The sequence below is a fragment of the Pseudomonas sp. A-RE-19 genome, from assembly GCF_019956555.1.
Classification (GTDB): Bacteria; Pseudomonadota; Gammaproteobacteria; order Pseudomonadales; family Pseudomonadaceae; genus Aquipseudomonas.
The window spans coordinates 1-57,671 of the sequence record NZ_JAHBDQ010000072.1; the positions used below are offsets into that span (position 1 = coordinate 1).

A 57,671-nucleotide genomic window follows, 5' to 3' on the forward strand; every position below is an offset into this window, starting at 1 on the left:
GTCCCCAAAATGATGGCGTTAATGGGCTGAAAAGCCTTTTTTCGTCTGCTTCCCGCACAAAAGCAAACGCCCCGAACAAGTCGGGGCGTTTGCTTGATCCGCTAATATTGCGTTTTCACACAGTCTGGAAGGCTGCGATCTTTTGATCTTGATCTTGATCTTCTCGGTGCCGCTGAAGATCAAAAGATCGCAGCCTTCGGCAGCTCCTACAGGGTGATGCATTCCAAATCCAGGAGTTGGCGAAGCCTTAAAGCCCGACATCCCACTCCGGTTCTTCCGGAAACCTCAACACCAGAAAATCAAGCATGCTGCGCAACGCCGCCGGCATGTGTTTGCGTGAGGCATACACCGCGTAGATATTCATCTGCCGGGGCTCGGCCTGGGGCAGCAGGCGGATCAGTTCGCCGCTGTGGATATGCACGCCGGCCTGGTAACTGGGCAGCATCGCCACGCCGGCCCCGGCCATCGTCGCGCGCAACAGCGTGCTGGCTTCGTTGGCGCTGATGTTGCCCTGCACCGGCACCGAGACGGGCTCGCCGTCCTGTTCGAAATGCCAGAGGCTTTTGCCGAAATAGGAGTGGGTCAGACAATTGTGCAGGCTCAGGTCCTCGACCCGTTGCGGCGTCGGGTGTTCGCGCAGGTAAGCGGGGGAGGCGCAGATCACCGAGCGGCAGACCGTCAGGCGCCGGGCGATCAGGTTCGGGTCCAGGTCATTGCTGGTGCGGATGGCCAGATCGATGCGTTCGTCCACCAGGTTCACCGTGCGGTCGAGCATTTGCATGTCGATGCTGACGCCGGGGTAACGTTTGACGTAAGCCGCCATGGCGTCCGCCAGTTGCGCCTGGCCGAACGAGGTGCTGACGCTGATCCGCAGCAGGCCTCGCGGAGCGTCGTCCGGTTCGCTGACGGCGGCTTGCATGTCGGTGGACAAATCGAGCATCTGCCGACAGCGGGGCAGGATCTCGCTGCCGGCGGCGGTCAGGCTCAATTTGCGCGTGGTGCGGTGCATCAGGCGCGCGCCGACCCAATCCTCCAGCTCCGCCAGATAGCGCGAAACCACTGGCCGTGACAGGTCCAGGTGATCGGCGGCGGCCGATTGACTGCCCAGGTCCACCACCGTAACGAACACCCGCATTGCTTGTAGACGATCCATGATTTGCCCGCTTTCAGAAACAAACTATGTTCAAGCATCGCATTTTTTGTATCGAACCAGGCAACTAAGCTCTGTCCCCTGTAGGAGCTGACGAGTGAAACGAGGCTGCGATCTTTTGATCTTGCCTTTAAAAGCAACGTCACAAGATCGCAGCCTCGTTTCACTCATCAGCTCCTACAGAGCCATTGGCCAATCCTGGCCTTCGACAACGGAGCAACAGATGATCGGCTTCACTTCACTCAAACGCATTCTTCTGGCAACCGCCACGCTCGGTTTCGCGGCCCATGCCGCTGCGGCGTCCACCCTGACGCTGGACGTCTACAACCCAGGCACCAACGCGATCTTCCCGGTGACCTCGGTGCTGGTCAGCGGCGAGAAAGAAGCAATTCTGGTGGACGCGCAATTCGGCAAAGCCCAGGCCGAGCAGGTGGTGGAAAAAATCCGCGCCAGCGGCAAGCAACTGACCACCATCTACATCAGCCACGGTGACCCGGATTACTACTTCGGCCTCGACACCGTGACCAAAGCATTCCCGAAAGCCAAGGTGCTGGCCTCGCAACCGACCGTCGATCACATCAAAAAAACCGTCGACGGCAAACTGGCGTTCTGGGGTCCGAAAATGGGCGCCGACGTGCCGAACAAAACCATCGTGCCGCACGTACTCAAGGGCGACAGCCTGATGCTGGAAGGGCAGAAATTGCAGGTGATCGGCCTGGACGGCCAGCAGCCGGATCGCAGCTTTGTGTGGATCCCGTCGATCAAGGCTGTGGTCGGTGGGGTGGTCGTGGCCGAAAACATTCATGTGTGGATGGCCGACACCCAGACCCCGCAATCCCATGCCGATTGGCTGACGACCCTGCATGCGATCGAAACGCTGAAACCGAACACCATCGTGCCGGGTCACTACCTCGGTGAGAGCGCTCGTTCTCTGGCGGCGGTGCAGTTCACCGCCGATTACATCAAGGCTTTCGACGAAGAAACCGCCAAGGCGAAAGACGCCGCCGAGCTGATCGACGCAATGAAAAAACGCTACCCGACCCTGGGCGAAGAAAGCTCGCTGGAGCTGAGCGCCAAAGTCGCCAAGGGCGAGATGAAGTGGTAATCCGCTGAGACTTTGTGGCGAGGGTGTGACGACGCAGAACCTGTAGGAGCGAGGCTTGCCCGCGAAGAATGCACCGCGGTCTTTCAGGTATTACGCGTCATCGTTCTTCGCGGGCAAGCCTCGCTCCTACAGGTTCTGCGTCGTCCCCCCTCACCACATAAAAGCCCTGAGTCACACCTATACAGATTCACCCAAACCAATTGGAGAACGTCATGAGCAAAATCGCAATCATCGGTGCCACCGGTCGTGCCGGTAGCCAACTGTTGGAAGAAGCCCTGCGTCGCGGTCACAGCGTCACTGCCATCGCTCGCGACACCTCGAAAATCGCCCAGCGTGCCGGGGTCGTGAGCGAAAACGTGGACGTGCTCGACGCTGCTGCATTGCAAACCGCCGTGGCCGGGCATGATGCGGTGATCAGCGCGGCGCACTTCTCCACCATCCCCGCCAGCGCGATCATCGAGCCGGTGAAGAAGGCCGGGGTCAAACGTCTGCTGGTGGTGGGCGGTGCCGGTTCGCTGTTGTTGCCGGGTGGTACTCGAGTGATCGACAGTGAAGGTTTTCCGCAGGAGTACAAGGCCGAGGCCAGCGCCGGTGCCGAATTCCTGAATACCTTGCGTCAGGAAAAGGACCTGGACTGGACCTTCCTGTCGCCGTCGGCGGAGTTCGTCGAAGGTGAGCGCACCAGCACGTTTCGAATCGGCAAGGATGACTTGCTGGTAAGTGCAGAGGGCCGCAGCTGGATTACCTTTGCTGACTTCGCGATTGCACTGATCGATGAGGTGGAAGCACCGAAGCATTCGCGGCAGCGGTTTACTGTCGGGTATTGATCCTCGAAACACCGCGCACCTATGTTTGGCGTAGGAGCTGCCGAAGGCTGCGATCTTTTGATCTTTTGATCTATGACTTTCGGCGACTTTGAAGGCGTTAAAGATCAAAAGATCGCAGCCTTCGGCAGCTCCTACAGGGTTTCAGCGACTCTGCGCCTGCTCCACCAGCCACCCCATCAATTCGCGCAATTTCGGCGAAGGCGCCGGTTTCTCGGGGAACACCAGGTAATACGCCAACCCGGTTTTCACCTTCAATTCAAAGGGCATGACCAGCCGCCCGGCACTCAGGTCATCGCCGATCAACGACCAATCGCCAATCGCCACGCCCGTCCCCTGGGACGCCATCGACATCGCCAGGTCCAGGGTTTCGAAATGCTGACCTTTGCCGACATTGCTCAGCCGAATATCCGCGGCCTTCAGCCAGGCGTTCCAGTCCCGTTCATCGCGGGTGGGGTGCAGCAACAAGTGCTGTTGCAGATCGGCCGGAGTCTGCAAAGCCGTCGGCCCTTCAAGCATCGGTCGGGAACACACGGGGGTCAGTTGCTCATCGAACAGATGCCGGGAGGCCAGTGAGCTGTCCGGCGGCGCGCCGTACATCACCGCGGCATCGAACTGCTCGCGATGGAAGTCCACGCCGTGTTTCACCGTGGTGGTCAATTCCACCGGTACATCCGGCCGTTCCCTTTGCCACTGCAACAGGCGTGGCAACAGCCAGCGCATCACGCAGGTCGGTGCTTTCAGTTGCAGGGTTTCGCGCTTCTCGCCGATGTGCTCCACCGCCTCATCGATCAGGCCGAAAATCTGCTGCACCCGTGGCAACCACTCCCGTCCTTCGGCGGTCAGGCTCAAGCCCCGTGCCTGGCGAATGAACAGCTCATAACCCAGATGATCTTCCAGCCCGGCGATCTGCCGGCTCACCGCGCCTTGGGTGATGTGCAGCTGTTCGGCGGCCCGGGTGAAGTTGCAGCACTGCGCGGTGATCAGAAAAGTGTGCAGCGCCGGCAGGGGAGGCAATCGTTTCATTGGGATCCAAGGTATGACGTGAGGACATGGCTAGTATGACTTTTTATCCATTGTTGCGGCTACGTGTCGCCCGTTCCAATGAGGCCATCCCTGGACCTGCCAACCCATCATAAACACTGCGCAGGCCCGGCGTCTCAAACGAACAAAAAGGGCAAAGACATGGCGACGTGCGGCGAAGTATTGGTCAAGTTACTCGAAGGTTACGGGGTCGAGCAGGTGTTCGGCATCCCCGGGGTTCACACCGTGGAACTGTATCGCGGGCTGGCCCGTTCGAGCATCAACCACGTTACGCCGCGTCACGAACAGGGTGCCGGTTTCATGGCTGACGGTTATGCGCGCATCAGCGGCAAACCGGGTGTGTGCTTCATCATCACCGGCCCCGGCATGACCAACATCACCACCGCCATGGGCCAGGCTTACGCCGACTCGATCCCGATGCTGGTGATCTCCAGCGTGCAATCGCGCAGCCAATTGGGCGGCGGGCGCGGCAAGCTGCATGAGCTGCCGAACCAGAGTGCACTGGTCGGCGGCGTGGCGGCGTTCTCCCACACCTTGATGTCGGCGGCTGAATTGCCGGGCGTGTTGGCCCGCGCCTTCGCCCTGTTCCAGGCCGGGCGTCCGCGTCCGGTGCACATCGAAATCCCGTTGGACGTGCTGGTCGAAGAGGCCGATGACTTGCTCGCCAGCGTGCCGGTGCATATCGACCGTGCCGGTGCCTCGCCAAGCGCAATCAGCCGCATGATCGAACTGCTGGCCGGTGCCAAACGCCCATTGATTCTCGCCGGTGGCGGTGCCATCGATGCCGCGGCCGAGCTGACGGAACTGGCCGAACTACTGGATGCGCCCGTGGCCCTGACCATCAATGCCAAGGGCATGCTCGCCTCGAGCCACCCGCTGTTGATCGGTTCAACCCAAAGCCTGGTAGCCACCCGCGCGCTGGTCGCCGAGGCCGACGTGGTACTGGCCATCGGCACCGAACTGGCCGAAACCGATTACGACATCACCTTCGCCGGCGGCTTCGAAATCCCCGGCGTATTGCTGCGCGTGGACATCGACCCCGACCAGACCGTGCGCAATTATCCGCCGCAGGTCGCGTTGGTGGCCGACTCGCGCAACGCCGCTCAGGCCTTGCTGAGTGCGCTGTCCCACAAGTCGCTGGCCGAGCGTCGCAACGATTGGGGCCAGGTGCGTGCTGCACGATTGCGCGATGAATTGGCCGCGTCCTGGGACGTCCCGACACTGGCCCAGACCCGTTTCCTGGAAACCGTTTTGCACGAATTGCCGAACGCGGTGTTCGTCGGCGATTCGACCCAACCGGTGTACACCGGCAACCTCACGTTCAACCCGGAACGACCGCGTCGCTGGTTCAACTCGTCCACCGGTTACGGCACGCTCGGCTATGCGTTGCCAGCGGCGATTGGCGCCTGGCTGGGTGGTCGCGTCGAAGGCGGCACCCGCCCTCCGGTGGTGTGCCTGATCGGCGACGGTGGTCTGCAATTTACCCTGCCGGAACTGGCCAGCGCGGTGGAAGCATGCACCCCGGTGATCGTCCTGTTGTGGAATAACCAGGGCTACGAAGAGATCAAGAAATACATGGTCAACCGCGCCATCGAGCCGGTGGGCGTGGACATCTACACCCCGGATTTCATCGGTGTCGCCAAGGCGCTGGGTTGCGCAGCGGAGGCGGTCAACGGTGTCGAAGCACTGCGCAATGCATTGCGTCTGGCCACCGATCGCCAGGGCCCGACCCTGATTGAAATCGACCAGACTTCGTGGATGAAGGCGGTGTCGAAATGACTTTTCGCATGACGTTCCCAACGGCACTGGACGGCCTGTACATCGATGGTCAATGGTCGGCCGGCGACGAACATCTGCGCGTGATCAACCCGGCGACGGAAGCGCTGCTGACAACCGTTAACGGCGGCGATGAACGCGCGGTCGATCAGGCCGTCACGGCGGCGACCAAGGCTTTCAAGGAATGGTCAAAAACCACGGGCGCCGAACGCGGGGTGATCCTGCGCAGAATCGCCGCTGGCGTGCAGGCCGGTCGTGAACAGCTGATGAAATTGCAGTCGAGCAACAACGGCAAACCGCTGTTCGAAGCGGCCATTGATGTCGACGACGTGATCGCCACCTTCGAGTATTACGCCGAACTGGCCGAAGGCCTGGACGCCAAGCAGGACAGCGCCGTGGCGTTGCCGAGCGACGATTTCAGCGCCCGTTTGCGTCGCGAACCGTGCGGTGTGGTGGGGCTGATCGTGCCGTGGAATTTCCCCATGGTCACCACCGCCTGGAAACTTGCTCCGGCCCTGGCCGCCGGTTGCTGCGTGGTGCTTAAACCGTCTGAAGTGACGCCGCTGCCGGAGCTGGAACTGGCGACAATCATCGCCGAAGCAGGCCTGCCAAGCGGCGTGTTCAACCTGGTCTGCGGCACCGGCCTGGCCGTCGGCGCGCCGTTGTCGGCTGACCCGCGCATCGCCAAAATCTCCTTCACCGGCAGCAATGCGGTGGGTGTGCAGGTCATGCAGCGAGCGGCAGAAACCGTGAAGGGCGTGAGCCTGGAACTGGGCGGTAAATCTTCGCTGCTGGTGCTCGCCGATGCCGACATCGAGCTGGCCGTAGAAGTGGCCTGTGGCGGCGGTTTCTTCAACGCCGGGCAGATGTGTTCCGCCACCAGTCGCGTGCTGGTCGCCGATGAACTGGCGCAAACATTTGTCGCGCGATTGAAGGCGCGCGCCGAAACCATTCGTGTGGCCGACCCGTTCGACCCCAACGTGGAAATGGGCGCACTGGTCAATCAGGCGCAATACCAGCGTGTGCTGGGCCACATCGATCGTGGTTTGAGTGCCGGCGCGAAGTTGATCTGTGGCGGCAATCGCCCGGCGGACTTGCCTCGTGGCTATTTTTTGCAGCCGACCATTTTCATCGACGTGCCCCTCGACAGTGCGCTGTGGTGCGAAGAGATTTTTGGCCCGGTGATCTGCGTGCGCAGTTTTACCTCTGAAGCCGAGGCGATTGCCTTGGCCAACGACAGCCCGTTCGGTCTGGTGGCCAGCGTGGTCACGGGCGACGCCGAAGCGGCTGATCGGGTCGCCAATGCTTTGCAGGCGGGGCTTGTGTGGATCAACGCGCCGCAAGTGATCTTCCCGCAGACCGCCTGGGGTGGCTACAAACAGAGCAGCATCGGCCGCGAATTGGGGCCATGGGGTTTGCAGGCTTTCCAGGAAATCAAACACGTGATTCGGGCCGTCTGAGGGCACGAAAAAAGGCCGCGCATGCCTCGTGATGAGGCATGCGTCAGCGTCATGGCTTCAATGAGTTTTTATCGATAGTCAGGTGTTTTGCACGACCTCAGGATGAAGCTGTCGGCACCGCTCTTGCCCTTTGAAACCGGGGGCTTGAAGCTGATCTGACCGCGCGGATGCAAGGGTTGCGACCCACCTCATACTTAAAAAAACAAAGGGAGTCCTTCATGGGCGAGCACGATCTGAACAGACGTCAATTCATCAAAACCGTGGGCGTAGCTTCGGTTGCAGCGGCGGCCATGAGCATGCCGTTCATCAAGGCCAATGCCAGCGATACACGCTTTCAGGGCAAGACCCTGCGCTTGCTGACCTGGTCCGATGACACCGGCCTTGCGGCACTGCGCAACATCGCCGCGACCTTCGAAGACAAGTACGGCTGCAAGGTCATCGCTGACCGCACCGGCAGCACCTCGGAAATGGTCGCCAAGCTCAAGGCCGGTGGTGATCGTCCGCAGTACGACATCATCACTCTGGCCGGCGTCGGCGCCGAAGGTCTGGCCGCCACCAACCTGTTGGAAAAACCCGATCTGAACCGCATCCCGAACCTGGTGGACGTGCCGGAGAAATACCGCACTGGCGCCAACGGTCACGGTATCGGTTACCTGCTCTGGTGCAACAGCCTGGTCTATAGCACCCGCACCCAGAAAGAAGCACCCGACAGTTACGCATCGCTGTGGGACGCTGAGGCAGCGCCGAATATCTTCCTGCCGCCGCCGAACTGGACCGAGGCCATGGACCTGATCATCATCGCCGCCAAACTGGCCGGTGGTGACGAACACAACATCGAGCCAGGCTTCAAGAAACTCGCCGAGCTGAAAGACCGCGTCGTGACCCTGGGCGAAAACCCGAACCAGATTGCCGAGCTGTTCCGCACCGGTTCTCTGGACATGGGCGGCTTGTACGCGCCGGCGTTTTTCCCGAAACAGATTCGCGACCCGGCCTACGGTCTGGGCGCCACCTTCGGCATGAAGGAAGGCTTCTACACCGACCTGATGCTGTCGGTGATGCCGAAGAATCGCCCGGGCGACACCGACCTGGCCTACGCGTTCATCAACCACTCTCTGGACCCGCTGGTGCAGGGCAAGATGGCCGAAGACATCTACAACGGTCCGGTCAACGCCAAGGCGATCATCTCCGCCGAAGCGCGCAAGAGCCCGTACATCCTCACGCCGGAGCAGATTTCCGAGAAGGCGATCATGCACGACAACGCCTTCCTGGCCACCGTGCATGACCAATGGATTCGTCGTTACACGGAAATCTTTTCTTCCTGATCGAGTGGCGAACACAGGTTCTGAAAACACTGTAGATCCCCTGTGGGAGCGAGCCTGCTCGCGATTGCGGACTGACATTCAACGTCGATGTCGGCTGACAGATCGCTATCGCGAGCAGGCTCGCTCCCACAAGGGGCCGATGTGTCTGGAAATCTTGTGTTTGTCAGCTGCTTTCCATTGACGAGACCCTTGCTATGGAACACCAACCTCTGACCCATCCGGTAAGCGCCGCACCAACGCGCGTCAATCGGGGTGTCTCACCGACGGCGCGTGCGTGGCTTTTTCTTTCGCCGTCGATGCTGTTTCTCGGCGTGCTGATTGCCGCAAGCCTCTTGGTGCTGCGCATGAGCGTCGGCACCAAAGGCGCGGAGTGGACCGGGTTCAGCCTGGCCAGTTACGCCCAATTGCTGGAACCCTATTACCTCAAATCGTTGCTGCTGACATTGCGCCTGGCGCTGATCAGCGCGGTGATTGCGGTGCTGCTGGCGATCCCGGTGGCTTACACCATGTCGCGGCTGACCTCACCGTTTGTACGGCGGATCTTCCTCGCGGCGGTGCTGTTGCCATTGCTGGTCAACCTGCTGCTGCAAAGCTACGGCTGGCTGGTGATTCTCGGTCCCGGCGGGATGCTCAATCAGGCGCTGATGGGCCTGGGCCTGATCAAGCGGCCGATCATGTTGCTGTACAACCAGAACGGCGTGTTGATGGGCCTGGTGCAAACCGCGTTCCCGTTGGCCGTGCTGCCGATCGCCAGCGCCATGCGCGGCGTCGCCCGCACTTACGAAGAAGCCGCCGCCACCCTCGGCGCCAGTCGTTTGCAGGTGTTCCGTCAGGTGGTGTTGCCGATGAGCATGCCGGGGATTATTACCGGCGCGACATTGGTGTTCGCCTACAACGCCAGCAGTTTTGTGGTGCCGCTGCTGCTTGGTGGTCGGCGCGTGCCGATGCTGGCGGTGATGGTGCATGACCAGATCGCTCCGCTGATGAACTGGCCCGCCGCGTCCGCTGCCGGTGTGGTGCTGATCGTTACTACCCTGGCGATCATGACCTTGTCCGAATACATCACCGGCCGTCGTCGGCGCATGCTGGAGGCTTCCCAATGAGCACCCTGATCAAGAAGCGCCATTCACTGTTGCCGGGCGACACCGGCAAATTTGCCGGCATCCTGTCGGGCTTCATTTTGCTGCTGGCGGTGCTGCCGATCCTGACCATGATCGTCATGTCGTTCAGCGGCGCGTCGAACCTCGACTTCCCGCCCGGCAGCTACAGCCTGCAATGGTACAAGGCCGCCTGGCACACCTTCGTGTCACCGGACGCCAGCGACGTGCTGAGCCTCGGCAAAGCCATGAGCACCAGTTTGATGGTGGCCTGCCTGACCATGGTCTTCGCCACGATCATCGCGGTGCCGGCAGCCTATGCCCTGACCCGTTGCGAGTTCCGCGGTAAAGCGGTGGCGCTGCAATTGATGTCGCTGCCACTGGTGTTTCCGATGGTGGTGTTGGGGCTGGCCTTGCTGCTGGTGTTCGACAGCCTGCCGTTCCAGATCACCACTTCACGGCTGGTGATTGCCCACGTGATTCTGGCGCTGCCGTTCGTGGTGAAAAACTGCACCGCAGCGATGCTCTCCATTGGCAGCGAAGTCGAAGAGGCCGCGCAAATGCTCGGCGCTTCACCGCTACGGGCGATTGTCGATGTGGTGGTGCCGCTGATGAAGTCGGGGATTCTGGCGGGCATGCTGCTGGCGTTCATCGTTTCGTTCAACGAATTCACCGTGACCTATTTCCTCTACACCATCGACGTCATGACCGTGCCGATCTGGATGTACAGCCGCACCGTGTCTTCGCTCGACCCTACCGTTTTCTCGTTTGCCGTGCTGATCGTGCTGATCGACTTCGTTCTGATCTGGGCGTTGGAGAAGCTGGTCGGTGAAGGTGGCGTTTCGTTCTGATTCTTGAGGTGCAACATGACTGGTCTGATTCTGGAAAACGTCGAGAAACACTACGGCTCGGCCTGCGCGGTAAAGGATGTGAACCTGCACTTGCCCGAGGGCAAACTGGTGTGTTTTCTCGGCCCGTCGGGCTGCGGCAAAACCACTTTGCTGCGGATGATCGCCGGGCTTGAAACCCTCACCGGCGGCGAGATTCGCCTGGACGGTGAAGACATCGGCCATACGCCGGCGCACCAGCGCAATTTCGGCATGGTGTTTCAATCACTGGCGCTGTTTCCGCACATGACGGTGGGGGAGAACATTGCTTATCCGCTGAAACTGCGCGGGGTCAGCAAGGCTGATCAACAGGCGCGGGTGGTGGAGTTGCTGGAGTTGATTCAGCTGCAGGAAATGATCGATCGCCCGGTGGCGAAACTTTCTGGCGGTCAACGCCAACGCGTGGCGATTGCCCGGGCGATTGCCTCGCGGCCGAAAATTCTGCTGCTCGATGAACCGCTGTCGGCGCTGGACGCCAAGTTGCGTGAGTCGATGCAAGTGGAAATCCGTCAGCTGCAACAGCGTTTGAACATCACCACCATCATGGTCACCCACGACCAGCGCGAAGCCATGACCATGGCCGACATCGTGGTGGTGCTGGGTGAGCATCGGGTGCAGCAGGTGGGCACGCCGATTGAAATCTATCGGCATCCGGCCAATGAATTCGTCGCGGACTTTATTGGTTCGGGGAATATTTTTCCGGCCACGGCGCTGGGCAACGGCAAGGTCAGCTTGCCCGGTGGCGATGCGCTGCAAGTGCCGATCTGCAGCAGCATTGTGGTGGGGGAGAAGGTGAAAATGCTGATTCGCCCGGAAGACCTGCAACTGTCGCAACCCCAAGCCACGGCGGGGAATCGCTTGCTCGGGAAGGTGACGTTTGTGCGGGATATCGGGGCGACGATTGAAACCACCGTCGAGTGTTCCGGGGTGTCGTTTACCGCGTTGAGCACGCCGTGTCAGGGGGTTGGGTTGAGCATTGGCAATCCGGTGTCGGTGACATTGCCGGCTGAGGCGTGCCGAGTACTAAGCGCCTGACTGACTGGCCCCATCGCGAGCAGGCTCGCTCCCACAGGGGCCGGTGTACACCGATCCAATGTGGGAGCGAGCCTGCTCGCGATGAGGCCGGAACATCAAACTCGGCTAAACACTCAACCGCAACCGCGCCAAATCCCGGAGCGGCGGAGCCCCGAACAACCGGCTGTACTCCCGGCTGAATTGCGAAGGGCTTTCATACCCCACCCGATAACCCGCCGCCGAAGCTTCCAGCCCTTCGGCCAGCATCAACCGCCGCGCTTCTTGCAGGCGCAGCTGTTTCTGATATTGCAGCGGACTCATCGCCGTCATCGCTTTGAAACGGTGGTGCAGCGTCGACACGCTCAGGTTCACTTCCCGCGCCAGATCATCGATGCGCAGCGGTTGTTCAAAGTTGCCGTTGAGCCATTTGATCGCCTGGCTGATGCGATGGCTCTGGCTGTTGGCGATAGCAATCTCATACAGCCGATGACCCTGCTGGCTGCGCAACAACCGATACAGAATCTCCCGGCGAATCAGCGGCGCCAGCATGGCGATGTCTTTGGGGGTGTCCAGCAAACGTGCCAGACGCAACACGGCGTCGAGCATTGCCGAGTCGATGCGCTCGACATACAGGCCCCGGCCAGTGGGCCGTGTAGGCACGCCGATGGGGCCGGCGTCGGCAATCAGCGCGGTGATTTCCGCCGGATCAATGTCCAGCCGCACGGCGAGGATCGGTTCCTCGGGCGAGGCATTCACCACCCGCCCGCTCAAGGGCATCGACACCGACACCACCAGGTAATTGAGCGGGTCGTAATTGAAGTACTCATCCGCCAACCGCACTTCCTTGCGCCCTTGGGCCATGATGCACAGGGCCGGTTGGGCCAGCCCCGGGGCGAAATCATGGGATTTGCTGTGACGCGACATGAACAGCGAACCGACGGCGGTGGCGTAGGAGCCATCGTCCTGCGTGTTGCGACGAATGAGGTCGGCCAGTTCCGCGCGCTGTTTTTCCATGTCGGCGGGAAGCGGAGCCTGAAAGTGATCGAGCGACGACATGCAGGGAATCCTCCGTGAAGTGTGGGTAATGGGCTGAGCTTAAATTTGTGCAAGGGACAGCGGTAGACACATCCTGCCAAAAGCTTGCCTGATTCTGCATGGGCTTGGTGTGCTGCCCCGTCATGATGTGACGCAGATGGGCAGCGCCTACACAAAACGCGTGTGACAGTGATGTGACGGGTTTTACCGGGTTGTTACAGGTGTTGAGCCAAGTCTCGCAGGATTGTGCAATGCGTCGGCAGAAATCGACTAACGACGATCGTGGCGCGCCGCCTAATCTTGGATCCTGTCGCAGCCCGTCCCCGGCTGCCACTGAATGACCTGGGAGGGTTGAACATGTCTACGCAAATCCCCGTCAGTCATATGGCCTTCGTTCGCGCCCGCGCCGGGCGTTCGGCAGAACTCGGTGCGCGCCTGAGCGCCTTGATCGAGCCGTCGCGCAACGCGCCGGGTTGCCTGAGCTTCGCCCTGCAGCACTCGCAATGCGATCCAGAGCTGTGGCTTGTGTCCGGTTTCTGGGCCAACCAACAGGCCATGACCGCTTACTTCGGCAGCCCGGCGATGCAGATTTTTGCCGAGCTGGTGCAAGAGCTGGTGGTCAACAGCCTGGATTTCCATACCTTCAAGGATGTCTCGGCGGCCCAGGCCCTCGGCCAGTCCCAGTCAGCGGTACACAAACTCGCCGGTTGAGGGTTTAATGGCGTCATTCTCCATTAGCCAGGATCCGCGACATGGCACGTAAAGCCTTTGAACACTTCGAAGCCGTTTCAGCAGTAGTTCCGTGTGAGGGCGGTTACCACGCCGCGATTGCCGTCAAAGCCCTTGGTGGTGCCGGTGCCCCGCGTTTTCACAAAGTGCTGGAAGGCCAGACTTTCAAGACCGCTCATGAAGCCGACGAGGCCGCGGCCAAAGAGCTGACCCACCTCAAAGACGTCAAAGAAGACGCCGACCTGCTCTGGTAATCACTTGACCGCCCCTGGGCGGAACATCTTGAACAATGCCTCTGGCCCCAGCTGAAAGTAGTCCGCCGGCCCGCCGCCGCGCAGAATCGGTTCTGCCGCGGCGGTGTCGTATACCCCATCCTCCAACAGCCACTTGGCGATATGCACGGCGACCACTTCGCCGAGGATCAGCCAGCTTGGCACTACTTCCTTGTTTGCGCGCTGCAACTGAATGATCTGCGTGACCTTGCACTCGAAGGACACCGGGCTTTCGGCGACCCGTGGCACCTGAATGATTTTCGACGCGGCGGTGGTCAGCCCGGACAGTTCGAATTCGTTGACCTCGGGCCCGACCATGGCGCAGCTCTGATTCATCTGCTCGGCCAGCGGCCGGGTCGCCAGGTTCCAGGCGAATTCGCCGGTCTGTTCGATGTTGTTCAGACTGTCTTTGCGCCCGACGCTGGAAAAACCAATGATTGGCGGGATGTAGTTGAAGGCATTGAAAAAGCTGTAGGGCGCCAGGTTCAGGCGACCGTTGGCGTCCTGGGAAGAAATCCAGCCGATAGGGCGCGGGCCGACGATGGCGTTGAACGGGTCATGTGGCAGGCCGTGGCCGTTGGCGGGTTCGTAGAAATGGATGTCGTCGGGCATGGACGGGGTTCCTGAGGCTTTGTTTCGGGATCGATCATAGTGCAAGGACGAGCGGGTTATTTCCAGCGATGAGATCTAATGTGGGAGCGAGCCTGCTCGCGATAGCTCACTGACATTCAAAAGAGATGTTGCCTGTGACGTCGCCATCGCGAGCAGGCTCGCTCCCACAGGGTTTTGTGTCGATGCCGGCATTTTGCTTTGCTTCAGAAATGACTAAGGCCGATCAAGACCGGGCTATCAGGTGGTGAGATTAATCGCGCTCTTTTGCGTGCGTGACAGATTTTTCATACTGCACTTACCTATTTTTCACTGCCTCGCCTTCAGTCTGCGCAACGGCCAATAACCTGAAAAAACGGTCGCCATGAATACTGGAGCTCACCTTGCATGAATAAACTTCCTCAGATCACCCTCGCGTTCTGGATCATGAAAATCTGCGCGACGACCCTGGGTGAAACCGCGGGGGATTTGCTGTCGATGACCCTAAACGTCGGTTACGCCATCAGTTCGCTGATCCTGATCAGCGTGTTCGTGCTGACGCTGGTCACGCAGTTGATGTCCAAAACCTACAAGCCGGTGCTGTACTGGATCGTGATTCTGTCGACCAGCACGGCCGGTACCACCATGTCCGACTTCATGGACCGCACCCTTGAATTGGGTTACGCCACCGGTTCGATGATCCTGATTGCGATTTTGCTGGGGATTTTCGCGGCCTGGCGCTTGAGCGGCGATTCGCTGAACGTCACCAAGGTCCAGACCTTCCGTGGCGAGATGTTCTACTGGATGGCGATTCTGTTTTCCAACACCTTGGGCACGGCACTCGGCGATTACCTGGCCGACGACTCGGGGCTGGGGTTTGCCGGTGGCGCGCTACTGATCGGTTCGACTATCGCGCTGGTGGTGCTGTTGAAATACTTCACGAAAATTTCGTCGGTGTTGCTGTTCTGGTTGGCGTTCGTGCTGACGCGGCCATTCGGCGCGACCTTGGGCGACTTCCTGACCAAACCCCATGAAAAGGGCGGCCTGGATTTCGGCACCATCGGCTCGTCGCTGGTGTTGGCGGGGATTCTGGTGGTGATGATCGCGGGGGCTTCTTACGTGCAGAACAAGTACGCGAAGCAGGAAGTTGCCGAGTTGTCTTGAGACCGAAGTGCGGCCATCGCGAGCAGGCTCGCTCCCACATTGGATCTGTGTACACCGACCCTTGTGGGAGCGAGCCTGCTCGCGATGGGGCCTTAACAGCCTCCATCAATGTTGCTGTCAGTCGGTCTCGATCCGCGAATGCTTGCGGGTGTCTTTCATGGTCACGTACACCAGCAACGACACCGCGATGCACGCGGTGACATACCAGTAGTAACCGGTTTCCATACCGATGCTCTTGAACCACAGCGCGATGTATTCAGCGGTACCGCCGAAGATCGACACGGTCAGCGCGTACGGCAGGCCAACACCCAGTGCACGGATTTCGGTCGGGAACAGTTCGGCTTTAACCACCGCGTTGATCGAGGTGTAGCCGCTGACGATGATCAGCGCCGCCATGATCAGGAAGAACGCGCCCCACCAGGTCTGGACGGTGTGCAGGGTGGTCAGGATCGGCACCGTGAACAGTGTTCCGAGAACACCGAAGGCGATCAGGATCGGCCGACGACCGACTTTATCCGACAGCCCGCCGATGATCGGTTGCAGGCACATGAACAGGAACAACGTCGCCGCGGAAATGGTGGTGGAGTCAGTGATGCTCATGCCGACGGTGTTCACCAGGTATTTTTGCATGTACGTGGTGTAGGTGTAGAACGCCAGCGTGCCGCCCATGGTCAGGCCGACCACGGTCATCAGTTCCTTGGGATGACGCAGCAAGGTGCGCATGGCGCTTTCCTTGGATTTTTCTTTCTTGGTGAACGACTCGGTTTCTTCCATGCCACGACGCAGGTACAGCGCGACCACGGCACACAGCGCGCCGATGGCGAACGGGATGCGCCAGCCCCAGGCGTACAGCTGCTCGGTGGTCAGGGTCTGTTGCAACACGATCAACACCGCCAGGGCGATGAGCTGGCCGGAGATCAGGGTCACGTACTGGAAACTGGAGTAAAAGCCGCGACGTTCCTTGGTCGCCATCTCGCTGAGGTAAGTCGCCGAGGTGCCGTACTCACCCCCGACCGACAAACCTTGCAGCAGGCGGGCGAACACCAGCAGGATCGGCGCGCCGATGCCGATGGTTTCATAGTTCGGGCTCAGGGCGATCAGCAGCGAACCGAAGCACATCAGGTACACCGATGCCATCAACGCACGTTTGCGACCGGCGCGGTCGGCGTAGAGGCCCATGAGCCAGCCACCGATCGGACGCATCAGGAAGCCCACGGCGAAGATCGCAGCGGTATTCATCAATTGCGCGGTGGAGGAGCCAGCGGGGAAAAAGGTCTTGGCGAAGTACAGGGAGAAGGCGGCGTAGACGTACCAGTCGTACCACTCGACCATGTTGCCGACAGAGCCGCTGAAGATCGATTTGATGCGGCTGGCGGTGGTTCTTTCTTTAGCCGGCACGGCGGCCGACCCAAGGGGCAGGGCGTTGGAGTTATCCATTGAAGGATCCTTCGTTTAATTGTTTTTGTGGAGCGCGTTAAAACGCAGCCTGCTGGGGCTATAGCAGGAGCTGTGCCAAAGGGAGGAGGGCCGGTTTAGAGGGGGTAGCGGGTTTTATTGAGCGGAAATCCGCTTATTCAGGATCGGGCGCGAGCGGAAATCCGCTTATAGAGTCATGGGGCTCTTTGCTTGTGCCGGCCTCATCGCGAGCAGGCTCGCTCCCACAATGGTCCTGCGTACACCAATCTACTGTGGGAGCGAGCCTGCTCGCGATGAGGCCGGCACAGGCACCACAAATCAGCTGTCCTGCAAAAACATCTCGCGGCTCAACCCATGCCGCTGCATCTTTTCATTAAAGGTACGACGCGGCAGTTGCAGTTCTTCAAGCACCGCTTTCACATCACCTTTATGTCGGGTCAGTGCCGCGCGCAAGCAATGCGCTTCGAAGGCTTCTTGCTGCGCCGCCAGCGACTGTCCGGGATCGATCCCCACCGGCTCCGGCTCGCCCAGGCCCAGCACTTGTCGTTCGGCGACGTTCGCCAGTTCGCGCACATTGCCCGGCCAGTCGTGGCTCAGCAGATGGCTCAGTTGCGGCCCGCTCAAGGGCGCAAAGGTGCGACCCAAACGCTCGGCGGCACTTTGCGCGAAGAACTCGAACAGCAGGGGAATGTCTTCACGGCGATCGCGCAATGGCGGCAGCCGTAATTCGGCGACGTTCAATCGATAGGCCAGATCTTCGCGAAAGCGTCCGGCCCGGGCTTCATCCAGCAAGTCGGGTTTGGTCGCGGCGATGATCCGCAAGTCCACGTGGATGCTCTGGTTGGAACCCAATCGCTCGAGTTTCTGTTCCTGCAACACCCGCAGCAATTTCACCTGCTGGGCCAGCGGCATGCTTTCGATTTCATCGAGAAACAGCGTGCCGCCATCGGCGTATTCGAGCTTGCCGATGCGTTTGCCCTGGGCGCCGGTGAACGCACCACTCTCATGGCCGAACAGTTCGGCCTCGAACAACTGCTCGGGAATCGCCGCGCAGTTCAGCGCCACGAAGGGCTTGTCCGCGCGGGGACCGAAGTCGTGCAGGCAGCGGGCAACCAATTCCTTGCCACTGCCGGTTTCGCCCCGGATCAGCACATTGACCGGCAGCGTCGCCAGGTCCAGCACCTGCCGACGCAGCGTCTGCAAACCCCGGGACACTCCCAGCAGGGTGGCATCGAGTTTGGCGCGATTGTCCGCCTGCTCGTGCAGGGCACGGTTTTCCAGGACCAGCCGGCGCTTGTCCAGCGCGCGGCGCAAGCTGCTCAACAGGGTTTCGGGGCTGAAAGGTTTTTCGAGGAAATCATAGGCGCCGTCGCGCATCGCTTCGACGGCCATCGGCACATCGCCGTGCCCGGTCAGCAAGATCACCGGCAAGTCGGCATCGCGGCGCTGGACTTCGGCCAATAGCTCAAGCCCGGTCATGCCGGGCATGCGCACGTCGCTGAGGATCACCCCGGGGAAATGCTTCGGCAGTTGCGCCAGGCACTCGTCGGCGCGACTGAACAGCTGCACTTCGAACCCCGACAGGCTCAGCCACTGTTCGACGGCGCTGCGGATGCTGCTTTCGTCATCGACCACCATCACCGAATTGAGCATCAGCCAGGTACCTCCAGATCAATGGGCAACGTCAGGGTGAACACCGCGCCGTTTTCACCATTATCGGCACTCAAGCGCCCGCCCGCTTCGTGAGCGATGGCGAACGAGACGGCCAACCCGAGGCCCAGGCCATCGCCCACCGGTTTGGTGGTGAAGAACGGATCGAACACATTCCCCAGGTTCTCTTCGGCAATGCCGCCACCGTTGTCGGAAACGCTCAGGCGCCACAATTGTTCATCGGCTTCGAGGCGGATTTCCAGACGTTTGCAGGGTTTGTCGTGCATCGCATCCAGCGCATTACGCAGTAGATTGATCAACACCTGTTCCAGACGAATCGCATCGCCACGCACCCAGGCCGGGCGAGTCAGATGCAACACGGTGCTGACGTGCTCGTCACGCAGGCGCGCATCGAGCAACTGCAAGGATTGATCGACCACCGCCGCCAGGTCCAGCCGTTCGCGCAGGCCGCTGGGGCTTTTGCGGGCGAAGGTTTTCAGGTGGCCGGTGAGGGCGGCCATGCGCGTGAGCATGTCGTCCACCGGTTTGAGCGCCTTGTAGGCATCGTCGACCCGACCGTGATCGAGCAGCAGCCTCAGAGTAGCAAGCTGCATGCGCTGGGCGGTCAGCGGCTGATTGATTTCATGGGCCAGCGCCGCGGACATCTGGCCGAGGGCGGCGAGTTTGGCCGATTGCACCAACCCGTCCTGGGCGGTGCGCAGATCGCGGGTGCGTTCTTCCACCAATTGTTCAAGTTCTTCGCGGCTGCGCTGGCGCATCTTCGCCAGGCGCCAGCGCTGATTGAGGAACAGCAACAGAAACACCAGCGTCAGCCAGGCGCCGGCGGCGGCGAGCCCGGCGTTGCGGCTGTCTTCGAACGCGACCTGCGGGCGACGCAACAGGTGCAGCGTCCAGCCTTCGGCGGCCAGCGGCAGCGATTCCCACAGGTAATCCGCCGTCCCGTCGGGGCCATCGACCCGGGTCAGCGCACTGTTGTCGTCGAAATGCCGCAGCGCTTGATAGTCAAGCGGGGTCAGCGGTTGTTTGTCGTATTGGCGGGTGGCCTTGAGTTCGGCGCGGTCGCTGTCGCTCAGGGGTTTCAATTGGCGATAGCGCCAGCCGGGCTGATTGGCGATGAAAATGATCCCGCGGGCGTCGCTGACCAGCAATGTATCGCTGCCCTGGCGCCATTCGCGCTCCAGTTCCGGAAATTCGAGTTTCACCACCATGGCGCCGATGAACTCACCACTGTCGCTGGTCACCGCACTGGACAGGAAGTAGCCGGGAATCCCGCTGGTCACACCCACCGCATAAAAGCGCCCGGTGCCCTGGGTGCGGGTCTGGCTGAAGTAGGGGCGAAAGCCGTAATTGTGGCCAACGTAACTGCTGGGCAGGCGCCAATTGCTGGCGGCAATGGCGAGGCCGGTTCGGTCGAGCAACTCCAGGGTCGAGGAGTGCGCGGCGCCGTTGATTTTCTCCAGTTTGCGGTTCAGCGCAAGCTGCTGCTCGGGGCTGACTTCACCGTTTAGCGCGTCACGCAGTTCCGGGTCCAGGGCCAACACGGCGGGCAGGGCACGGTAGCGGTCGATCAGGGTGTGCAGCGAGTTCGCGTACAGCGCCAGTTGCTGATTGGCGCGTGCGGCGTCTTCCACCAGAGCCTGGCGTTCGGCGTGGCGGATGGCCAGGGTCGCGGCGAGCACCGCACCGGCGATGATCAGCAGGGTATATAGCGACAGGCGCAGAGTACGGGAAGTCGGCAGCATGCTGTGGGAAACAGGTTGAAGGATGGGCGGGCACCATACCATGGGCCCGCACATCCTTCGTCCCGGCATGACATGTTCAGACCGAAGAAAATTTACTCGATCGAGAGCGCAACATGGTTTGGGTATAGGCCAATTCGTTAGTCACCTCTTTCGTAGCCTGCCAAAGGCTCTGGATAGAGTCGCCAGCGCTTTCTCCAAAAAGGCTGAACGTGTGCATCGCGGTGACGCCTGTCGCGTTGAAACTTTCTTCGAGCTCAATCATGTTGGTGTTTATGGCATTGATCAGCTTCGATAAATTATTGTCGGCCTTGTCTATTTTTTCCTGGGAAAGCTCAGTGCCGGCCCCGGCGGTTTCGTGAATGATTTCCACGGCTCCAGCGACAGCGTTGACAGTGGCGCTGAGTTCGCTGGCCACCTGCGGCACTGTTCCTTTCAAGATAAAACCGACACCGGTCGTGGTCAGTTCTTTGGCACCTTTGAGCATATTTTTTTTGGAACTGAAATTCATGTTCTGGTATTTCTGTTGAATATAGTTCGGGAGCTCCATTGTCTTGTATTCGGCCTTCATGATTATTTTTTCCGGGGACAATTTACTGCCTTTCAATTTGACAGAGGCACTGGCTCCCGTTTGTTCCGCAACATAGTCCACCGCCATGCTGACCGCTTTTTTTGCACTGAAACCCATTGCCACGCCCACCACATTGCCGACACCAGGTGCGACAGCTCCCAGAGCCTGGGCTCCAATTCCGACTCCGATCCCTACTCCATAACTCAAAACCTGACCTGTCAGATGTATGGCGGTTCGACGAGCAGCGGAGGCGGCGTACTCTGAGGGCGAACGGTGATTCAGAATCTGCTGTTGCGCGTCCAGTGCACGGCGTTTCGACATGCCCAATATCTTGATGTGCCGATTGATGTTGGCCGAGAGCGCGTCTTTCGCTCGTCGTGGAGCGTTTCTTTCTCGGCGTCGCTGATGACTTTGCGCTTCTGAAGCCGCGATTCTGCCGATGCCCGCATCCAATGCGGAGAGCGACGGCCATTTGCTTTCACCCTCCCTGTCGATGTAAGCAATCGGATTGTTACCCACCATCGCATACAGATTCAGCCCGTCCACATCTCCCGCCGGATCGGCACTGACCCAGCGTTGCAACCAGGGTGCGTAATAACGAGCGCCGTAGTAATACAACCCGCTGACATCCATTTCTTTGCCTGAATAGCGAATAGTCTTGTAATCAGCCTCCACCACCGAGCGTGCGGCTCTCCAGGCCGTACCGCCGTAGGGGTAATAGAACTCAAGACTGATGAGCGCTCCGGAACGGTCCAGTTCCAGGGAGCAAGACCCCAGATGATCTTCGAGGCTATAGCGCAGTTGATTGGCTTCTATGTCGGCGGGCTGGCCACTGACCCAATGCAGGCAGCGGGCCCCCGGCAGTACGATGACATGCAGCAGATGACCATCGCTGCGCGTGTGAATTTCCAGCCCGGGGAGGTAGCGCACTTCACGACGATGAGTGACGGACCGGGTGTGACTCACCTGGTATTTGCAGACCCGCTCACCCTGGCTGTAGTGATAGATTTCTTCGTCGTCGGGCAGGCCATTACTGTGTTGCAACAAGGTCACTTTGGCCAGTTGATCGTGAGTGTTCCAGGTCAGGGGTTGGGTACCCGATTGCAATTGCAGCTGGTTGCCGTGAGGGTCGAAAAGCTCGTCGAATATCGGCTCCGGATCGCCTTCCTCCCAACGCACCCCACGGTTACTGGCAGGGTCGATATACATTCGGTGCGTGAAGGAATTGCCGTCGCGTATATGGCGCAGCTCGATCAGGTTGTTGCCCAAGTCATATTCATAGTGTTCGGTGTAGCGGTAGCGACGGCCCGGATCAATGGGCTGGATCAGCTCCGGCAGTCCGGGTTGCAGGTGGGGTGTTTGCGCCTCGAACCCGCTGGCGCTGTGCAATCGGTACAGTGAGTCATAGGTGAAATCACGGTGCCCGTCGACCCGTTGGTTGGCGAAGTACACCGTACTGAGGGTGTGATCCTCAATGCGCAGGACATTGCCCACCCTGTCGTAAAAGTACGCGAGGTCTTGCCGTAACGCTTCGCCGGGTTTGCCGGCCTTGAGGGTGGTCAGGCGGCCGTCGGCCGGGTCGTAAGTCCAGGTGCCGACAACACCGTTGCCGGCGGTTTGCGCCTCGATCTGGCCGGCAGCATTGTAGTGTCGGTCTTGCAGAACAGGTTGCGGTTGGGACGCATCCTTGAGCTCAAGCACGATGTCCTTGAGTATCCCGGCGACGTCGTAGCGCGAATGCTGGCGGTGGCCGACGGCATCGGTCTGAGTCAGCAATTGCTCCGTAGCGCTGTAGTGCCAGGCACTGGTATGGGCACTGGCGTCGGGGAAGGTACGGGTTTCTTTGAGGGGCAGGCCTTGCACAGTGAAACTGTCGAGCGCCACCGTTCCCGACGGATCTTCCAGTTTGATCATCTGTCCGCGCAGGTTATACGCGGGATCGCCCCTCTCATCGGCAAAGGTGAACTGCTCGACGGTGACCCGTGGCTGTCCCGAAGGTTGCTCGTGCAGTGCCACGGGGCGTAACTGTTGGTCGTAATCAGTCTGCCAGTAGGTGTTGCGTTGATCCCAGCCCTGCTGTTCTTCGCCTGCCAATCCGGGCAGGCTCAAGCGCCAGCCGGTGTCGACGCTGTCGACCTTCAGTGGTTGCCCGGACAGGCTATAGAGGGTGGTCAGGTTGGCTTTGGGCGCTGTGCCGAACAGCCGTGGATCCCACTGTTCAATCCACCGTCCGGCGGGGTCATGCCGCTGGCGGGTGATGAGTGTTTCCAGCGTCCCACCAGCGACTTTGCGCAAGTAGGCTACCTGACGAACCGGTAACCCCCGGCAGTCATTGGCTACGATGTCAGGTGTGCGCAGATGCACAGATCCGCTCATTGCACTGGCCCGGCAAGAGTCATTGATCAATTCAGGCCGCCTTTTGCGTGGCTTTTTGTGTGACGTGATGGCGGTATCTGTTTAACGTAAGCTTGGTACTGCCAATGTCTTCCAACGCCCGTTCCTTGAAGTGTTGAAGTTTCCCCTGCTTAACCATTCTTGAGTTTTCGGCGCCGACTCGTCCGAGTCCAAGGTCAATCAGATAATCCAGGCCGTAGTGTCTTTCCTCATAAAACGCGTTGATCTCCAGCGCTGCAAAATTCGCATTGATCATGGCGGCAACGCTGAGCGTCGTTTCACTCAACTGATCCAGCGTCGACTCAATCTCATTGATTTCCTGGGCGTACAGACCTTCTTCGGCCCTGCTTCCATCCTCTGCCACTTTTGCCATTGCAAAGGCTTCTCCCACTCCCGGTATATAAGCACCGACCGTTTTGGATACCAGCGTGATCGAGTTTTCTATCAATTCATCGCCTGTGGGCGCGCGAAAAAAACGGTTGGATGGGGTTGATGTTGCTAGCCCTGTTCTTTCTTTAAGGGTGTCGGTGCTGAAAGCGGAAGGATCCGGCACGACCGGTGTATTGAGTTTCAGGGGAGCCATCAGGGTTGCATACAAGCCAGTGCTTTCATCAGCGACCCGATTGCCCAACAACATTCCGGACAGGGCGCCCGACAGATGCGGATTGGCATCGCTGAAGTCGGGAAACAAGCCGGCCGCTGTTCCGGCCGCATGAAATGACGTGTACCAGCCGACAGGAATACTGCCGGCTTGATAGACGAAGTTTTTCAGAATGTTCAATCGGAATAGGGTCGGATGGGAAAGATCATCGAGCTGCTTGTTCAGAGTATTCATTGCGTGGTGAACACTGGATAGAAATTTGAAACCACTGACGATTTCTCTCTTCAATTCGCTGGGTGTTTTGCTTTCGCCCTGTTCATCGAAATAGTTCAGTGGATTATTACCGACAAACCCGTACAGGTTCAGCCCGTCCACATCCCCCGCCGGATCGGCGCTGATCCAACGCTGCAACCACGGCGCGTAGTAACGCGCGCCGTAGTAGTACAAGCCGCTGGCATCCATTTCCTTGCCCGAATAGCGCACGGTTTTGTAACGGACCTCCAACACCGAGTGCGCCGCCATCCACGCGGTGGCACCGAACGGGTAATAACCTTCGTGGCTGATCAGCGATGCCTGTTGATCCAGTTCCATCAGGCAGGAGCCCAAGTGGTCATCCAGGCTGTAACGCAGTTGATCGGCCTCGATGCCTGCCGGTTTGCCGACGAGCCAATGCAGGCAGCGGATGCCACCCAGGATAATCACATGCAGCACCTCACCGTTGTCCCGGGTGCGGATCTCCAGGCCCGGCAAATAGCGCACTTCGTGAAAGTGGCGGGTGGTGGCGGTATGGGTTTCATGGCGTTTGTAGACCCGCGCGCCCTGGCTGTAGCGGTAATGTTCTTCGTCATCGGGACCATCGTCGCGATGAACCAGGATCACCGACTCCAGCTGATCACGAGCATTCCAGCGCAGGTCTTGCCCCGGCTGCAAGGCTTGAAGGTTGCCATGGCGGTCGAACAGTTTGTCGAATTGCGGGTCGGGATCGCTCGACGTCCAGCGCACGCCACGGTTGCTGGCAGGGTCGATGAACATCTGGCGGGTATGGCTGGCACCCTCGCGCACATGGATGAGTTTGATCAGGTTGCCGCCGGGATCGTATTCATACGTTTGGGTGTAGTTGCGCCGATCCTGAGGGTCTGTCGGCTGCGGCAGGCCCGGGATGTCTGAGGGAGGGCCATCGTCATAACCGCTGGCGCTGTGCAGTCGATACAGCGAGTCGTACCTGAACTCGCGGTGCCCGTCGACCCGCTGATTGGCGAAATGGCGGGGCGTGAAGACATGGTCGAGGATGCGGGTGATGTGGCCTGCCCGGTCGTAAACGTATTCGAAGTCCTGAAGCGCCGGCTGCTGATCTTTTTGCGCGCATTGCCGCTGCAGACGCGCATCGGCCGGGTCGTAGCTCCAGCGGCTGATCACGCCATTGCCCGCCTGTTGCTCGATGACTTGCCCTGCGGCGTTGTACTGCGCCTCCTGCAACACCGACTGCCAACCGGGTTGCCCGTTAATCTTCAGCTGCACCTGTTTGAGTTGTCCGGCGAGGTCGTAGCACAACTGTTGCCGGTGGTCACCGGCATCGATCTGTTCCAGAACGGCACCCAGGGGGCTGTAGGTGCGGCGGCTGGCAAAGGCCTTGGCATCGTGAAAGGTGCGGGTTTCGCGCAGCGGCTGACCTGGCAGGCCGTAGCTGTCGAAGCGCAATGTGCCCGATGGGTCCCGTTGTTCGAGCAACCGGCCGCGCAGGTTGTGGCCGGCGTCGGCTGCGGTATTGGCGTAAGTGAAGGTTTCGACGTCTGGTTGTGCGTTTTCCTCGACGGTCACCACCCGCAACTGATCATCGTAGGTCGTGCGCCAATGACTGCCCCGGGCGTCCCAGCGTTGCAGCGCCTGCCCGGCCAGCCCCGGCAGGCTCAAACGCCAGCCGGCATCGACGCTGTCGACTTTCAAGGGGGCACGGCCCAACCCATGAACGGTGGCGAGGTTGGGTCTGGACAGGCGCGGACCCCATTGTGCTACCAGGCGTCCGGCCGCATCGTATTGCTGGCGGGTTACCTGGGCAGCCGCCGTTTCACTGGCGATGGTGCGCAGATACGCGATCTGGCGAATCGGCAGGCCGCGACTGTCACGCACCGTGAGCGAGGGCGTGCGTCGATAAACACTGGCAGTCATGGGCGCGACGCCTGCGGTTCCGTGGACGGCGGCGGCTCATACGTGTCGTTAAAGTCTTCGCTGATGTGGTACCAGGGATGATAGGTCTCGCGGGAGAAATACCCTTTGGCATTGATCAGTTTGATCGGCCGGCCTGACACGTCATAGAACAGTTGATCGAAATAGCCCAGTTCATGCAGGGAATGGTCGTCGACGTAGCCATGGGTATCGGCGAAAAACGGCCGGAACTGTCGAACCGGCAGACCTTTATTGTTGTATTCGACCCGTTCGCTGATGCGCCAGCGCGGGTCGGCGAGCACCTCGAGAAACTGGCCATTCTCGATGATCAGCTTGCCGTCGGCATCCACCGCATAGGCCATGCCGGGCTCGACCAGCTGCTGGGTTTGCAGCGCCCGGCCAAAGCCGTCCACGCAGGCTTTGACGATCTGGATCTGTGCCGGTACAGGGTCATCGGGATAACGGTCGGCGCTGAGGATGAGGCTGTGCACCGGCTCGCGATGAACTGTCGCGATGAGCTCGCTCAACGTTTGCTCCGACGCGGTCAGGTCGGTGCCTTGCTGCAACCGCTGACGGGCGCTGGTGCAGATGTGCCCGCTGGGCAGGACATCACCGTTCGCGATCCATTCGGCGAGTTGTTCGGGGCTGACGGAAGGCGGCACCTGGCCCATCCAGCTGAACAAGTCCTTACGCAACGTACTGGCCGCTTTTTGTATGGCATCCACCGGGTTTTCGATCGCCGGATCCGGACGATGATCCTCCGGGCGCACGAAATCGCTCAGCGGTTTGAAGCCAACGGCGCTGCCATTTTCGGTGCCGTAAAAACTGATCGCCAGAGGCTGCCCGGACGGTTCGTAAATCGCTTCCTGAACATTGTCGTTGGCATCGATGATGCGCACCGGTTGCAGCGCGTGGTAGTCATATTCGACCCGGGTCGTGCAGCCATCCGGCAGTTCGACGCTGATGATCGCCAGACAGTAGGGATCGTATTCGGCCTTGGTCACTCCGTGGCTCGGGGTCTCGTGGTATTCACGCACCGTGTAAAAACCATCGAGGCCGTCGTACTTGGCGAAACCGTAGTGGGCGGACCACAAGTCGCCTGTTGGAGACGGCGTTTCGAACAACAATGGCATCGGCGTGTAACCGATGCTGGCCAGTTCGACCCGGATGTCAAAGGGCGGCGGCAGGATGCTGTAAGCGTCCAGCGCCGTCTTGTCCAGTTGGGCCACCTCCTGCGGGCCGGCCAGGGCTTCGAATTCGGCCTGGCCATCGGGCAGAAGTGACTGATCGTCAGTCTTGAGATAACGCTGTACCGACTGTTGGGTCAGCACCCGCAGGGCATCCCACTGCTCAGAATCCTGATGCTTGGTCAGCTCCTCAAACGAGATCCACTCAGGATCAAGCCCGTCGGGCAGCGACCCTTTGGGCATGATCAACGCATTGGCGCGCTGCTGCCATGGCAAGCCCAATCGCCACTGCTGCGGATCGGTATCCAGGTCGATGAACCGGGCGCGGGTTTCGCTCAGGTAAAAGGACTGCTGAGCCTCGTCATGGGCGTCCCGCCACCACTGTTGTTCGTCGGGGTCGGTAAAGGGCGGCGTGTCCGATTCGGTTTGGCGGCGCGCATAGCTGATGGTCATTGAGTGCGTGGGCAAACCGTATTTGCTCCAGCGCAGATTGATTTCATGCTGGCACAAAGGGTCGTCGATAAATTGTTCGTACTGGTAGCTGATCTTCTCTACCAGTAGCGGCAGGATGATCGCATCGGGGTAGTGGTCACCTTTAGGTCGCACTTGGCGAGCCATGTAGCGATACTCTTCGACCGAGTAAGGTTTTGCCGTGAGCGGGTCGTCTTCGCCCGCGTAGGTTTCGACGCGCATGATCGTCCCGGACATCCCGCGGGCGATTTCGTACTTGATGGTTTCGTCGGGCGGCGTGACCGGCACATCGTACTCGTCGTTGGCGTGATAATGGCTGAGCAATGTCCCACCTAGCGCAAAGGCCTCAGTGTCCTTGTCGAAATAGCCATCACGTGGCCTGTCCATGAACTGACCGATAACGAACCAGCTACAAACCCGCATTTGTGCCGTGAAGCCGATGTCATCATCACCCGTGGCGCTTTCGCTGTCGGTCTGTTCCAAATGGCCAAAGCCCCGGTATTCACGAGCAAGCGGGTCGTAATAACCCTCGCGGTATTTGAACCCTTGGTTCAGGCAGTTACCGGTGATTTCGTCCAGTTGCAGTTGCCGACTGACAACTTGCACAGTGAGCGGCAAAAAGCACACCGGGACTTCCAGCGGTTTTGCAAGGAGCCGTTCCTGCTTTTCATCCAGCCATTCCTGTGCCGAGCTGCGATAGACGACGCGGGAGCTGCATCCCATGTTGTTGTTGCTGGACGTGATCAGGTAGGGCTTGGCCGAGACAAAATCGTAGTGCCAGTGACGGGTCTTCATGTGCGGCACCGTCAGGATCAGGCTGGCACAGCCCAGGCCTTGCAGGTCGGCGAACGAGACCTCGCACAGTCGGTCGTATCGCACGTCTTCAGGCCAGGGAACGCTGATCGGGTCCTTCTCCAGGCCTTTGCCGCCACGGTTCAGGTAAATATCGAACCCATCGGAATTCAGGTAGATCAATGCCGGTGCGCCGGACCCGTCGAGGTCGGCGATCCGCACCCGTGCGGCATCGAACGCCTCGTATTTGAATACAGGCCCACTGAGCACCCGCCCTTTACCGAACTTGCCGTGTCCCAGATTAGGCCAGCATTTGATTTCGTCGTGGCGAATGCGGCATAGCTCGGTCGTGTCGCTGCCCAGCAGGTTGCCCAGAAATACCAGTTCACTGGAGACATTGCTGAACAAGGGAAGCGGGTCATCATCCCCTGGCTCATGGAGCACTTCTTCAGCCTGTTCGAAGCCGTCCTCCAGATTGTTGGGGTAAAAGCGCACGGAGCGTGGCCCGATCACTGCCAACGAGAGCAGCCCCTCGCCAGCCAGGTCGCCCAGCTGTGAGTACGTACTGAAAAACTCTATCGGGAACTGGGCAAAGGTCTTGAATTCGGCCCACGTGCGATCCGCATTCAACGTGCGGAAACCACTCAAGCCCGGTTGGGCCGTGATCCAGTCGAGACGGCCGTCACCGGTCAGATCGGTCAGTATTTGAAGCGCGGGTTTATTGCGGTTCGCGACCGGAATCTTGTCCAGGGCTTGCCACGGGCTGTAGCCGATGTCATCCGGCCCCGATGCGGCGCGCAATGGTTCCCGGTAGTACCAGCATTGGTCATAGCGGCAGAGAAAGCCCGGCAGGCCTTCGCCATAAAGGTCGACGCACTGGTAGAAACCGCCATCCTCGATGCCCGGCATGTTGTCCGCCTCGAACAACCGCACAGGCGTTTCATTGATGCTGAAAGGTGAATGCTCGAACTGCACCGGCGGGGTGTTTTCCACGGTGCCGCTGGCATCCCAGGCCTGATAGTGGGCGGAGGTGATCTGGCTGTAGCTCCATTGCGCCGAGTGCTCGTTGTACTTGAGCAGCAGCCGTCGGACCAGCACCGGTTCGGCGCCCAGCCTGGCGGGAAAGTGATGAAACATCAGCACCTGCTGGCAGAGCCGGCGTGTACCCACTTCATAACCATGGCCAAAGGTCGAAAAGGCATCCGGACGGGTTAGCCAGGGCTGCAGAGTGTCGCCGTCATAGACAGGTTTTTCGGTCAGCGAAACGGTGCGTTCACCGTAGTCGAACAGCACATGAAAATGCCAATCCAGATCAGCCGGGCTTTCGACTGTCCAGGTGTACAGATCCCGGCTGGCCTTGAAGTTACCGTACAACACCCGGTGCAGGTAACGCTGGGCGCGGTAGTCATGGGCGGGGTCGGGGTCGGGGTCTTGGTCGTCGGCCTTGTACTCGAAACAAATATGCTCGCCGTGGGCGGTCATGCTCTCGCAAAGCAGCCAGGTCCCCACACGTAGTGGATCCTCTGGATCCGCTACGCGCGAATCCGCTGTTTTGCCGTACATATGCAATGAGCCATCGGGGCCGTACACCAGCCAGAAAACAGGCTTTTGCTCGTCCGGCGCCTGGGTGACAGGCTGCCAGCGTTCCCTGATGGAAAAAACGCTTTCGACCTCTGGCGAATAGCGCACCACCGAGTGCGGCCCGATGTCCTTTCCGTTGAACTTACTTTCGAGCCGGGACTTGATCGTGCCGTCGTCATTGCGTTCGGGCATGCATATCTGCGCATCGTGGCCAATGATTTCGTCATCATCGCCATAGCGCGGCACACCTTTGTTGGTCCGGCGACGGATTTCACCGTTGCCCAGATTCCAGCCAATACCAAACGGGCCGTTGCCGGACTGACTGCTGTAAGTCAGTGACAGCTGTGGGTCAGCACCACGCCCGCTGGAAATGGGCAGGGGCAGCTGAAACGACGCCTCGCCGGTCGGGCCCACGGAGCTCCAGCTCTTGCCGATCGTGGCGATCGATGAGCTTTTTGCGATGGACGGCGTCGTGATGCTGAGGTCTTGATCGGCCATGGTTTCATCCAATGCACACGCGGTGGGCGTGGGTGGATAAACGCTATCAAGATAGAGCTGAAACGTAACCTGTCAGATCTGACAGGTAGAACGGCTTTTTCTAGAACGAATGGGTTGACCGAAGCGGCTGCTTAGATCGAAATCGATATGCAAAAAAAGGCCGGGTCGTCTGAATAGACGGCCCGGCCTTTTCGGTAGCGGGGGAGGCGCTTACTGCACTTCTACCGCCAGGCTTTCACTGATCTTTTTCTGCCAGATCGCAGGACCGGTGATGTGTACCGACTCGCCTTTGCTGTCGACCGCAACGGTCACAGGCATGTCTTTGACGTCGAACTCGTAGATCGCTTCCATGCCCAGTTCGGCGAAAGCTACCACGCGGGATTTCTTGATGGCTTGCGCCACCAGGTAAGCCGCGCCGCCGACCGCCATCAGGTAAACGGCTTTGTGGTCCTTGATCGCTTCGATCGCGGTAGGGCCGCGCTCGGATTTGCCGATCATGCCCAACAGGCCGGTTTGCTCGAGGATCTGACGGGTGAACTTGTCCATCCGCGTCGCGGTGGTTGGACCTGCCGGGCCGACCACTTCGTCACCGACCGGATCGACCGGGCCGACGTAGTAGATAAAACGACCTTTCAGATCCACCGGCAGGGTTTCACCCTTGTTCAGCATCTCGACCATGCGCTTGTGCGCGGCGTCGCGACCGGTGAGCATTTTGCCGTTGAGCAGGACGGTTTCGCCCGGCTTCCAGCTCTGCACTTCTTCCGGGGTCAGGGTGTCGAGGTTGACGCGACGGGCCGACGGGCCGGCTTCCCAGACGATTTCCGGGTAGGCGTCCAGCGGTGGCGCTTCCAGCGAGGCCGGGCCGGAACCGTCGAGCACGAAGTGCGCGTGACGGGTGGCGGCGCAGTTGGGGATCATGCACACCGGCAGGGACGCGGCGTGGGTCGGGTAATCCATGATCTTCACGTCGAGCACGGTGGTCAGGCCACCCAGGCCCTGGGCGCCGATGCCCAGTTGGTTGACCTTCTCGAACAGCTCCAGGCGCATCTCTTCGATACGGTTGGACGGGCCGCGCTTCTTCAGCTCGTGAATGTCGATGGATTCCATCAACACTTCCTTGGCCATGACGGCGGCTTTCTCGGCGGTGCCGCCGATGCCGATGCCCAGCATGCCCGGTGGGCACCAGCCGGCGCCCATTTCCGGAACGGTCTTCAGTACCCAGTCGACGATCGAGTCGGACGGGTTGAGCATGGCCATTTTCGACTTGTTCTCGGAACCGCCGCCCTTGGCCGCCACGTCCACTTCCACGGTGTTACCCGGAACGATGGAGTAGTGGATAACGGCCGGGGTGTTGTCCTTGGTGTTTTTACGAGCGCCCGCCGGGTCGGCGAGGATCGAGGCACGCAGGACGTTTTCCGGCAGGTTGTAAGCCCGGCGCACGCCTTCGTTGATCATGTCGTCCAGGCCCATGGTGGCGCCATCCCAACGTACGTCCATGCCCACACGCACGAACACGGTAACGATGCCGGTGTCCTGGCAGATCGGGCGGTGGCCGGTGGCGCACATGCGCGAGTTGATCAGGATCTGCGCCATGGAATCGCGAGCTGCCGGCGATTCTTCACGCAGGTAGGCCTCGTGCATCGCCTGTATGAAATCCACGGGGTGGTAGTAGGAAATGAATTGCAGGGCGTCGGCAACGCTCTGAATCAGGTCGTCTTGCTTGATCACGGTCATGAGTCGCGCTCCTCTAAAAGACGGGAACATTCAATAAGGTGCTTGCAGCTTGGGTGCATCGGTCGGTTGCAAGCACCTTTCAAGGCACGCCGGGCATGCTGGCGCGACGCTAAAAAGGCGCGGCAGTATACCGCGCCTCGATGGCGGGCACATCCGTTGACAGTCAAACGTTGGTCGCATAGGTCGGTGTTGGCTGTCGTGCCCCGATACTTGTCGTGGCTCCTTGAGGTAATGGGTGTACCTCAACCTCTGTAGGAGCTGCCGCAGGCTGCGATCTTTTGACTTTGCTCTTTTTTGACGTTGCCGAAGGCAGATCAAAAGATCGCAGCCTGCGGCAGCTCCTACAGGGGAAGTGGGTCATCGTTCTGACGCCATTTTTATGCCCCTAAAATTGAATGGTCATTTATCAGACACGCCACTAAAGTGGCATTCGGTCTGTAGAGTAGGACACTCCGACAGCCTCCTTTTCCACGGTGAATCAACGATTGACCCATAACGCCATCCAGCGGCTTTTGCTTAAACGCTTTGCCCTCGCAGCCGGCACCTACGCCCTGGCTTTGCTGTTGCTGTGGCTGGCGTTTTTCACCGGTCATTACCAAGAGACCGTTACCGGCATGGCCATTGGCAGCGCGTTGGTGGTGTTCAGCCAGGCGGTGTTGTTCACGGTGTTCTCCAGCGGCTGCAACCTGCGTTTTTCCGACCCGAGCCTGACCGAAGTGCAAATACTGCTGGGGCTGGGTTGGCAGACCTGGCTGATTGCCCATCTGGACGGGGCGCGCAGTGTGTTTCTGGTGTTTTACCTGCTGATTCTGTTGTTCGGATTGTTTCATCTTTCGCGCACGGCGTTCGTGCGGTGCGCCTCGCTGGTGTTTTTCAGTTTCAGTGCAATCACGTTGTGGGAGGGTTACCACTTCCAGCTACCCGACCCGACGCTGGCCCTGTTGCAGGTGTGCGTGCTGTTTGTGGTACTGGTCTGGCTGGTGCTCTATGCCGGTTATGTACACACGTCGCGCCAGCGCATGCGTCAGCGCCGGTTCGCCTTGCAGGCGCATCAGGACACCCTGCGCGGGATGATGCGCCAGCTCGAAGACCTGGTAGCCACCGACGAACTCACCGGGCTGTTCAACCGCCGACATTTCCTGCGTCTGGCCGCCCGCGAATTGAATGCGATGGAAACCGATGTGGTGCATGGCCTGGCGCTGATCGACCTTGACCACTTCAAACGCATCAACGATGTTCACGGCCATGCCGCCGGCGATCAGGTGCTGCAAGCGTTTGCCGGGGTGGCCACCGCCTGCCTGCGCGATGGCGATGTTCTGGCTCGCTATGGCGGTGAAGAATTTGTGGTGCTATTGCCCGATTGCGATCCCGAACGCCTGACGGCTTGCTGCGAACGCTTGCGCATTGCCTTCACGGATGTCGAGTTGATCGGCCTCAATGTGCGCAGCCTCAGCCTGTCGGTGGGCATGACGTTATTGACGCTTGAGGACGATCTGGATGAGGCCTTGCAGCGCGCCGATCAGGCGCTGTATCGGGCCAAACGTGATGGCCGTAACCGTTGTGCGGCGGCCTGGGAGAATGTCGATGCCTGAATTACGGGTCGGCGAACGCCAATGGTCGGTGGCTGCGGGTAGCAACCTGCTCGATGCCTTGAATCAAAATGGCGTGTCGGTGCCCTATAGCTGTCGCGCGGGCAGTTGCCATGCGTGCCTGGTCAAATGTGTCGAGGGCTTGCCCAGCGACAGCCGTCCCGATGCCCTGAGCAATGAGCAGCGTCAGCAGGGTTGGCGCCTGGCCTGCCAGTGCCAGGTGGTCGAGAATCTGCAAGTCGAAACCTTTGATCCGGTGCGTGATGGGCTCGCCGCTCAGGTGGCCGCCAATGATTGGCTGAGCCCCTGCGTCTTGCGTTTGCGCCTGACCTGCGAGCGACCGTTGCGCTATCAGGCGGGGCAGCATCTGGTGTTGTGGGCGGGTCAGGTTGCGCGGCCGTATTCACTGGCCAGCCTGCCGGAAGAAGACCGTTTCCTGGAATTCCATCTCGATTGTCGCCAGCTGGGGGAATTCAGCGATGCGGCGCGTTGCTTGAAAATCGGCGATCCGATCCGCCTCGGTGAGTTGCGCGGCGGGGCACTGCATTACGACCCGGACTGGCACACCCGACCGCTCTGGTTGCTGGCGGCCGGCACCGGTCTGGGCCCGTTGTTCGGTATTTTGCGCGAAGCGCTGCGTCAGGATCACCAGGGCGCCATCCGTGTCATTCACCTGGCCCATGACGCAGATGAGCATTATCTGGCCAAACCCCTGCAAGCCATGGCTGCCAGCCGTGAGAACCTGACGGTCGAGCTCTGGACCGCGGCCGAGTTGCCCGCGGCGTTGGCGCAGCTACGGCTTGTTTCGCGGCAAACCCTGGCCTTGGTCTGCGGAGCTCCCGACAGCGTCGACGCCTTTGCCCGGCGCCTGTACCTGGCCGGCTTGCCGCGCAATCAACTGCTGGCGGATGTGTTTCTACCCCGTGGTTGACGGTACTGGCCTCTTCGCGGGCAAGCCTCGCTCCTACAAGGGTTGCGACTGTCCACAAAATCGAATTTCAATACAAAACCTGTAGGAGCGAGGCTTGCCCGCGAAGGCGTCAAACCAGACAACACATTTCCAGGATCAGAATGCAAAAAGCCCCGCCATTCACATGGCGGGGCTTTTATTTTTCAGCGCTCGATCACTCAGACCATCGGGTCGCCAACGTGCAGGATTTTCATCCCGTTGGTGCCGCCGGTGGTGTGGTAGCTGTCGCCCTTGGTCAGGATGACCCAGTCGCCTTTCTCCACAACGCCGCGTTTGAGCAACTCGTCGATCGCGGCCTGGCTGACTTGCTCAGGCGGCAGCGATGCCGGGTCGAACGGTACGGTGTAGACGCCACGGAACATGGCCGCGCGGGCCTGGGTTTCGCGGTGCGGGGAGAACGCGTAGATCGGCACCGAAGAACGGATGCGCGACATGATCAACGGCGTGTAACCACTTTCGGTCAAGGCGATGATCGCCTTCACGCCCGGGAAGTGGTTGGCGGTGTACATGGCCGCCAGGGCGATGCTCTGGTCGCAGCTTTCGAAGACCTTGCCGATGCGGTGGCTGGAGGTCTTGCTGGTCGGGTGCTTTTCAGCGCCGATGCAGATACGCGCCATGGCCTGTACGGCTTCCAGCGGATACAAACCGGCAGCACTTTCAGCCGAGAGCATCACGGCGTCGGTGTAGTCGAGTACGGCGTTGGCTACGTCGGACACTTCGGCGCGGGTCGGCATCGGGTTCTGGATCATCGACTCCATCATCTGGGTCGCGACGATCACAGCCTTGTTGTGGCGGCGTGCGTGCAGAATGATTTTCTTCTGAATACCCACCAGCTCGGCGTCGCCGATTTCCACACCCAGGTCACCACGGGCCACCATCACCGCGTCGGAGGCCTTGATCAGGCCGTCGAGGGTTTCGTCGTCGGCCACGGCTTCGGCGCGTTCGATCTTCGCCACCAGCCAGGCAGTACCGCCGGCTTCGTCGCGCAGTTGACGGGCGTATTCCATGTCGGCGGCGTCACGCGGGAAGGATACCGCGAGGTAGTCGACTTCCATTTCCGCAGCGAGCTTGATGTCGGCCTTGTCTTTTTCGGTCAGGGCCGGAGCGGTCAGGCCGCCACCGCGACGGTTGATGCCTTTGTGGTCCGACAGCGGGCCGCCGATGGTCACGGTGCAGTGCAGCTCGGTGGCGGTGGCGGTATCGACGCGCATGACCACACGGCCGTCGTCGAGCAGCAGCTCGTCGCCCACGCCGCAGTCTTTCACCAGATCCGGGTAGTCGATGCCGACCACTTGCTGGTTGCCTTCGGTCAACGGATGGCTGGTGGAGAAGGTGAACTGGTCACCGATCTTCAGCTCGATCTTCTTGTTGGCGAATTTGGCGATACGAATTTTCGGGCCTTGCAGGTCACCCAGCAGGGCGACGAAGCGGCCGTGCTTGGCAGCGAGGTCACGCACCAGCTTCGCGCGAGCCTTGTGCTCGTCGGGGGTGCCGTGGGAGAAGTTCAGACGGGCGACGTCCAGGCCAGCCAGAATCAGCTGTTCAAGAACTTCCGGCGAGTTACTGGCCGGGCCAAGGGTAGCGACGATTTTGGTACGACGGACGGACATGCAAAGACTCCTGAGTTCAAGCGCTAGCAGAGGCTACTATGGTCTTTGGGTGTAGTCATTGTTCGTTTGCACTACTTAATGCTTTCTTTATTGAACCCCCAACAACTTTGCTGCAACCCATCCTGAAGATTTCCGTCAGCGGGTCGATACAGAGCGCAAGACAGGAGATCCCCCTATGCGATTCGTGCTCATTGCCGTCCTTGCCCTCAGTGTTGTGGGCTGCACCCGTTGGTCGATGAACCATCATTTGAATAATGCCTACAGCGCCTATGACCGTGGCAACTGCGAGCAGGTGATGCTCGAACTGTCCAAGGTCGAACGTGATAGCCGTGCGCGGCCGTATGTGTGGCCGGAAGTGTCGATGATGCGCGGCCAGTGCCTGGAACGACAAAAGCTGTTTATTGATGCGGCCCAGACTTACGAGTTCATCATTGCGTCCTACCCGCAAAGCGAATACGCCTACCGCGCCCGCGCCCGTCTGGAAACCTTGCAGAGCCTTGGGCATTACCCGACTCGCAGCGCGGCGGTCGTGCGCCCGACCCGGTTCTGATTGAAGCGGCTGGCTGACCGGCGGCGGTGAGCTATAGTCGAATAAATCGATTTAGAGCCTTGTTTCTAATTCGAGGTAACACCTGTGATCGGCAGCAGTAAGCGACAGCGTAGGGATGGACTGTCGCACCAGGATCGGGGAGAGCGCGGCTTATGCTTATAAAGCAATAGAGCAGGCCCGTTCCGAAGCATTAGTGCGGCCCTGCTTAAGGGCCTTGCGTAGCGAAATCAACATGTTCACTGACCGCCGGATCGAGCGGCATCAACTGCCGTATTTTCTCAAAGTGTTCAACAGCGTTACCGACAAGCCCATTGGCTTTCTGGGCAATCTGTCCGAGGACGGGCTGATGTTGATCAGCCAGTTGCCGATAATGGTGGGCGCCGATTTTAATCTGCGCCTGAAAATCCCCATGGAGGGAAATTGTCAGCAGGTGATCGACCTCAATGCCTGTTGCCTGTGGTGTCACGAAGACGCAACCCCCCACCACTATGACGCCGGCTTCAGCCTGCAACGGGCACCGCCGGAATATGGGCAATTGGTGGAGGCGTTGAAGCAGTACTTCAGTTTTCAGCCGTTGCCTGCCTCTGCCTGAAGGTTGCGGCGGCTTCACAATCGTCATCGCGAGCAGGCTCGCTCCCACAGGAGATTTGAGTTGAACACAAGAATTGTGATCAGCGCCTACCACTGTGGGAGCGAGCCTGCTCGCGATGGCGTCAGTACAGACGCCGACATCTAAAGGTCAGGCCGGGCTGATTGCCCGCTCGTTATCCAGCGACCGCTCCACCAGCATCAACCCCATCTCACTCATCTGATAAATCGCCATCGCCAGATGCCGCGGCTTGTCGTCCAGGCTTTCTGCCAGGTCGAGCAGCAAAATGCTCACCGAGGAAAAGGTTTCATAGGTCTGGATGGCCAGGGCTTCGGGGTTTGCATCAGGTACGACGGTGAACATTTTCATGGCACGGTCCTGGGATGAGCGCAGTGGTTCGATGTCGGGTTTGAGGTAGTGGTCGAGGGCCTTGTCGGCGGCGGCGTGGAGCTTTCTTGAATCGAGGGTGGCGTAGGGGGAAACCGGGTCGGTTTCGGGTGGGGGATTGGGTGTGGCTTTGAACATATTCGCGATTCCGTGATTAGGGCTACCACCTTCTCGCGACTAAACGAGGGGTGGCGGCTGGACGCAGGTTAGTCGACCGGGGAATCACGAAAAACCGGCGCGCCCGAAGGCGCCCTGCGAACAGCCACCATCGAGTGCGGGGATAGGGACTACCCGACTGGATGACGCTTATGCACATTCATGAAACCCCGGGCGACTAAACCCGATCGCTGATTGGCAGCGACGCGGATCACGTTACGGGGCAGGGCCGAGGTGCACAAGCCGGCGGATTCTGGCGGATGTGTAGTCCGTTGCGCAAGACGCTGTAGTCATCAGGCCACTGCGAAATATATGACCATACCGTTCGTCGGGACTGTCAGAACTGTCAGGTGTTCAGGCGGGAGGAACGGGCATTCAATGAACCAACAATCTTTCTGACCACGGTACCCCTACATGAAAAGCGTTAACGAATAGGGTCTCCAGTCGCTCCCATAAAACAATGCTGCTCTCGGAGTTGCCGGCATGACAAGTCGTGGTGCAGCAATGACGCAGTATTAACTGAATCGCAAAGGTTCTGATTATTTTGCCAGTGCCCGATGCCTGCAATGGGACTGCGAGAACAACTAAGGAGTTAGTTATGGATATCAATGACAGTGTCGAAAAAAATGCCAACGATGTAGATTTGGCGGATGTATCGGATGACGTCAAAAAAGATGCAGGTATTGAGAGAACTCAGGAACAGGAAAGTGCTCTGCGTAACCTGTTCAGGGGGACTGGGAACATTCGGGTTACTTATGACAATCTTTGGGCGGACCTCGAGTACTACTATGAATGGCACCCAGAGGGGACGTCGATTACTGTTGGTGCAATACGTTACAGGGCTTTCGACAATGACAGAAAGTACGGTGATATCGATTTAGGTTACTTTACGCCCGTCGATTGGTGGGAGGCTCGCCTGACAGAAGACGCTATTCAAGATGGCAATTGGCACAATATTTCCGGGGGAGATGTACCTAAAAGGGCAACCCTTGGAGAACCCGTAGAGGTAAAGTTCGCATATACATGGGATATGCCTGCTTGGGACCCAAAAAGCGCGAGCTCAGATTATATATCCTATAGTGTTCCTGCCCCGATTATTTCAGGGCCATCAGGTGAGATTGCCGAAAGAGAGTTTACTGTCAGGGGAACGAACGGCGCATATGGCTATGGCGTGATCCACGTTTTCAACTCTAGCAGCAATGATTTTTTGAGTGAGGCTCACCTTGACATTAATGGCGGCTGGACGGCGTCTGTCACTCTACCGAGTGGGACAGATGAACTGACATTTTACGCCCGCCAGATAATCGGAACTCGCCTGTCCAATTATTCCAATCATAATAGGGTGTTCCTGAAGCAGGTAGTAGTACCCGTCCCCCGCATTGATTCTCCCGCCAATGGAACGGTACCCAACAAGCAGTTCGTAGTCAGGGGATCTAATGGCAATGCCAGTGAAGGTTCGATCTCGCTTTATAACAACGCTAATGGCACCGTTTTGGCCGTTGCTACCATCGGCGCAGGTGGCAGCTGGACAGCGAACGTCACCCTGCCGAGTGAGACACAACCTCTGACGTTTTACGCCAAGCAGAAATTCGGAGACAAGGAATCCGGTAATTCAAATTCGGTAACCGTGCAACTGGCCCAACCGGATAACCCCGACATTACCGCCCCCGTCTCCGGCTCGGTTCAACCTACGACGTTTACCCTTTCCGGCAACAAGGGTACCGTAGGCGCCAGGATTCGGGTGTTCAAAGACCTGACCAATGACAAGGTTGGCGAAAGTGCTGCGCTGACCAGCGCTAACTGGACCTGCTCCGTCACGGTGGCCCCCGGTCCGATATCGCTGGTCGCACAAGCGTTCAAAGATGGATGGGAGTCGGTGCGCAGCGAAGCCGTCGCGTACAAAATCACCCCCCCTGCCATCACTGCCGTCGTCGCCACTCATACCGAAACCACTGTGACTTTTTCCGGCTCCGGCCACACCGGAGCCACGGTCGAGATCACTAAAGTCAGCGGGCCGGAGGCAACGATGCCGTCCCCCGCCACGGTCACCGGCGGCAAGTGGGAAGCCACAGCGACCAACTGGCCCTTCGGAACATACAGCCTGACGGCAATCCAGAAGGTTTCCGACAATGCCGGTGGCTGGATCGAGTCGCAGCCGTACACATTCACCGTCGACCGAGTGGTTCCGCAGCCAGGCAATGTCACCTACACAACGGACTACCGGCCGACATTCTCTGGTACCGGCTATAACGGCGCGACAGTGAAGCTGTTCGCCGCCAACAATGTCACTCCGGTCGCCCCCGACGCGCGCGTGTCCGATCGCCGATGGTCGAGCCAGGCATCGGAAGTATGGGGGCCGACGTTTGAGCGGGAGGTTCATCTCAAACAATATCTGGGTGGTCAGGAGTCGCCGACATGGTTGGTTGTGAAGGTCACCATCGCGCCATTGGCACCTGGCATGAACGAGCCGGTAGAGGATGGCCTCTCGCCGCAACTCAGTGGCACCTGCTGGCCGGGCGCTGTTTTGCAATTGACGTACAGCGACAGCCCCTCCATCTCTCATCCCGTCACCAATAACAATGGGACCTGGAGTTTCCGGCGCGACACGCCGTTTGCCGAAGATGTCATCCACACCGTCTCGATCACGCAGACCGCCGCCGGGCAAACCTCAGTACCAGGCTCCAAGACCTTCGAGGTCTTCCTGCCTGTTCTCAAGCCGACGATCACCCAGCCTGATCCCTCCTCGGAAGTCGGTCGCGACGTCACCATCGAGGGTGGGAACGGCATGGTCGGGGCCACGATGCAGTTGCGTGATGCGCAGTTCGGAAGGAATCTGGGCGATCCCAAAGTGCTGACCCAAAATGGTCACTGGTCAATCGACCTCGTCGGGCTGGAATTTCGGCCGTACACCATTGACGCGAAACAGACGCGCAAGGGGCGGGAAAACCAAAGTGATCCGCATGTTTTTGACGTGGTGGTATTACCTCCGGAATTTACAGCCCCCGTGGAAAACGGCAGCCTGCCGCGTACCGCGATGATCGAGGGAACGGCGTTGCCGTTCGGGAAGGTTAGCGTCTGGCTGCAGGGCGTGGACGAGCCTTTGCTCAAGGATATCGAGGTGGACAGGGACGGGCACTGGAAGGCCGAGGTGACCTTGCCCGTGGGCAGAAAAACCATTTGGGCGGTACAGACCTTTGAGGGGCTTACGTCCAAAAACAGTCAGCAGTTGAATTACAACGTGGTGCCGGCGTCCCCGGTTATCGAAACCCCGACCAGCAACGAGCCCATCGGTGCCCGCACGGTGGTCTCTGGCTTCGGCGTGCCGGGGGATACCATCACGGTGAGGCTGAACGATGGCGCACAAACCGTACTGGGGAGCAGCCCGGTACTGGAAGACCGCACCTGGTCGCTGACGGTGACCATTGAACGGCTTGGCGGCCCCTGCGATCTGATCGCCGTGGCGTCACTTGACGGTTTCGATTCCGCCAGTTCCGCGCGCTCGGTTGTACTGGGCACGTACCTGCCATCAATTGATGTGCCAACGCCGGGAAGCTGGGTCAGCGGCCCGGTCCGATTCGAAGGCCGGGGCAGGCCGGGTGTCGGGCAAGTCGTGAGCTGGTTCAACCCCGACCTGAAGTGGTCGGCGGATGTACCCGTCAGTCCCGGCAACTGGCAGGGCGAGGCGGGGCAGTCTATGTCCGCGGGTGGCCATTGGTGCCGGTTTACCCAAACCCTCACGGACGGTGCGGATGGCGCGACGATCTCCGACTGGGTCGAGAGCCAGCGCTTCGAAATCCTGCCGCCGTCGACGCAGCCCTGACACCTTAAGTCCGACGAACGGTCATCAAGACTGTCATTTCTGACAGTAGACGATGACCGGCTACAGGCGCCAAATCTATTCAATCGAACGCACGGCCTGACAGGTTTGTCAGGCCGTTCAGGGCAGTTATCGACTCAAGGAACCTGACAATGGCTGACTCCCGCCCGGCTTCCCAACTGCTGAACCAGGTGTTCAGTGACGAACAACGAACACAATATGCAGCACTCCAGGCATACCTCAATGAAGGTGGTTCGATCTTTCCTCTGGTGGAAGGCGGGGTGCGGGGGCTGGAGCGGGACTATGGCGTGAGCCCGGATGATGCCCGTCAGTTTCTGCGCCGCGCCAACAGCATGGCCATTTATGTGCGGCGCCAGTTCATCGAGCACCGCCTGCGGCGTCACAAAACAGAGAAGGCAGGGGCGGGCAGCGGTTTGTTGGCGTTGGTTGATGGCCCCAGTTTTGAGCGGTTGTTCAGTCCCGACTTCGACCGTCTTTGCCCTCCGTTGGCGCTGGAATCGCTTGCCTCACCCGTGGCGTATTTGCTTGAGCTGCTGAGGTGGATCGAACAGCGCATCGAGGCCGCTTCAGACTCCACGCTAAAACTGCCGCTGCATGATCGCCGCAAGGATTTGAAGGAACTGCTTGTCGACTTCAATGCAGTGCATCAATCGGTGTCTTCGGTCGACATCATCGTCCCGGTGCTGGAAACGTTCATCCAGGCGCATGAGGCTCAAGAGGATCTTGAACAGGCGATGATCGAGGCGCGCTATCCCAATGGGCTTCCTTACTACCAACACTGGGTCACCGTGGATACGGTCGCCCGTCACCATGGCCTGTCGGTGGGCAATTTTGCACACATGGTGGATATTTCCTTTCCCTATTTTTTACAGCCCAAGGCCTGGGACGAGGATGCAGGGCGAGCCTTGGCTCATGCGTCGGGATTGGGGCCCTATCAACGAACATTGCTGACCGAAGATCCCCCGACATTAGATCAACACGAAGTCTTCTACTCGCAGAACTTTGGTGCCAAAGGCGTATCGTGGCAGAACCTCAATCAGGTGCCATTCTTCGGCGAGCGAACCAAGCTCGACACCCCGGGGCTCGAAGCGTTGCTGTCGGTACGCGATGATGCGCCGGTGCGCTCTCCCAACGTCAAGTTCTCGGAAGTGGTGCCTGAAGAGCCCGAAAGCGAGCGTTCCGGTTCGGTTTACATCAATGCCAATACCCATCCTGCTATCAGTATTACAGGTAGGGACGAGGGGCCATCATTCCTTCATCGATTGTCAGTGAACCCCCTCGTCGCGGAGGGGCTTGAACGTCTCGACCGGATGAACCGCAAGTTGCGTCTGGATCAGTGGCTGGAACTGCCCAGCGAGCAGGTGGATGCGTTGTTGGCGGCGGGTATCCGGGCTGAAGCGCGCGGCAAACCATCGGTCGATGCAGCACCGGCCGATGCATGGAGGATCACGGAAAGGGTCATTCACGCACTGGGCCTGTTTCAGTCGTTACGCCAGCGTTATGGCTGTACAGCGCCAGACTTTGCGGCGTTTATAGATACGTTGTCGATTTATGGTCGCGGTGAAGCACTCTCGCAGTTCGATCAAGTTTTCAATAACCAGGGCGACTATCGTGAACCCTTGGTGCTCGATGCCGGCAAATTCCCGGTGTTGCCCGTACAGGGCATGCCCGAACTGACAGTCACTCAGCTGTGCAGCGCTTTAGGGCTCGATCTGCAGACCTATCATTATCTGGCCTTGGCGATTGCCGCTGCTCATGGCGTCACAGACAACATGCTGTCGCGTACCCCGGAGATCATCTCCAGCTTCTACCGCATGGTGAAACTGCCGCGCTTGTTGGGCATTACGCCGGTCGAAGGCGTGCTGATGCTGACATTGCTCGGCGGGGAGTCATGGGTCAATGGCTTGGCGGGTGTTCCGCGGATCAATACGACTAGAGTTGATACGCCCGATGTGCTGAACCTCATCTATGCCATGCATTCGTGTGCGGGGTGGTGTGCGGATCTCGATCTTCCGATGCTGTGGATGCTTCAGCAGATTTCGGAGCCGCAAGTCTCGGCGGCCGCGCAGCCTGAGCTGCAGTTATTTGAACAGATGCGCAACCTGTTGTCCGGCGCATTGTTTACCAACTCGGCGCTGTTAATGGCCGGTGTACCGGCGCTGACAGGCGCCAGTTGGCTGGATTTGTTGACCATGCTGGTCGATTCCGATGGGCTGGTCATGGCCCATTCAGGAACGGAGGCCGACTATTTGGCCTTTGCCCGGGTAGCGCTCGATGGTGCGGTGAGGGGTGGCCTCGGTGATATCGACGAAACTGTGCGCGCTGCCATTGTCGAGAAAATGCTCGGTGTACTCCTGCAGGCCAGAATCGCTCAAGTATCGGTGGTCAAGGAATGTCTGGCGGTTTATGCGGGTGTCGACGCCGAGCAGGTATTGCAGGTGTTGTTCTGGGCCGATGCAACGGTGCATCGACTGTTGCGTCAGGTGCTCGAACGCGTCTTTTCGGACCTCGAAGAATCCGTAAGGGGGCGCAATGAACAGCCTGATCCACTGCTCGCGCTGTTGGCCGATATTCGCCGCCGCAGCACGGTGGTCGCGAAACTGGATCTCAGCGCCGAGCTGTTGCAGGACTATCTGGATTACGGTCATAAGGCCTGGCTGGATCAGGACGACAAGCATGCGTTCACCGTGAGCACGCTTTACTACCTGACCTCGCTGACCCGGGCATTTGAGTTGAGTGAGCAGCCGGCGCAGGAACTGCTCGATTACCTGCGCGAGGTCAATGCACTGCCTTCCGTGACGGGTGATGCCCTGCGTCTGGCTCAGCAAGCGGCATCGATCAGGCTGGCCAGGTTTTTTGATTGGAGCGTGCTGGAGGTGCGCGAGTGTGTCAGCCGCATCGACTCAGAGCTCAAGATCCTGAAAAACCTGACCCAGCTGGATCTGTTCATGCGCATTCGAGTGCTGGCGTCGCACACCGGCATGGATGCCTTGACGATCTTCCTGATGGGCACTTTGCCGGAGGAGGTGGACAAAACGGCGTACAAGGACGCCGCCGACCATGCGTTGCCGAGCCTGTCCGAATCCGGTGCGCCTCTGGCTACCGTCACCGAGGAACTGAAACAGATCGTCACCATGACCTGTGTCGTGGATAACACCGAGGTGGTGGCCAACAAGCCAGACGAAAAAATCACCTTCACCGTCACCCTCAAGGATGCGGACGGACAACCGTTGAGCGGTGTCAATGTGTACTGGAGCGCCACCTTGGGCAGCATTGCCAACGGGCCAACGGATACCAACGGCACGGTTCGGGCGCAGTTCATTCCCGGCAAGGTCACCGGCACGGATACACCGCAGTTCTGGCTGGATCTGTTTGAGCCGGAATACGCACCTACCGTCAATGTCATCTTCGACCCGTCTTCCCTGCAATTTCCTCCACCGCTCAAGTCGCTGGTCCCGTTGGAAGAGGTGCCATACGGTCAGGAAGTCGAACTCTACGCCACGCTAATGGACCGGTTTGGAAACCTCGGAAAAAACAGCCTCGTGCGCTGGCATTACGAGCCTTTGGAAGACGGTGCCACAGAAGCTTCATTGATTGTCCGACCAGCGCAGACCTACACCAATCAGGAGGGCCTGACGCGAGTATTTGTTTCCAGCCCTACCGGCGGAACGTTTGAGATCAGTGTTCTGACAGAGGCCGGCGAGTCGTCCGGTTATTTCGAACCCATCACTTTCGAGAAGGAGCAAGAATAATGGCACTTGACAGTATGGCTACCCTGCTCGAAAAGCGTCGTAACGCTCTGGTCGAATACTGCATCGGGCAAGTCGGGAAAGAGGGGGCGGCTCAATACAACTTCCTGAGAACCCCGGCAGATCTGTTCGAATTGCTGCGCATGGATCCGCTGGACAGCTATCCGGTTCAGAGTTCCTGGGTCGCCGAAGCGACGAGCTGCGCCCAGCAGTTCATTCATGCGGCCTATCGAAAGCTCGAACCCGGTTACGCGCAGACCGAGTTCGACAAGGGCGATCTGGCTACCTGGGAGCTCTACAGCAACTACCCGGACTGGGCGGCGCTGCAACTGATCGCGCTGTATCCGGAAAACTTCATCAACCCGTTTGTGCGGCGACGCAAGACCAGTCTGTTCAAGACCCTGGAAAACAACCTCAACCAGACACGCTTGAATAGCGATTCTGTTCAAGCAGCGCTACAGGATTATCTGCAAACGTTCGAGCAGACCTGCAATCTGGACGTGCTCACCAGCTACATGGACGGTGCCACGCCTGCCCATGCCGATTATTATTTTGTCGGCCGCCAGCGGGTCCCGCCCTTCCAGTATTTCTGGCGCAAGGCCGAGGTCGAACTCTCTGCCAGTTGCCAGGCCATCAATCCGGCGGCGTGGCATGAGTGGCAGCCTGTGGATGTTCCCATTGGCGCGAAGGTGTTGGACATTCGTCCGGTGTTCTGGAGTGGACGGTTGTGCCTGGTGTGGGCCGAGTGGCAGGACAAGGTGGAGGGGGATGGCATCAGCGAAAGCCTGCCACCCCGGCTAGACATCAATGTGGCGTTCATGACCCAGAATGGGCAGTGGTCGGCACCACTGAGTATGCACAGTTCCTGGCGCAAGGAAGCCCAATCCCCGCAGGGGGCCCGGCTGATTGCGACCGTATGGGCCGATCATTACAACCCCAAGGGCAAGCTGGGGGTTTTGTTGACTGCTGGAGCTGCCTTCAAGGTGTTTGCAGTGCGTGATGTGTTGTTCCGTCCCGTGACCGCGGATGATGGCGGCTGGCTGGAGCACGCGGCGGACAAGCGCTTTGTGACTGCCGAGACCGTGCAGCATCCGCTCATGAATCAGCCGACAATCGAAACCACCGTGGAACCGGTCGGGACCCTGACCGATTACCTGGACTTGCAGGCCGTGGCGTTTCGCGTCGGTGGCGATGATGTGCTGATTGTTCAAGGATTTCTGCGCCCCACAGGTCTAACCGGCAATGCTGAATTTGATTTGACCTTGCTGAACAAGACTCCCGATGACCCTGAGCCGATTAAAATCACCCAGCCGGTTGCCGGTGGCTGGAGTACCCAATGGCAGGTCTTCAGGCGTGCGAAAGGTTCATGGCAGTCGCCGACCTTTTCTTTTGGTACTGCCACCGGTAGCCATGGGCGTAAAAAATTTGTTTTGACGATTGCCAATGTCACGGACTTTACCTGTGCGGCACTGCTCAAGAACACCCTCGATGCCGCACAGTTTCTCTCACTGAACCAATCGGAACTGACGCTCAAGTACGCCCGTCTGAATTCGCTGTTCGGGCCCGAGCTGGTGCAACGCTCCAATATTTCTGTCGATGCCGTACTGGATTGGGATACCCAGTTTCTGCCGGAGGCGCCTCCACAAGCTGGCCCCATCGACGAGCCGAACGGTGCATTCAACGGCGCTAACGGTTTGTTCTTCTGGGAGCTGTTTTTTCATTTGCCACACCTGGTGGCCGCACGCTTGCGCGACGAGGACCGTTTTCTGGAAGCGCAGAACTGGTTGCATTACCTGTTCGATCCACAAGCTCCCGCCGATTCAGCGCAACCCAATCCCAAACCTTTGTATTGGCGCTGCCGGCCCTTGAATGGGCCCGGTAACCTGGGCTGTGAAACCGATGCGCCGACCGACCCCGACGCCATCGGCTATTCGGCGCCACGGCATTTTCAGATTCTGGTATTCACGGAGTACGTCACAAACCTGGTGGCCTGGGGGGACTGGTATTACCGCCAACTCACCCGCGACAGCCTGGTGGCGGCCAAACTGTGTTACGTCCAGGCCGAATTTTTCATGGGCAAGGCACCGACTGTGCGAACGGTGAACCGTTGGGAGGCAGACACAGTAGGCGGTCTCTTGAACCAGATCACCTCACGGCCGGCGCTCGAGCAGTTTGAGCGTGATCTTGCGTTCAGCCTGGCTGACTTTCCGGCCGCCGCCGAAGCACCGCCGCTGCTTGGGCTGTTGGCGAACAAGCCCTTTGAAGAACCGATCAATGAACAGTTGCTGGCGTTGTATGAGTTGCCCGGGCAGCGCCTGCATAACTTGCGCAACAATCTCACTCTGGACGGCAAACCGCTGCAGATTCCACTCTTCAGCCCGCCCACGGATCCCAACCAGTTGTTGCGCGATCTGGCATCAGGTGGTGTTGGCGGCCCCAGACCCATGGGTGGGCAACTGGTGGTTGGTGCTTTCCGCTGCCGCGTAACGTTCGAGGCGGCATTGCGGGCAGTGCAGGCCTTGCAGGATTACGGCAATCAGGTGCTGCGTTTGCTTGAGCAACGAGACCGGGCCGAACAGGAGGAAATGCAGCAGAACCATCTGGTGGAACTGGGCACCTACGCCCAGACCGTGCAGGAACAGACCATCGCTCAGTTGCAAGCGAGCCAAACCGCCCTGGAGCAAAGTCGGGCCGTGGCGCAGGAGCGGGCCGAGGCTTATGCGCGGCGTTATGACGAAAACGTGTCGTCGGTTGAATACGAGGTCATGGAGAGTCTGCAGACTTCAAAAACTCTGGCGTTGACGTCGTCAGTCATCAAACCCATCGGCGCGGCGCTTGCCGCGATACCTAATATTTTTGGTTTGGCCGCGGGTGGGCATCGCCTGGAAAAAATCACCGACGCGGTTTGCTTCGGATTGGAGATCGCCTCATCGGTGCTGGCAATAGAAGCGGATAAACAAGCCACCACCGAAGGCTACCGCCGTCGTCGCGAAGAATGGGAACTGCAACGTGATCAGGCGTTGGCGGAAGTCCGTGCAATCGATGAGCAAATCACCGCACAGAGCCATGCCGTGCAAGCCGCCCAAACCAGCCTGGAGCAAACCATCAGGGCCAACAGTCAGGCCTTGACGGTTTACAACTTCCTCAAGAAACGGGCCACCAACACTGAACTGTTCAGCTGGATGTTGGGCCAGCTCAAGGCGTTGCACTACCAGGCTTACGACGCGGTCGTCAGTTTGTGCCTCCACGCCCAGGCCTCGATGAGTGCCGAAACCGGCGATTACGACTCGCAGATTCCCTTGCCCCAGGTCTGGCTGGATAACCGTCACGGCTTGACGGCAGGCGAACATCTACGTGCGCATTTGTTGCGCATGGAACGTGAATACCTGCAACGCTTCGAGCGACGGCTGGAGTTGGTCAAAACCGTTTCTCTGCGCCAGTTGTTTGAAGACCAGACCGATCCGCAGACTGGCATCAACAGTTGGGAGGGCGCGTTGGCAGAGTTGCGCGGCAGAGGGGCGCTGGAATTCAAGCTTACGCAGTTGCTGTTCGATCGCGATCATCCGGGGCATTACTGCCGGCAAATCAGTTCGGTCGAGGTTGATCTGCCCGTGCTGACCGGGCCCTATGAAAATGTACGGGCCACCTTGCTTCAGGTCAGCAGCATGATCGCGACCAAGGCCTCGACCCCGTCGGTGAGGTACTTGCACAAACCGGACGGTGCCGTGGCCCCTGCCGATGTGCAAATCAACCTGCGCAGCGGGCAGCAAATAGCCTTGTCGATGGGGATTGCCGACACAGGCATGAATGCGATGAAGCCCGATGAAGGTTTGCTCAATCCTTTCGAAAACACCGGGGTGGTATCTCGCTGGGTGGTGAATTTTCCATGGCCGAAAAAAGAGCCGCAGATCGGCATTCTGCGCTCATTGACGGACATCATCGTGCGTATTCGGTATACGGCCAAGGCCGGCGAGCCGACGTTTACGCGAGCTGTCGCAGATCTGGTGACCCGAGCGGAAGTAGGGGCGCAAAAACTAACCATCGCTGGAGCGAACCGTCATGAATAGTCCTGTCATCCAGGCCAATGAAAGCCTCGTGCAAAATGGCGATTTCGAGCAGGGGTTCAGTAACTGGAAAAAAGGCCCGACCAATCCGGATTGGCTGGGCACGGCGAGTGAAATATACGAGGGCGTGCCGACTCGCTTTCTGAAGGCCGGCAATGAGTCTTCCGTCAGCCAGTCGCTGGAGGTTCCCAAGGATCCGGGCGCTCAAGCTCGCTACGTCCTCAGCTTCCTGTGCGAGACACGGCATACCGAATCGGGCAAGTTAGTCGTCAGTATCGACGGGCAGACGGAAGAGTTGGAAATCTTGTTGCCGCCGGGCGAACCCCGCGATGCAGAGGAAGATCAGGCGCGACTGAAGAACGGTCAGCCGCTGGACTTCAAGCCGATCTCTTATGAAACCGACCTGGCTCTGCCATTCAACGGTCAGGACACCATCATCATCAGTGTGTTCAGCCCGTCAAACGAAGCCGGCGACTACACCTCGCAGGTCTGTATCACCCGCATCAAGCTTCACTTGCATCTGGACCCTGCCGTGATGCAAACGCTGAAGCTTGACGAGCAATCACTGTCGACGACAGAGCCTTTGCATGTGTGTCTGGGGGCATCGGCGTCCAAGGCACATCAACTTGAATTTGTTCCCGAGCCGGACAGCATCTGGCTGGGCACCCAGGCAGCGTTGACCTGTGATGACAATCCGCTGGATGCGGTTGTGGCGATGCCGGTCTGGGGCGAGGATCAACCGGTGGAGTCGCCCTGGACACTCGACTGTCCGTTGATCGGTGATCAGGATCCCTATCTGTTTTCGATGAACCTGATTAACCAGTACACCGCCGCTCCTTATCCGGTGCAGGTGTCACTCGGGCATCATCGGCTGATATTCCGTGAGGTGCTCGAAGCGGCTTACTACCCGGTGCTTGAATATGGCCAGAGTGTGCGTCTGGGGGTTCAGGTCGCTTCCTATTACACCGACCAGCCCTTGAGCGGGCGGACAGTGAACTGGACCAGCGCTCAAGGGGTTTCAGGGGTTGGGGTGAGCGACGAGAACGGCTGGGCGTACTTTGATTATCAGCCGATGGAGGCAGGCGAATTCGATATCGAGGCGTCGGTCGAGAGCCCGTACTACGCCGCTGGCGTCGTGACTCAAACGCTGCAGGTCTGGGTGTTGGAGGCGGATCCGTGGAAGGACGTATTAGCGGTCGTTGGGAGTGCCGAGGCGCGCTGGGAGGAAAAAACCGGGTACCCCAATCGGGGGTCGGACTATCCTGTGAACTTGAAGCTGCCGGCAAACAGTCCATTGATCGGGACGGAGCTGTCGTTGCATTGGAGCGGTGACTCCCATGAGCAACTGGGTGTTGTGGTCAGCCCACCGCTGGAAACTTCAGTACCGGTCATTAATGACCATCCTGCCTGGATGCTGACAAGCGCAGATGAACTTGACGGCCGGTTTTATCTGGAGCTTGTCTGCTCGAAACTGCTGCTGTCTTCACCGAAAAAGACCATGTCGCTGGCGCGTAACCTGGTCAAGATCGGCGAAGTGCGCGAGGCCAACAAGTTTCCGGTGGTGGACGAAAACGAGAGCGCGCTGCTGCGGATACAAGTGCTGCATCTTGTTGCAAGCGGCGACGGTGATCCGGTCGTCAATGCGCTGGTCGAATGGCAAACCCCGGAAGGGCCGGTTTATTGCGCCACCACCGGCACCAGCGGCTGGGCCAGTTTTCTGTACACACCGACCAGCGATGGCGACAAGGTGGTGACCGCAAGCATCAAGGCCCATGCCGAGGCCGTTGCAGTAGACCGTCCTTTCAATGTGAAGGCGATTGCGACCAGCCCCTGGAAAAGCCAGGTCAAGATTCTCCTGGATGGGGCGGAAGTCGAGCGTAATACGCTCGGCGTGCTCTGCGAACGTGGCCAGACTCATACCTTGAAAGTCGAACCGGTCCCTGGCAGCGACTGGGTTGGCAAAAACATCAGTTTGCATTGGCGAGGAACCGCGCCGGATATCGGTCTGGTGCCCAGCGACCTGACCATTCTCAAGCCTATCGTGACCGCAGGTGTGGAATGGACCCTCGCTTCACAGGCCGATAACAGCACAAGCAGTCTGTTTGAACTGGAACTTCGCATTCAGGGTGAGCCTGTCCGGGAGCTGTCCGGGCGCTTGATGGCCGCGGATCTGAGTGAAGAGGTGAGCGTGAGGCTCGATCAGATAGCGGCCGCGCTGGACACTCAGGCGCTCTATCCATGCCTGGGCGCACGTCACCGCTTCAGCGTTTTGCCCAATGCGTTGAGCCCGTTGGCAGGGCTGGATTTATCGCTGACGTGGTCGGGAACACCCGCCGAGCAATTGGGGGCAACGGTCCAACCCGCGCTGGATCAGGCGCTACCGATCAACGACGGCGGCGCGATCTGGACGCTGGACTTTACCGCCAGTCAGCAACCGGGCCAGTTTGCCCTGGCCTTGGCGTTGCCGCAGATGGGGTTCACCGCCACGGCCAAGCCGATGATCCTGGCGCATAACAAGGTCAGGATCGAGGCCAAGCGTGAATCGCCGGTGGACCCGGTCGTAGGGCAGGATCCCGCTTGGCTGTGGGTTCAAGTCTTCTCCCACTTCACCGAACTGGCCGTTGATGGGGTTGCGGTGAACTGGAGCGCAGCCGATTCAAGCGTGGTGCCCACCAATGCCGAAGGCTGGTCAGGTTTTGCGTTTGCGCCGACCGATGACCAGCCGCATGAAGTGCAGGCATCGGTGACCAGCCTCTATGACGGCTACTCAGATACCCGCTCCATGACAGTCACGGCACTGGCGAGTGACCCGTGGGCGGGGCTGATGGTCAAGTTTGACGGCGCACCGGCTCAACCCTGGGGTGAAAAGACCTACTTCCCGCGCCGCAAGGGCGAGCATACGTTCGAGCTGTTGGCCGCCGAGAACAGTCCTTTGTTCGATCGTGACTTGACACTTGGCATGACCGGAACCGGACCGACTGCATTGGGTATCAAGTTTTTGCCTGAAGCCCTGGGAGTGGCGCGCTCGTTTGACGACGAGGGGTTGCGCTATACGTTCAAGGCTGACGATCTCAAGGACGGCAGTTTTGCTTTGCGTCTTTCTTCAGAGCGGTTGGCAAGCTTGTCTCCGGCGAACGCGATGTCATTGGGGGAAGGCTCGCAAGTGATGAAAATAAACTGGGACAATCTTGTGTCTCAGACATTGGATTGGGGAAAGGAAATTAACGGGCAGGTCACCGTGATTTCGACCATTAGCGGCAAGGCAATGGCAAACGTGACCGTGACCTGGAGCAGCCCTGATTTGGGGGTTGTAACCTCGGTGACCAACTATTACGGCGTGGCGAAACTGCGCTTTGTTCCAACCACGCCGGGAGATGGCCAACTGAATGCGACGGTAGGGGATGGGGAGTCGGTTGCGTTGTCGTATTTCTTGAATGAGCCGCGTGAAATCGAGGCGCTCACCAGTCCGAAGCAATCAGGTGAAGAACTTGAGAGGGTATCCGCCTCCGTTACCGTGGTGTCGGCCTTGACCGGAAAACCTTTGCCGGATATTGAGGTGAAGTGGGAGTACCCCGATAGGAATATTGCTCCGACCCGAACAGATGCTGAAGGTATCGCCCGGGTGGAGTTCAGATTGTCCGGTGTAAGAAGGGCGCTTCTAGAAGCTGTGGTGACGGGAGGGTATGCAGGATGGGAGGTACAAGCTCTAGAGTTTGAAACGATATTGACTGATTCAGCGCCAACTTCCAGCACCTGGAATCTGCATTTCAGACCTTACATTGATGGTGAAAGAGTCAAATGGAATGAGGTAACGCTGCGTTTGTTCGATGGCGAAACCCGCGTATTCAAACTGGACTATGAATACAGCACGCTGATTGGTGATCCCGAAGCTCTTCTTGCCCTGTATGCGAAGGACACAGACGGTGTGGTCTTTGATCCGCAGCTGGGGACATATCATCCGATGGCTGAGGGTACTACCTCCATGAGCTGGACTGTTTCCAGTCAGCAGGCGTCCAGCGGTCCTTTTGAATTGCAATTCAAGTTTCCTGTTGATTCGAGCTTGCCGTCTTCACCGCTTGTGCCGGGAGAGATCATTAATCTTGTTCAAGATGTGGAGGTCAAACTTGATGAACTTCCAGTCACTTTCGAAAAAGACGTCACCGCCTATCCTTGCCATGGTGCAACGCATACTGTCACCGTGAAGCCTAAGCCTTCCAGCTCCATGCTGAACAAGCCTGTAAAACTGGTCTGGAAGGGCGAGACGGCTGAAAGTCTCGGTGTGGTGGTCACACCTTCATTGGATGAGGAGCAGTTGCTGACGCTGGAGGGAGTGACGTGGGTTTTGGATTGCACCAACACTACCAGCAACGGAGATTTTTCCTTACAACTGATGTTAGTGGAAACGGGGAGAGTATCTCCGCCATTAGCCATGTCATTGGGGCATAACTTGGTGCGGGCTGACCATTGGATTACGGGGCCACATTACGAGGGGTGGCCAGAGTGGACAGAGTATTACCGAAGTCATATTCGCGCCATATCCGTACACTTGAATTCACTCGCTTCTAACGTGAAAGTAACAATAGGCAACGGCAGCCAAGGACTCACTAACTCTAAAGGTGAGTATGAGAGTAGGTACAGTCTGAAAATTATCAACCAATATGACCAATCCATTGTCTGATAATCGCCCTCTGGTGCCGCTAAGTAATCAGCGTCATTTTTCAACGAAGAGGCGCTGATTACTTATAAATTCCCCGCCTTTTTCCATGCCAGATACAGGGTCACCAGCTCAGGCCCCAATCCCCCGGGCCGAGCTTGCATTACTGCAACTCCATGAGTGCTCAATCGCTCATGAAGTTCGGTTCGTGTATTAAGATAATCCACTGCCCCGCAATAGGTCAGTGCGTCAGGGAGCGTTTGCAGCGGCATCTGACGTAACCTGTCGAGCACCTCTTCCCTCAGGCTGGCCACCAACACCCGATGCTGCTTGCTCAGCCGTTTGACGGCGGTCAGCAGTTCTTCATCATCTTCATCCCGCAGATTGGTCACCAGCACCACCAATGCCCGGCGTTTTTGCCGGGCCAGCAATTGGTTGGCGGCGGCCAGGTAGTCGGCGGGGCGTTGGGTGCTGTCGAGGTCGTACACGGTGTTGAGCAACACGTTGAGCTGGCCAGTGCCTTTGATCGGGGCGAGGTAGCGCGGTTGATGGCTGGCGAAGGTGCTCAGGCCCACCGCATCGCCCTGGCGTAGCGCGACGTAGCTGAGCAACAGACAGGCATTGAGCGCGTGATCGAAATGCGACAACTCATCGTCCTGGCTGCGCATGTGTCGGCCGCAATCGAGCATGAAGATGATCTGCTGGTCGCGCTCGTCCTGATATTCACGGGCGATGGGCGTGCGGTGGCGGGCGGTGGCTTTCCAGTCGATCTGGCGCAGGCTGTCGCCTTCTCTGAATTCGCGCAGTTGATGAAACTCCATACCCGACCCGCGACGTTGTCGCTGGCGCACGCCGAGCTGGCTGATCCAGTTGTCGATTGCCAGCAATTGGCCGCCGTAGAGCCGGGCGAAGTCGGGGTAGACGCGGGTGTTGTCGAGCACGTTCAGCAGGCGTTTGTCGGACCACAGGCCCATTGGGCTTGGCAGACTGATTTCGCAGTGTTCGAAGGTGAAGTGGCCGCGCTTGAGCGGGCGCAGGCGATAGCCGATCTGGCTTTGCTGGCCGGGTTTGAGTTCGACGGACAACGGAAGGTGTTCGAAATCCAGGCCGGGCGGCACATGGTCGAAAAACTGTACGTTCAGTGGTTGAGCAAACTCGTGTTCGACCTCCAAGCGCACTTCGCCCCATCGACCGAGCGCCAGGCTGCCGGGCATTTGCCGTTGCATGCGAGGCGAGGGCAGGCGTTTGAGGCGGATGGCGTCGATCATCGCCAGCGCCAACAGTGCTAACAGCAATCCCCAGTTGATCGACAACAGGCTCGACGGAACCGCGATGTTCAGAGCCTGCAATGCGCCGAGCACGATGCCGATGGCCTGCAGGATCGCGAGCCAGATCAACAGAAGCCGGGACGGTTTCATGGCGTAACACCGTGTGGCCTGCTGAAAAGATCGCAGCCTGCCGCAACTCCTACAGGGGACCGCATTCGGCGTAGGAGCTGCCGAAGGCTGCGATCTTTTCTTGGGGCGACGCGGATCTTGATCACGGTGTTCACAGCCGCGGCGCCGGCACTTGATCGAGCAGTTGCTTGAGCACCTGATCGACTTCCAGCCCTTCGATGTCCAGCTCCGGGGCGATGCGCACACGGTGACGCAGAACGGCCAGGGCGCAGCCTTTGATGTCATCGGGAATCACAAACTCGCCACCGCGCAACAAGGCCCGGGCGCGGGCGCAACGCACCAGGGCGATGGACGCGCGTGGCCCGGCGCCCAGGGTCAACCCCGGCCAGGTTCGGGTGGTACGGGCCAGACGTATGGCGTAATCGAGCACCTGATCGTCCAGTGGCAGATCACTGGCAATGCGCTGCAAGGCCAGCACGTCCTTGGCTTGCAACACGGTGCGCAACGGTTGCACGTCGAGCATGTCGGCACGGGTCGAGCGGCTGACCTGGCGCACCATGTTCAATTCCTGCTCGGCCTCGGGGTAGTCCATGCGCACCTTGAGCATGAAGCGGTCGAGTTCGGCTTCCGGCAACGGGTAAGTGCCTTCCTGTTCGATGGGGTTTTGCGTGGCCAGCACCATGAACGGTTGCGCGATGGGCAGGGCACGGCCTTCGAGGGTGACCTGACGTTCCTGCATGGCTTCGAGCAGCGCCGCCTGGGTTTTCGCCGGGGCGCGGTTGATCTCGTCGGCCAGCAGCAGGTTGGTAAACAGCGGGCCTTTGCGCAGTTTGAATTGCTCGGTTTGCAAGTCGTACACCGCGTGCCCGGTGACGTCGCTGGGCATCAGGTCCGGGGTGAACTGGATGCGCGCGAACTCGCCGCCAAAGCAACGGGCGAGGGCGCGCACCAGCAACGTTTTGCCCAACCCCGGCACACCTTCGAGCAGCACATGGCCGCCGGCGATCAGGGCGGTGAGCACATCGTCGATCACGGTGTTCTGGCCGATCACCGCTTTTTGCAATTCCGTCCTGACCGCTTGCGCCAACTGGCTGGCGCGCTGGCGCTGCTGGGCGGCGTGGGTCGGTAGGCCGGGCTCGATCTGTTCACTCATAAGGCGTTCCTCAAGGTTTGCAGGTGGGCGACCTGACGGCTGAATTCAGCGCTGGACAGCCGCTGTTTCGGTCGCGGGCTCATGGCCTGGCTGATGGCGCGTGTGGGTTGGCCGGTCAGGCGTGCGAGCACCAGCCATTGTTCGGCAACGCCGAGTTGTTCAAAACCGGGATGACGGTGACGGACGCGGCGCAGGATATCTTGCTGCAAGGCTTGCAACAGGCTGTGCTGACCGTCGCGGCGCAACATGAAATCGGCGCTGGCGCGCAGGTGTTCCTGAAGCTGGCGGCGCGCTCTCGGAGCCGGTTCCAGCAACGGGCCGTGGCGCACGCCGACGTGCCAGAACCCCAAGGCGATCAAGGCGATCAAGGCCACCAGGGCTTGCGCAAAGTAGCGCCACAGCAAGGTCAGCAAGCTGTCGTGATCGGTGTTGAACAGCAGGGTCACCTCCGTTTCGGACGTCAGGTACCACAGCAGCCAGGCGTTGTCGTACTGGTCGATGGCCGGGGTTTTCCAGAGGTCGGCGTCGGTGACCACGGTGATTGAACCGAGCCCGTGGCTCAGCTGCATCATGTGCGTGGCCTTGCCGCTGTTGGCCCAGGCCTGTGCTAGGTTTTTCGGGTCGTCGAGGTGGAACGCAGTATCGAAACTGACGTAGGCCGGCGCCTCTTCGTTTTCCAG

35 protein-coding genes (1 of these 35 running past the window's edge) are annotated in these 57,671 nt (G+C 59.3%); 19 read left to right on the forward strand and 16 right to left on the reverse strand.

What is annotated here, in order from left to right; genetic code table 11:
• Positions 1-247 precede the first annotated feature (247 nt).
• Complete coding sequence (locus KGB14_RS27515) at positions 248-1,153, reverse strand: LysR family transcriptional regulator (protein ID WP_223490645.1); 906 nt, start codon at positions 1,151-1,153, stop codon at positions 248-250.
• A gap of 220 nt (positions 1,154-1,373) precedes the next feature.
• Here KGB14_RS27515 and KGB14_RS27520 point away from each other — a divergent pair, with 220 nt between their 5' ends.
• Positions 1,374-2,255: an MBL fold metallo-hydrolase gene (locus tag KGB14_RS27520; RefSeq protein WP_223490647.1), complete on the forward strand. Its 882-nt coding sequence runs from the start codon at positions 1,374-1,376 to the stop codon at positions 2,253-2,255.
• Between the two features lie 212 nt (positions 2,256-2,467).
• Positions 2,468-3,082: an NAD(P)-dependent oxidoreductase gene (locus tag KGB14_RS27525; protein WP_223490649.1), complete on the forward strand. Its 615-nt coding sequence runs from the start codon at positions 2,468-2,470 to the stop codon at positions 3,080-3,082.
• Positions 3,083-3,223: 141 nt separating this feature from the next.
• Here KGB14_RS27525 and KGB14_RS27530 read toward each other — a convergent pair whose 3' ends face one another.
• Positions 3,224-4,105, reverse strand: a complete 882-nt coding sequence (locus KGB14_RS27530; RefSeq protein ID WP_223490651.1) for a LysR substrate-binding domain-containing protein — start codon at positions 4,103-4,105, stop codon at positions 3,224-3,226.
• 159 nt (positions 4,106-4,264) lie between these two features.
• Here KGB14_RS27530 and KGB14_RS27535 point away from each other — a divergent pair, with 159 nt between their 5' ends.
• From KGB14_RS27535 to KGB14_RS27560, 6 genes are all read left to right on the forward strand, one after another.
• Positions 4,265-5,902, forward strand: a complete 1,638-nt coding sequence (locus KGB14_RS27535; protein ID WP_223490653.1) for a 5-guanidino-2-oxopentanoate decarboxylase — start codon at positions 4,265-4,267, stop codon at positions 5,900-5,902.
• A gap of 8 nt (positions 5,903-5,910) precedes the next feature.
• Complete coding sequence (locus KGB14_RS27540) at positions 5,911-7,359, forward strand: aldehyde dehydrogenase family protein (protein WP_223490655.1); 1,449 nt, start codon at positions 5,911-5,913, stop codon at positions 7,357-7,359.
• A gap of 218 nt (positions 7,360-7,577) precedes the next feature.
• Positions 7,578-8,681, forward strand: coding sequence for an extracellular solute-binding protein (locus KGB14_RS27545; protein ID WP_223490657.1), 1,104 nt, complete (start codon positions 7,578-7,580; stop codon positions 8,679-8,681).
• A gap of 194 nt (positions 8,682-8,875) precedes the next feature.
• Entirely contained in the window at positions 8,876-9,784 is a 909-nt protein-coding gene (locus KGB14_RS27550; protein ID WP_223490660.1) for an ABC transporter permease, read from the forward strand.
• Positions 9,781-10,629 carry an ABC transporter permease gene (locus KGB14_RS27555; protein WP_223490662.1) on the forward strand — a complete coding sequence of 283 codons (849 nt, stop codon included), beginning with the start codon at positions 9,781-9,783 and terminating at the stop codon, positions 10,627-10,629. The genes KGB14_RS27550 and KGB14_RS27555 overlap by 4 nt, the downstream gene beginning before the upstream one ends.
• A gap of 15 nt (positions 10,630-10,644) precedes the next feature.
• Positions 10,645-11,700 (forward strand): ABC transporter ATP-binding protein, encoded by a 1,056-nt coding sequence (locus KGB14_RS27560; RefSeq protein ID WP_052967300.1) that lies wholly within the window; start codon positions 10,645-10,647, stop codon positions 11,698-11,700.
• 105 nt (positions 11,701-11,805) lie between these two features.
• On the opposite strand, the gene KGB14_RS27565 is transcribed toward KGB14_RS27560, so the two are convergent.
• A complete protein-coding gene (locus tag KGB14_RS27565) occupies positions 11,806-12,735 on the reverse strand; it encodes an AraC family transcriptional regulator (protein WP_223490664.1) in 930 nt (309 codons plus the stop codon).
• A 336-nt stretch (positions 12,736-13,071) separates the two neighbouring features.
• On the opposite strand from KGB14_RS27565, the gene KGB14_RS27570 reads away from it, so the two are divergent.
• Entirely contained in the window at positions 13,072-13,425 is a 354-nt protein-coding gene (locus KGB14_RS27570; RefSeq protein WP_223490667.1) for a putative quinol monooxygenase, read from the forward strand.
• 41 nt (positions 13,426-13,466) lie between these two features.
• Positions 13,467-13,697 carry a hypothetical protein gene (locus tag KGB14_RS27575; protein WP_223490669.1) on the forward strand — a complete coding sequence of 77 codons (231 nt, stop codon included), beginning with the start codon at positions 13,467-13,469 and terminating at the stop codon, positions 13,695-13,697.
• Here KGB14_RS27575 and KGB14_RS27580 read toward each other — a convergent pair whose 3' ends face one another.
• Positions 13,698-14,327: a flavin reductase family protein gene (locus tag KGB14_RS27580; RefSeq protein ID WP_223490671.1), complete on the reverse strand. Its 630-nt coding sequence runs from the start codon at positions 14,325-14,327 to the stop codon at positions 13,698-13,700.
• A gap of 384 nt (positions 14,328-14,711) precedes the next feature.
• On the opposite strand from KGB14_RS27580, the gene KGB14_RS27585 reads away from it, so the two are divergent.
• Positions 14,712-15,467: a hypothetical protein gene (locus KGB14_RS27585; RefSeq protein ID WP_223490673.1), complete on the forward strand. Its 756-nt coding sequence runs from the start codon at positions 14,712-14,714 to the stop codon at positions 15,465-15,467.
• 117 nt (positions 15,468-15,584) lie between these two features.
• On the opposite strand, the gene KGB14_RS27590 is transcribed toward KGB14_RS27585, so the two are convergent.
• The 7 genes from KGB14_RS27590 to KGB14_RS27620 all read right to left on the reverse strand — a co-directional run bounded on the left by KGB14_RS27590 (position 15,585) and on the right by KGB14_RS27620 (position 32,285).
• On the reverse strand, positions 15,585-16,904 hold the full coding sequence (locus KGB14_RS27590) for an MFS transporter (RefSeq protein ID WP_223490675.1): 1,320 nt from the start codon (positions 16,902-16,904) through the stop codon (positions 15,585-15,587).
• Between the two features lie 297 nt (positions 16,905-17,201).
• Positions 17,202-18,536, reverse strand: a complete 1,335-nt coding sequence (locus tag KGB14_RS27595) for a sigma-54-dependent transcriptional regulator (RefSeq protein ID WP_223490677.1) — start codon at positions 18,534-18,536, stop codon at positions 17,202-17,204.
• Entirely contained in the window at positions 18,536-20,296 is a 1,761-nt protein-coding gene (locus tag KGB14_RS27600; protein ID WP_223490679.1) for an ATP-binding protein, read from the reverse strand. Before KGB14_RS27600 ends, KGB14_RS27595 begins: the two co-directional genes overlap by 1 nt.
• Positions 20,297-20,372: 76 nt before the next feature.
• Positions 20,373-22,973 (reverse strand): RHS repeat-associated core domain-containing protein, encoded by a 2,601-nt coding sequence (locus KGB14_RS27605; protein ID WP_223490681.1) that lies wholly within the window; start codon positions 22,971-22,973, stop codon positions 20,373-20,375.
• 298 nt (positions 22,974-23,271) lie between these two features.
• Positions 23,272-26,025 carry an RHS repeat domain-containing protein gene (locus tag KGB14_RS27610; RefSeq protein ID WP_223490684.1) on the reverse strand — a complete coding sequence of 918 codons (2,754 nt, stop codon included), beginning with the start codon at positions 26,023-26,025 and terminating at the stop codon, positions 23,272-23,274.
• Entirely contained in the window at positions 26,022-30,551 is a 4,530-nt protein-coding gene (locus tag KGB14_RS27615) for a SpvB/TcaC N-terminal domain-containing protein (protein ID WP_223490687.1), read from the reverse strand. Before KGB14_RS27615 ends, KGB14_RS27610 begins: the two co-directional genes overlap by 4 nt.
• Positions 30,552-30,761: 210 nt before the next feature.
• The gene (locus KGB14_RS27620) at positions 30,762-32,285 is read right to left on the reverse strand and encodes a fumarate hydratase (RefSeq protein WP_052964313.1); all 1,524 of its coding nucleotides are present in this window, start codon (positions 32,283-32,285) and stop codon (positions 30,762-30,764) included.
• A gap of 485 nt (positions 32,286-32,770) precedes the next feature.
• Between KGB14_RS27620 and KGB14_RS27625 the strand changes: the two genes are divergently transcribed.
• Positions 32,771-33,877: a GGDEF domain-containing protein gene (locus KGB14_RS27625; RefSeq protein ID WP_223490690.1), complete on the forward strand. Its 1,107-nt coding sequence runs from the start codon at positions 32,771-32,773 to the stop codon at positions 33,875-33,877.
• Positions 33,870-34,805 carry an iron-sulfur-binding ferredoxin reductase gene (locus KGB14_RS27630; RefSeq protein WP_223490692.1) on the forward strand — a complete coding sequence of 312 codons (936 nt, stop codon included), beginning with the start codon at positions 33,870-33,872 and terminating at the stop codon, positions 34,803-34,805. The genes KGB14_RS27625 and KGB14_RS27630 overlap by 8 nt, the downstream gene beginning before the upstream one ends.
• 197 nt (positions 34,806-35,002) lie before the next feature.
• On the opposite strand, the gene pyk is transcribed toward KGB14_RS27630, so the two are convergent.
• A complete protein-coding gene (gene pyk, locus KGB14_RS27635) occupies positions 35,003-36,454 on the reverse strand; it encodes a pyruvate kinase (RefSeq protein ID WP_223490694.1) in 1,452 nt (483 codons plus the stop codon).
• Positions 36,455-36,629: 175 nt separating this feature from the next.
• Between pyk and KGB14_RS27640 the strand changes: the two genes are divergently transcribed.
• Together KGB14_RS27640 and KGB14_RS27645 are read left to right on the forward strand one after the other, a co-directional pair.
• Positions 36,630-37,004 (forward strand): tetratricopeptide repeat protein, encoded by a 375-nt coding sequence (locus KGB14_RS27640; protein ID WP_223490696.1) that lies wholly within the window; start codon positions 36,630-36,632, stop codon positions 37,002-37,004.
• A 232-nt stretch (positions 37,005-37,236) separates the two neighbouring features.
• Positions 37,237-37,596, forward strand: coding sequence for a PilZ domain-containing protein (locus tag KGB14_RS27645; protein ID WP_223490698.1), 360 nt, complete (start codon positions 37,237-37,239; stop codon positions 37,594-37,596).
• A gap of 147 nt (positions 37,597-37,743) precedes the next feature.
• Here KGB14_RS27645 and KGB14_RS27650 read toward each other — a convergent pair whose 3' ends face one another.
• Entirely contained in the window at positions 37,744-38,118 is a 375-nt protein-coding gene (locus KGB14_RS27650; RefSeq protein ID WP_223490700.1) for a DUF6124 family protein, read from the reverse strand.
• Positions 38,119-38,734: 616 nt separating this feature from the next.
• Here KGB14_RS27650 and KGB14_RS27655 point away from each other — a divergent pair.
• The 4 genes from KGB14_RS27655 (at position 38,735) to KGB14_RS27670 (ending at position 54,465) form a co-directional block, all read left to right on the forward strand.
• Positions 38,735-41,956 (forward strand): Ig-like domain-containing protein, encoded by a 3,222-nt coding sequence (locus tag KGB14_RS27655; RefSeq protein ID WP_223490703.1) that lies wholly within the window; start codon positions 38,735-38,737, stop codon positions 41,954-41,956.
• A gap of 149 nt (positions 41,957-42,105) precedes the next feature.
• Positions 42,106-45,726 carry a Tc toxin subunit A gene (locus tag KGB14_RS27660; protein WP_223490705.1) on the forward strand — a complete coding sequence of 1,207 codons (3,621 nt, stop codon included), beginning with the start codon at positions 42,106-42,108 and terminating at the stop codon, positions 45,724-45,726.
• Positions 45,726-49,790 carry a neuraminidase-like domain-containing protein gene (locus KGB14_RS27665; protein WP_223490707.1) on the forward strand — a complete coding sequence of 1,355 codons (4,065 nt, stop codon included), beginning with the start codon at positions 45,726-45,728 and terminating at the stop codon, positions 49,788-49,790. Before KGB14_RS27660 ends, KGB14_RS27665 begins: the two co-directional genes overlap by 1 nt.
• Positions 49,783-54,465: a hypothetical protein gene (locus KGB14_RS27670; protein WP_223490709.1), complete on the forward strand. Its 4,683-nt coding sequence runs from the start codon at positions 49,783-49,785 to the stop codon at positions 54,463-54,465. Before KGB14_RS27665 ends, KGB14_RS27670 begins: the two co-directional genes overlap by 8 nt.
• A 62-nt stretch (positions 54,466-54,527) precedes the next feature.
• Here KGB14_RS27670 and KGB14_RS27675 read toward each other — a convergent pair whose 3' ends face one another.
• The 3 genes from KGB14_RS27675 to KGB14_RS27685 form a co-directional block, all read right to left on the reverse strand.
• A complete protein-coding gene (locus KGB14_RS27675; protein WP_223490711.1) occupies positions 54,528-55,859 on the reverse strand; it encodes a DUF58 domain-containing protein in 1,332 nt (443 codons plus the stop codon).
• A 130-nt stretch (positions 55,860-55,989) separates the two neighbouring features.
• Entirely contained in the window at positions 55,990-56,991 is a 1,002-nt protein-coding gene (locus KGB14_RS27680; RefSeq protein ID WP_223490713.1) for an AAA family ATPase, read from the reverse strand.
• Positions 56,988-57,671, reverse strand: the 3' portion of a protein-coding gene (locus KGB14_RS27685; RefSeq protein ID WP_223490715.1) for a DUF4350 domain-containing protein. 480 nt of this gene lie beyond the right edge of the window; only the last 684 of its 1,164 coding nucleotides appear in the window; its start codon lies off the right edge, out of view; it ends in the stop codon at positions 56,988-56,990. Before KGB14_RS27685 ends, KGB14_RS27680 begins: the two co-directional genes overlap by 4 nt.

Bases quoted from the DNA above. Each gene is read 5' to 3' on its own strand.
- KGB14_RS27515 (WP_223490645.1), bottom strand. From the start codon at position 1,153: ATGGATCGTCTACAAGCAATGCGGGTGTTCGTTACGGTGGTGGACCTG.
- KGB14_RS27520 (WP_223490647.1), top strand. From the start codon at position 1,374: ATGATCGGCTTCACTTCACTCAAACGCATTCTTCTGGCAACCGCCACG.
- KGB14_RS27525 (WP_223490649.1), top strand. From the start codon at position 2,468: ATGAGCAAAATCGCAATCATCGGTGCCACCGGTCGTGCCGGTAGCCAA.
- KGB14_RS27530 (WP_223490651.1), bottom strand. From the start codon at position 4,105: ATGAAACGATTGCCTCCCCTGCCGGCGCTGCACACTTTTCTGATCACC.
- KGB14_RS27535 (WP_223490653.1), top strand. From the start codon at position 4,265: ATGGCGACGTGCGGCGAAGTATTGGTCAAGTTACTCGAAGGTTACGGG.
- KGB14_RS27540 (WP_223490655.1), top strand. From the start codon at position 5,911: ATGACGTTCCCAACGGCACTGGACGGCCTGTACATCGATGGTCAATGG.
- KGB14_RS27545 (WP_223490657.1), top strand. From the start codon at position 7,578: ATGGGCGAGCACGATCTGAACAGACGTCAATTCATCAAAACCGTGGGC.
- KGB14_RS27550 (WP_223490660.1), top strand. From the start codon at position 8,876: ATGGAACACCAACCTCTGACCCATCCGGTAAGCGCCGCACCAACGCGC.
- KGB14_RS27555 (WP_223490662.1), top strand. From the start codon at position 9,781: ATGAGCACCCTGATCAAGAAGCGCCATTCACTGTTGCCGGGCGACACC.
- KGB14_RS27560 (WP_052967300.1), top strand. From the start codon at position 10,645: ATGACTGGTCTGATTCTGGAAAACGTCGAGAAACACTACGGCTCGGCC.
- KGB14_RS27565 (WP_223490664.1), bottom strand. From the start codon at position 12,735: ATGTCGTCGCTCGATCACTTTCAGGCTCCGCTTCCCGCCGACATGGAA.
- KGB14_RS27570 (WP_223490667.1), top strand. From the start codon at position 13,072: ATGTCTACGCAAATCCCCGTCAGTCATATGGCCTTCGTTCGCGCCCGC.
- KGB14_RS27575 (WP_223490669.1), top strand. From the start codon at position 13,467: ATGGCACGTAAAGCCTTTGAACACTTCGAAGCCGTTTCAGCAGTAGTT.
- KGB14_RS27580 (WP_223490671.1), bottom strand. From the start codon at position 14,327: ATGCCCGACGACATCCATTTCTACGAACCCGCCAACGGCCACGGCCTG.
- KGB14_RS27585 (WP_223490673.1), top strand. From the start codon at position 14,712: ATGAATAAACTTCCTCAGATCACCCTCGCGTTCTGGATCATGAAAATC.
- KGB14_RS27590 (WP_223490675.1), bottom strand. From the start codon at position 16,904: ATGGATAACTCCAACGCCCTGCCCCTTGGGTCGGCCGCCGTGCCGGCT.
- KGB14_RS27595 (WP_223490677.1), bottom strand. From the start codon at position 18,536: ATGCTCAATTCGGTGATGGTGGTCGATGACGAAAGCAGCATCCGCAGC.
- KGB14_RS27600 (WP_223490679.1), bottom strand. From the start codon at position 20,296: ATGCTGCCGACTTCCCGTACTCTGCGCCTGTCGCTATATACCCTGCTG.
- KGB14_RS27610 (WP_223490684.1), bottom strand. From the start codon at position 26,025: ATGACTGCCAGTGTTTATCGACGCACGCCCTCGCTCACGGTGCGTGAC.
- KGB14_RS27615 (WP_223490687.1), bottom strand. From the start codon at position 30,551: ATGGCCGATCAAGACCTCAGCATCACGACGCCGTCCATCGCAAAAAGC.
- KGB14_RS27620 (WP_052964313.1), bottom strand. From the start codon at position 32,285: ATGACCGTGATCAAGCAAGACGACCTGATTCAGAGCGTTGCCGACGCC.
- KGB14_RS27630 (WP_223490692.1), top strand. From the start codon at position 33,870: ATGCCTGAATTACGGGTCGGCGAACGCCAATGGTCGGTGGCTGCGGGT.
- pyk (WP_223490694.1), bottom strand. From the start codon at position 36,454: ATGTCCGTCCGTCGTACCAAAATCGTCGCTACCCTTGGCCCGGCCAGT.
- KGB14_RS27640 (WP_223490696.1), top strand. From the start codon at position 36,630: ATGCGATTCGTGCTCATTGCCGTCCTTGCCCTCAGTGTTGTGGGCTGC.
- KGB14_RS27645 (WP_223490698.1), top strand. From the start codon at position 37,237: ATGTTCACTGACCGCCGGATCGAGCGGCATCAACTGCCGTATTTTCTC.
- KGB14_RS27650 (WP_223490700.1), bottom strand. From the start codon at position 38,118: ATGTTCAAAGCCACACCCAATCCCCCACCCGAAACCGACCCGGTTTCC.
- KGB14_RS27655 (WP_223490703.1), top strand. From the start codon at position 38,735: ATGGATATCAATGACAGTGTCGAAAAAAATGCCAACGATGTAGATTTG.
- KGB14_RS27660 (WP_223490705.1), top strand. From the start codon at position 42,106: ATGGCTGACTCCCGCCCGGCTTCCCAACTGCTGAACCAGGTGTTCAGT.
- KGB14_RS27665 (WP_223490707.1), top strand. From the start codon at position 45,726: ATGGCACTTGACAGTATGGCTACCCTGCTCGAAAAGCGTCGTAACGCT.
- KGB14_RS27670 (WP_223490709.1), top strand. From the start codon at position 49,783: ATGAATAGTCCTGTCATCCAGGCCAATGAAAGCCTCGTGCAAAATGGC.
- KGB14_RS27675 (WP_223490711.1), bottom strand. From the start codon at position 55,859: ATGAAACCGTCCCGGCTTCTGTTGATCTGGCTCGCGATCCTGCAGGCC.
- KGB14_RS27680 (WP_223490713.1), bottom strand. From the start codon at position 56,991: ATGAGTGAACAGATCGAGCCCGGCCTACCGACCCACGCCGCCCAGCAG.